This is a genomic window from Streptomyces sp. NPDC048751 (genome assembly GCF_043198595.1).
Taxonomy (GTDB): Bacteria; Actinomycetota; Actinomycetes; order Streptomycetales; family Streptomycetaceae; genus Streptomyces.
Genome location: NZ_JBICUX010000003.1, coordinates 613710 through 668310 on the forward strand (window position 1 = coordinate 613710; position 54601 = coordinate 668310).

Below are 54601 nucleotides of genomic sequence, written 5' to 3' on the forward strand. Positions count from 1 at the left end.
GCAAGACGGCCGTCGGTCTGCACCGCGCCGCCTACCTGCTCTACACCCACCCCCAGCGCATCCGGCGCGGCGGTCTGCTCATCCTCGGCCCCAACCGCACCTTCCTCTCCTACATCGCGGAGGTGCTGCCCTCCCTCGGCGAGACCGGCGTACGGCAGTCCACCCTCGCCGACGAGATCGCACGCCACTCCGTCACCGGCGCCGACGACGACCGGGCCGCCCGGGTGAAGCACGACGCGCGCATGGCCGAGGTGCTGCGGCGGGCGCTGTACGCGCGCGTGGACGTCGCCGGCGCCGGCGACCTCGCCGTGCCGGACGGCTCCTACCGCTGGCGGGTGTCGGGCGAGGAGCTCGCGCGGATCGTGTCGGACGTACGGGCGGAGGAGCCGCCGTACGGCGTCGGGCGGGAGCGGGTGCGGATGCGGATCGTGCGGCGGATCCTGGAGCAGGCCGAGCGTCGCAGCGGACCGCCCCCCAACGCGTGGGTGCGGGGGCTCGAACGGGCCAGGGCGCTGAGCGCGTACGTCGACGCCGTGTGGCCGAAGGTGCGTCCCGAGGAGGTCGTCGCCCCGCTCCTCTCCGACGCCGAGGAGCTGGCGCGGGCGGCGGAGGGCCTGCTGGACGCCGACGAGCAGCGGGCGCTGCTGTGGACGCGGCCGCCGCGCTCGCCGAAGTCCGCGCGCTGGTCGGCCGCCGACCTGGTCCTGCTCGACGAGGTGGCCGGGCTCATCGAGCGTCCCGAGGGATACGGGCATGTCGTCGTCGACGAGGCGCAGGACCTCTCCCCGATGGAGTGCCGGGCGATCGCGCGCCGGGCGGACTTCGGTTCGATGACGGTGCTCGGCGACCTGGCGCAGGGGACCACGCCGTGGGCCGCCCGGTCCTGGCGGACGCTCCTCGCCCACCTGGGGAAGCCGGACGCCCCGGTGGTCCCGCTGACCACCGGCTTCCGGGTCCCGGAGGCGGTGCTCACCCTCGCCAACCGGCTGCTCGACCGCCTCGACGTCGACGTCCCGCCGGCCCGCTCCCTGCGCCGCGACGGCGAACTCCGCCTCCGCGAGGCCGACGGCGACCTGCCGGCCGCGGTCGTGGCCGCCGTACGCGACGCCCTCGCGCAGGAGGGATCCGTCGGCGTCGTCACGGCGGACGCGGACACCGCCCGGGTGCGGGAGGCCCTGCACGCGGCGGGCCTGGGGCCCGCGGGCCCCGACGACCCCGCCGCCCGCCTGACCCTCGTACCGGCCGGCCTCGTCAAGGGCCTCGAGTACGACCACGTCGTCGCCGTCGAGCCCGCCGCGATCGCGGAGGCGGAGGAACGGGGCGCCCACCGGCTGTACGTGGTCCTGACCCGGGCGGTGTCCCGGCTGGACGTGGTGCACGAACGGCCCCTGCCGTTCTGACGGCCGGACCCGGCCCGGAAACCGGGCTACTTGCCGCCGAGCAGTTCCGCGACCCGCGTGTAGCCGTCCGCGCCATGGCCGCGGGCGATGACGCGGCGGGCCTGGCCCTCGGCCGCGCGCATCACGCTCGCGTCGATGCCGTGGGCCTCGGCGGTCTCGACGACGTGGGCCATGGTGGAGACGGTGGAGGTGATGGGGTTGCCCTCGCCGGAGAAGGAGCCGCTGTCGACGTCGTCCGCCCACTCCGCGAACAGCGGCGGCAGGATCGCGCCGATGCCCTGGGCGAAGGGGGCGAGTTCGCGAGCGGTGATGCCCTCGGCCCGGGCGACGGCCAGGGCGTGCACATAGCCGACCATCGCCGTCCAGAAGATGTCGAGCAGGGCCACGTCGTAGGCGGCGGCCCGGCCGATGTCCGTGCCGAGGTGGGTGTGGGTGCCGCCCAGGGCGTCCAGGACGGGACGCACCTCCCGGTAGAGGTCCTCGGGGCCGCTGTGGATGAACACCGCGTCCGGGGTGCCGATGCTCGGGGTCGGCGTCATGATCGCGCCGTCCAGGTAGCGGACGCCGTGCGCGGCCGCCCAGTCGGCCGTGGCGCGGGCCCGGGTCGGGGTGTCGGCGGTGAGATTGACGAGCGTACGGCCCTTGAGGGCGGCCGTGACCGGCTCGTCGCGCAGGATGCCGTCGGCGGCGTCGTAGTTGACCACGCAGACCACGGTCAGCGCGCTCGCGGCGACCGCCTCGGCGGCGGACGCGGCGCCTGACGCCCCGCGTTCCACCAGCTCCCGGTCCCGGCCCGGGGTGCGGTTCCACACCGTGGTGCGCACCCCCGCGTCCAGGAACGCACCGGCCAGCGCCCGGCCCATCGGGCCCAGACCGAGAACGGTGACGGCCAACCGGTCGGTCGGCTGACCGGCGGACTGGTCGGCAGGCTTGGAGGACATGCTTCAACTCCTAGGGAAATAAGTACAGTTACGATGAACGAGACGGGCACTTGCTGACGAATGGGACGGGAATGACACGCGAGCGCGCCAAAAACCCGAACGTCTGTGGAGTCACCGCCGCGATCGCCGTGATCGACGGCAAGTGGAAGACCTCGCTGCTGTGGCTGCTGGAGTCCGGGCCGCACCGGCCCGCTGAACTGCGCCGGCTACTGCCGGGGCTCAGCGAGAAGGTGCTGACTCAGGCACTGCGCGAGATGGAGGAGGACGGGCTCGTGCACCGCGAGGTGCACGACGTCCGGCCGCTGAAGACCGTCTACTCCCTCACCGACTTCGGCCGAGACCTCTCCGAGGCCATCGCGCCCCTCTCCGACTGGGGCCACCGCCGCCTGGACAGACTCGCCGAACGCACCTCCGTCTCCCCCGTCCCGGCGGCCCCGTCGGCCACCTGAGAACAGCCTCGCCGGGACGGCGGACGGTGCCAAGTACGTACAAAAAAGTGGGTACCTACGGGCGCTTGGCCCGGACCAGCTCCAGTACGGGTTCGAGGGTTTCCACGACGCACTCGGCGCCGGCGTCCGTGAGGAGCTTGGCCTTGCGTTCGTTGCGCGCGTAGCCGAGGAACGGCACTCCGGCGTTCGCGGCGGCCTCGAGGTCGGTGGGCGTGTCGCCGATCATCAGCGCGTCCGAGGGTGCCGAACCCATGCCGCGCAGCGCGCGGTTGAGGCAGTGCGGGTCGGGCTTGAGGAGGTGCAGGTCCTGGGTGCGGCCGTAGACGTGGGGGGTGAAGCAGGACACCAGGCCCCGGCTCGCCAGGTATCGGCCCACGGACCGCGGGGAGTTGTTCGTGGTGATCGCGAGGCGCGAGCCCACCGCGGTCCAGGTCTGTATCAGGATGTCGGCGTACGCGGTGGGCATGGCCGACACCGCGGCCTGCAGTTCCTCCTGGGTGAGACGTTCCTCCAACTCCACCACCAGGTCACTGCCGGGGTGCCGGCGGTCCAGGGCGCGCAGGACGATCTGCGGGTCCAGGGTCTCCCGCTCGGCGTCCGTCAACAGGCCGTGCAGACCCCTGCTCTCCAGCCACTCCACGAGGTCGTCCGCCACCTGCTCCGCCCTGTGGCGCGCGAACAGCCGGCAGATCGGCCCGTCGAAGTCCCAGAGCACGACTCGCGCACGAGTGATCAGCTGTCGCAGTCGGTCGCTGTCGTTCCCGGTGTCCGCCGCCACCCGTTCGGACCGCGTGGTCTCAGAAGTCACTTCAGAAGTCACTAGGAGAGTGTCAGGTCCGACGTGATGGTTTCCCAGAGGGCATCGAACCACTTCTGGGATTCCTTTACGAACGAGGCGTCGCGTTGACCCGTTCGTTTGACGAAGGAGAAGAGCAGCGACTGGGCGCCGAGGACGTCGTACATGTCCAGGGTCTGGCTGCCCCACTCCTCCTCCCGCCGGGTGAGGGTGTAGTAGCCCATCAGCGCCTCCTCCCCGTTGAGCAGGTACAACTTGACCGGCGGGGTGAACGGCAGCGCGCGGAAGGCGACGTGGACGTCGATGCCGTGCGTGGAGCGCAGGGTGAGCAGGTTGTGGCGCAGGACCTGCAGTTGGGCGTTGCGCATCGACAGCCAGCGCTGGTGGACCGGGTCGCCGTCGCCCTCGACCGGGACGGGGAAGGCGAGGTTGATGTCGCGGGACGGCACCAGAATGCGCACGTCGATCGTCTCGGGGCGGATCCGGCCCTCGTGGATCATCCGGAGCGACTCGCCGAGCGCCAGCATCAGGGTCTCCGCCGTGTGGCAGACGACGTCGATGCGCACCTGCCGCGCCGAGAACGCCTCCAGCAGTCGCGGCGCGAGCCCGACCATCGTGGGCTGGGGTTCCTCGCGGGCCGGCGCCGGCTCGGCGATGCGCGGCGGGCTGCCCTTGCTCACGTTGCTGAGCAGCCCGTCGTCCTGGAGCGCCCGCAGTGCCTGGCGGATCGAGCCGCGCTCCACGCCGAACTCCTCGGCGAGTTCGGCCTGGGTGGGCAGGCGGTCCCCCGCCTTGAGCTCTCCGGCCCGGATCCGTTCGCGGAGCACGTCGGCGATCTCCTGCGGCGAAACTCTTCTGCTGCCGTTCACTGCCACGTTCTCCTGAGTCACGACCAAACGCTACAACTCTGATCCATCTATGTGGAGTTGTTTGAAAGTTGTTTATAGGTGGCCACCAAGTGGGGACAACATATACAGAGTTGGCTGCCAACTTGATGAAGTTGGCGGAAGTTTTGCCTCCGTCTCGACAACGCCCGGGAGCACCTAAGGGGGAACCATCATGCCTGCCCTCGCCATTCTCTCCGCCGTCTTCATCGTCGGCTTCGAACAGGCCATCCAGGTGAAGTACGGCGCCGCCGGCTTCATCGGCCTGATGCTGCTCACCGTCGGCATCAAGGCCAAGAGCCCGGCCGTGAGCTCCGTCGGGGCGGTCGTGCTCGCCCTCCTGGTCGCGGGACCCGCCCTGTGAGGAATCCGGGTCGCCCGGGTCAGCCGCCCTGGGGGACGATCAGCTCGTGAGCACCAGGTCCGAACTGATCGTCTCCCAGAGCGCGTTGAACCACAGGTGGGACTGCTCCACGAACGTCGTGTCCCGCAGCCCGGCACCCTGGGCGAAGGCGAACAGCATCGACCGGGTGCCCTCGGCGTCGTACATCTCCAGCTGCTCGTGGTCGATCTCCTGCTCGCGCCGCGTGAGCGTGTAGTACGCGAAGAGCGCCTCGGAGCCGTTGAGCAGATACAGCTTCACCGGCGGGGTGAAGGGCACCGCGCGGAAGGTGACCCGCACGTCGATGCCGTGCGTCGCGCGCAGCGCCAGCAGGTTGTGCCGCAGCACCTGACCCTGGGCGTTGCGCTGGGCCAACCAGCGGTGCTGCAGCCGGTTGTGCTCGGTGGCGGCGTCCACGAGCGTCGGGAAGGCGAGGTCGATGTCCCGGCTGGGCAGCAGGACCCGGACGTCGATCTTGGCCGGTTTCAGCTCCCCCGCGTGGATGCGGCGCAGCGCCTCGCCGAGGGCGAGCGTGAGGGAGATGGAGGTCAGACACAGGGCGTCGATCTCGACGTGGGCGGCCGTGAACGCCTCGGCTATGCGCGGGGTGAGGGCCACGGTGGTGGGCAGCGGCGGGGCGGCCGGACCGGCCAGGGCGCGGGCGCGCCCCAGGTCCGGGGCGACGGTGGCCGGGCTGCCCTTCGAAACGTTGGTGAGCAGGTGCTCCGCCTGGAGGATGCGCAGGGCCTGGCGTACGGCTCCGCGCTCGACCCCGAACTCGTCGGCCAGCTTGGCCTGGGTGGGCATGCGCTCGCCCGGCCGCAGCACACCGGACCTGATCCGGGTGCGCAGCTCCTCGGCCACTTCGTGGTGTGACTTCTGTGGCCGTTGTGGCCTCTTCCGTCCATTGACGGGGGCGTGTTCCGGGTCCACAACCAAACACTACAACTTCCCGCCATCTTTCGGCAGTTCATGGGAAGGTGGTTATGAGACGCTTCCAAGCGGAGATAAGTACAGTGAAGTTGGTCGCCAACTTCAACGACATGGTCAAACTTGGAGGATCGGGCTCCCTTCCGGAGGGGAGCCGGGAGCCCGGCCGTCCAGCACAGTCACAACTCCACAGGGCCCACAGGGCAGCGCACAGCCACAACTTCACACCGACAACTTCATACAGCTCACCAGAGCACAGCTACGGATGCAGTACTTCCCCACCGTCCCCACCGCCCAGCGGAAGGAGCTCAGAACATGTCCGGGCACCAAGGCCGCCTGGACGTGCGCAGCAGGGCGTCGGCCGACCGGGCGGCGCCCGCTCGTTCTTCCCGCACCCTGCCCAGCGCCGCGAGTCGCACCGCCGACTCGTCGCCCAGCCACAGCGCCGCCAACTCCCGCACGTCGAGGGCGAGGTCGGCGCTCCGCGTGGTCCGCGTGCAGGACGCCCCGGCCGCCGACGCCTCCAGCAGGTAGCGCCCGCCGGCCAGCCCGGCCCCGTCGGCGACCTCCAGCACCAGCGAGCCCTCACCGTCGTACGAACGCGCCTCGAGGGCCCGTACGACGTCCAGGAGCCGCACCCACAGCCAGTCCGCCTGGCTGGTGATCCTGGCCGCCCTGGGGTCCGGCAGGAGGAGCGGGAGCAGGTCGTCGGGGGCCCGCCAGCCCGACTTCACCGTCACGACCCAGTCGATCGAGCACATGTAGTGCCACAGGGCACGCTCGGCGGCCGGGTTCGCCGCGATCAGCCACCGCACGCTCGCCGTGTTCGTCGGCTGCATCTTGCCGTCGCCCCAGAGACCGTCGCTGCGGTACGACACCAGACCCTGCACCTCGCCGTCGGCCGAGCGGTGGACGGCGTAGAAGGGCTCGGTCCACGAGGGCTCGAAGCGCACGTCACCGGTGTTCACCCGCCACCACATCTCGTCGCGGCTGACGGCGCCCGGCTGTGCCCGGCGTATCCGCTCGTGCAGGTCGGGGCCCAGCTTGCGGACGTCCTCGCCGTCCACGAGGTCGATCCGGCCGCCGTCCTCGGGACCGGACCAGCGCGGGTCGAGACCGGACCGCGGCACGTCGATCGTCCACTCGCTCGCCGACGTGGCGGGGCCGAAGCCGTAGCGGCCGTAGATCGGGTACTCGGCCGCGATGAGCGTGGCGACCACGTCCTCCCGCTCCTTCGCCGCGGCCAGGTCCTGGCTCATCATGCGGGTGAGCAGGCCGCGGCGGCGGTGCGTGGCGGTGACCGTGACGCCTGTGACGGCGTTCGCGGGAACGGCCCTGCCCTCGGCGGCCGTGAGCTCCTGGGCGAAGGACTTGAAGGTCGCCACACACCGGCTGCCCTCGAAGGCGCCGAGATAGCGTCCGGGCACGAACTGGGTGCGTCGGGCTTCGAGTTCGGCCTCGGAGGTGACGGGCTCGCGCAGGAAGCCGGCGTTGATGGCGCGGAGCCACTCGGGGAGCTCCGCCTCGGTGATGGGACGTATGTCGATGTCGGCGCGGGGGGTCATGGGCCCACGGTAGGGGGAGGGTGGTCGGGGTGTCGTGAGGATTTCCCCGGGCCCACCGCGGTGGGGGCCCGGGCGCAAGCCCACCCCCGTCCCCACGCACCCCGCCCGCCCACCAGCGGGCCCCGAGCGCCGGAGGGCTCACACCAGCAGGTCGTCCACCTGGGCCTCGCCGTCGCGGTAGCGGCGGGTGATCTCGGCGCTGCAGTCGTCGGCCGTGCGCTGCAGCCGCTGCCTGCGCCTGGAGACCTGCTGCTCGTAGCGGACGAGCCGGCCCATCGCGGTGTTCAGCTCGGGGTCCGTGCGCGCGCCCAGGTCAGAGAGCTCGACCTCGCCGAGCATGTCCGCGGCCAGCCGCCGGTACTCCTCGTTGTGCGGAGTGCCCAGCGTCACATGGCGCGCCGAGGAACGGTGGCGGGCCGGGGCGTCCCTGAGGATCTCCGGGAGCCGCTCCACGACGGACGACTCCCCCGGCGCCACGACCGACGCGGGACCGCGCCGCGCCAGCTCCGCCCGCAGGATGTCGATGCGCCCCTGGAGCAGCCGCCGTACGTAGCTCAGGTCGGCCTCGTCGCGCTGGGCGTCCCGGCGCAGGGTGCGCAGCTCGGGCAGGCTCAGCACGGCAAGGTCGTGTTCGGGCGGATCTACGGGCAGCAGCGGGCTGTCGGTGCGCTGTGCGGGCGGCCGGGGGCTGTCCCGGTCTCCCTCGCGGGTCAACGAGACAGCCCCGGACTGCTGCCCGGTACTCGGTGTGCTCATGTGCCTCTACCGTCCCCTCGACCGGCGTGTTCCAGCATGGTGCCACCCCAAGTGGCCACTATGTGACCGAGTGCCCCCGAACGGCCCCAGATAGGGGCTTAAGGATCAAAAAGATGCCTGGTCCGGACCAAACGCGGACCGCCGTTCGTCACCCGGCATGATGGTCGTATGCGTGCAGTGGTGCAGAGGGTGGACGGCGCGAGCGTCGTCGTGGACGGCGAGACGGTCGGGGAGATCATCGGCGAGGGGCTGTGCGTCCTGGTCGGGGTCACCCACGAGGACACCAAGGAGAAGGCGGCCCAGCTCGCCCGCAAGTTGTGGTCGGTGCGGGTGCTGCACGACGAGAAGTCGTGCAGCGACATCGACGCCCCGCTCCTCGTGATCAGCCAGTTCACCCTCTACGGCGACGCCCGCAAGGGCCGCCGCCCCACCTGGAACGCGGCCGCCCCCGGCCCGGTCGCCGAGCCCCTCGTGGACGAGGTCGTCGCCCAGCTGCGCGCCCTGGGCGCGACGGTGGAGACGGGCCGCTTCGGCGCACACATGCGGGTGTCCCTGACCAACGACGGCCCGTTCACGGTACTGGTCGAGGTGTAAGGGGTCCTGAGGCCTTTACGGTCTACGGCTCTACGACGGTCTCCTGTGCGGCGGCCGTGGTGTCGGCGACCAGGGGCGCGTCCACCGGTACGTTGCGCTTGACCAGCGCGAGGGCGACGGGGCCGAGCTCGTGGTGGCGTACGGAGGTGGTGATGAAGCCGATCTTCCGACCGTCCGGGTCTTCGTCCGCGAGCCGGATCTCGGTGCCGCGGGGCGGCAGGTGGACCTCGCTGCCGTCGAGGTGCAGGAAGACGAGCCGGCGCGGGGGCTTGCCCAGGTTCTGGACGCGGGCGACCGTCTCCTGGCCGCGGTAGCAGCCCTTCTGCAGATGCACCGCCGAGCCGATCCAGCCCAGCTCGTGCGGGATCGTGCGGTGGTCGGTCTCGAAGCCGAGGCGCGGGCGGTGGTGCTCGACGCGCAGCGCCTCGTAGGCCAGGATCCCGGCCGCGGGGCCGGCCTTCTCGGCGTACGACTCCAGGTCGGCGCGCGGCAGGAACAGATCACGTCCGTACGGCGTCTCGCGCACGACGACGCCTTCCGGCACCTCGGTGATGGAGCCGGCCGGCAGATGCACGACCGCGAACTCGTCGGTGCGGTCGGCGACCTCGACGCGGTAGAAGAACTTCATCGACTCCAGGTACGCGATCAGCGCGTCCTGGGTGCCGGGCTCCACGTGGGCCCAGACCGTCTCGCCGTCGTCGACGAGGTAGAGCGCGTGCTCGATGTGGCCGTGCGCGGAGAGGATCAGCGCCTCGGTGGCCTCGCCGACGGGCAGCTCGCTGACGTGCTGGGTGAGCAGCAGGTGCAGCCAGCTGAGCCGGTCGTCGCCGGAGACGGACAGGACGCCGCGGTGCGAGAGGTCGACGAAGCCGGTGCCGTCGGCGAGGGCGCGCTGCTCACGGAACAGGTCGCCGTAGTGGGCGGCTACGCCTTCGTCCACGCCCTCGGCGGGAACGGCGCCGGGCAGGGACAGCAGGGGGCTCTTCATATACGTAAGCCTACGACTCGGTAGTTGAAGTCTTCACAGAGCAGTCCTTGCACCGGCCGAAGATCGCGAAGTGCTTCATGTCGGTGTCGAAGCCGAAGGTGTCCCGCAGCTTGGCCGTGAACTCCGCGGCCACCTTCACGTCCGCCTCGATGACGTTCTGGCAGTCCCGGCACACCAGGTGGATGTGGTGGTGCCGGTCGGCGAGGTGGTACGTCGGCGCCCCGTGCCCGAGGTGCGCGTGACTGACCAGACCCAGCTCCTCCAGGAGCTCCAGGGTCCGGTACACGGTGGAAATGTTGACCCCCGACGCCGTCTTCCGCACTTCCACGAGGATGTCGTCGGGGGTCGCGTGCTCCAGGGTGTCCACAGCCTCGAGAACAAGCTGACGCTGCGGCGTCAGCCGGTAGCCACGCTGCCTGAGGTCGCTCTTCCAGTCGGTGCTCACCACACCGACGAGTCTAGTGACTACTTGAAGAAGGCGATCCCGTCGTCCGGCATGTCGTCGGGCAGGGCCTTGGCCCAGCGCTCGACCTCTTCCGGGGTGACGACCTTCTTCAGGTGGGCCGACATGTAGGGGCGCAGCTCGACCTCGGGGGTCTGCTTCTCGCCGACCCACATCAGGTCACTCTTGACGTAGCCGTACAGCCGCTTGCCGCCGCTGTAGGGCTGCGAGGCGGCGGTGCGTGCCACGGCGTCCGTGACCAGGTCGATCTGCGGCTTCTTGTCGGCCAGCTCGCCGTACCAGATCTCGATGACGCCGTCGTCGCGGGTCATCGTGACCTCGACCTTGCGGGCGTCGACGATGCGCCAGAAGCCGGACTCCGTCTCCAGCGGCCGCACCTTGTTGCCGTCGTTGTCCAGCACCCAGGTGCGGGAGTGGTACTCCAGGAAGTCCCGGCCGTCGTGGCTGAAGCTGACTTCCTGCCCGAAGTTGCACTTCTCGGAGCCGGGGAAGTCGTGCACGCCCGCGCCGGCCCAATTGCCGAGCAGGAAGACGAGCGGGACGAGGTCCTTGTGCAGGTCGGACGGGATCTCAATCATGAGTGGAGGTTCCTAGACGACGTGATCAGCGCTGGCCCTGGTAAAGCTTCTTCACGGTCAGTCCGGCGAAGGCGAGCACGCCGACGCAGACCAGGACCAGCAGGGTTTCGAAGAAGATCTCCACGGGTGCTCCTTGAGCGAGGGTGGTCATACGACAGAGCCGGGCCCCAGCTTACGCGGCCGGGGTCGGGCCCTCCTTGTGAGGTGGGCCCTCCCGGCGCCGGGCTTACGATGCGGGCATGGCGAAGAAGCTCGTGATCAAGGTGACCGCCGGGGCCGATGCTCCCGAGCGTTGCTCGCAGGCGTTCACCGTGGCGGCGGTGGCCGTGGCCAGTGGGGTGGAGGTGTCGCTGTGGCTGACCGGGGAGTCCGCGTGGTTCGCGTTGCCGGGGCGGGCCGCGGAGTTCGAGCTGCCGCATGCCGCGCCGCTGCCCGATCTGCTGGACTCGCTGCTGGCCGGGGGGCGGGTCACGCTGTGCACGCAGTGCGCGGCCCGGCGGGAGATCACGGAGAAGGACGTCATCGAGGGCGTACGCATCGCGGGTGCGCAGGTGTTCGTCCAGGAGGCGCTGGGGGACGGGACGCAGGCGCTCGTCTACTGAGACACGGGGGCTGACAGACGGGGCCTGAGGGACGGGGTGAGAGACGGCGGTTACGGGCGCGGGCGTTTCTTGCCGTCCAGCTCGTCCCACCACTCGTCGGACTGCGGGTCCCCCGAAGGGTCGTCCCACCAGCGGTCCTCGGGGCCCCGCCGGTTGGCCACCATCGCCGCCACGGGCGGGATGAGCATGGCGACCACACACATCCCCACCGCCGCCGGCACCGACCAGAGGCGCACAACCCCCCAGGCCAGGACGAAGAGACCGACGCAGGTCCCCATCATGGCGAAGTAAACGTGCCGTCGCCGTGCGTACATGAGTCCAGGGTAGGTCCGGACAAGGCGGAAGGCCGCACCCCAGGCGTCCAACCCGGGGGGGTGCGGCCCTCCTTACGGTGCTGAGGTTGCTCAGACCGCGATCGCGACCTCCGCGAGGCCGCCCTTCTGGGCGACGACCGTGCGGTCGGCGGTGGCGCCGGGGACGAGGGCGCGTACGGTCCAGGTGCCCTCGGCCGCGTAGAACCGGAACTGGCCCGTGGCGGAGGTGGGGACCTCCGCGGTGAACTCGCCGGTCGAGTCCAGCAGACGGACGTAGCCCGTCACCGGCTCGCCGTCGCGGGTCACCTGACCCTGGATCGTGGTCTCACCAGGCTTGATCGTCGAGGCGTCGGGGCCGCCGGCCTTCGCTCCACACATGTCTTTCTCCAGAGGGGTCTGACCGGAAGGAAGGCCGGTCGGGTTGGTTTGGTTTCTCGGTCGCGCGCCGGACTTACTTGTTGGCGCCGAGCTCGATCGGCACACCGACGAGGCTGCCGTACTCGGTCCAGGAGCCGTCGTAGTTCTTGACGTTCTGCACACCGAGCAGCTCGTGCAGGACGAACCAGGTCAGCGCGGAACGCTCACCGATGCGGCAGTAGGCGATGGTGTCCTTGGCCAGGTCCACCTGCTCGTCGGCGTAGAGCTCCTTGAGCTCCTCGTCCGACTTGAAGGTGCCGTCGTCGTTGGCGTTCTTCGACCACGGGATGTTGCGGGCGCTCGGGACGTGACCCGGACGCTGCGACTGCTCCTGCGGCAGGTGCGCGGGAGCGAGCAGCTTGCCGCTGAACTCGTCGGGAGAGCGGACGTCGACCAGGTTCTGCGAACCGATGGCCGCCACCACGTCGTCACGGAAGGCGCGGATGGACTTGTCCTGCGGCTTGGCCTTGTAGTCGGTCGTGGCGCGCTCGGGCACGTCCTCGACCAGCTCGCGGGCGTCCAGCTCCCACTTCTTGCGGCCACCGTCGAGCAGCTTGACGTTCTCGTGGCCGTACAGCTTGAAGTACCAGTAGGCGTAGGACGCGAACCAGTTGTTGTTGCCGCCGTACAGGATCACCAGCGTGTCGTTGGCGATGCCCTTCGCCGACAGGAGCTTCTCGAAGCCCTCCTGGTCGATGAAGTCACGACGGACCGGGTCCTGGAGGTCCTGGGTCCAGTCGATCCGGATGGCGTTCCGGATGTGGTTCTTCTCGTACGCCGACGTGTCCTCGTCCACCTCGACGATGGCGATGCTCGGGTCGTCCAGGTGCTCCTGGACCCAATCGGCGTCTACCAGGACGTCGCTGCGGCTCATGCTGTTTCTCCTCCGGGGCAGTTGCGGCGGGGCGTGCAAGTGAGGTGCCGCACGGGTTGGGGCAGCACACATATGCCCTCTACAGGGCAGTGGGGGATGCGGAAGTCGGCGCTTCCACTCAGAAGGGGCGACAGAGCATGGCGGCGACGCGGCACAGGTCTACTGCCCGCCGCTTCGTGAGATCCGCCTGTCGCTTCATAGTTGTCGATCGTAGGGAGGGAGAGGCGGGCATGTCACCGGCGTGTCGCATGATGAGATGCGATCGTCCGGCATGTGGGAACAGAAGAGCGCCCGGCCGTGCCCCGCACGGTTCCCGGGCGCCCGCGTTCCGCACTCGACCGGCTCCCGATCCACTCGATCTACGGAGCGGACATCGGCGTCTCGCTGGTCGGACACCTGGCGCCCACCGAACGCCGTCCTACCCGGAGAGCCCGACCGACCTGGCCGACCTGCCGACCGCCGTCCTACCCGGCGAGCCTGACGTTCGAACCCTTCACCGTGATCTCCACACCGTCCTGCACAGCCTGCACCTTGTCCAGCCGGATCCCACCGGGCAGCTGCTCGATGGTCTGCTGGAAGTCGGTGATCGAGCGGATCGCGGTCTCCGCGAGGTCGATCCCGAGGTCGGGCAGCGAGTCGGCGCGCACCCGCACGGTGTCGCCCTGGACCGTGACCGAGCTGAGCACGGAGACCGGCTTGGGCAGCTTCACCCCGAGGACGGTCGCGTCGATCTGGACCTTGATCTTCCCGTTGCCGCCGTCGGACAGGCCCACCACCCGCGCGCTCACCGCGGGCCCGACCCGCGTCGGCTCCGACTTGGCCGCCTTGAGCAGCTCGTCGTACGCGATGGTCGCGGTGCCCGTCGCGGAGGCGGCGGTCGCGGAGCTGTAGTCGCCGGAGAAGGTGACGCCCTTCATGTCGGCCTTCATGTCGTCGATCCGGATGGTCCTGCCGCCGGTGCCCGTGGGCGCCTCGTAGTCCTTGATGCCGACCTCGACCTGGTCCAGCTCACCGCCGGCGACCTGGGTGAGGAAGGGGAAGCCGTCTATGGACACGTCCGGCGTGGTCGCCAGGTTCTCGCTCGACTTCAGCCGGTCGGCCGCCTCACCCTCGGCGAAGTGCACCGCGACCCGGTCGACGATCACGAACAGCACGCCCAGGACGATGACGGTGATCAGAAGTATCCGCAGCGCGCGCATGCCGTGTTCCCCCACTTGGCTGTCCGTGACGACGACAGCCCACGGTAACCCTGGGCCGCGGGGCCACAGGGCTTTTGTCGATCACCTGTGACACGCGCACACAGGTCAGCCGAGCGCCCGCCCCAGCACCCACACAACCGGCGCGGCGGCGGACAGCGGCAGGGCCACGCCCGCCGTGAAGTGCACGAACCGCGACGGGTAGTCGTAGCTCGCGACCCGGTGCCCGATCAGCGCGCAGACCGCCGCTCCCGCGCCCAGCAGCGCGCCCTGCGTCCCCAGGTCCGTCAGCCCGCCCATCGCGATCCCGGCACCGGCCGCGGCCAGCAGCGAGACGACCACGGAGGCGGGGGTCGGCAGCGGCAGCGCACGGGCCACCACGGCGACCGCCACCGCGGCCGCGCCGACCGTGACCGCGTCCGGCTCGGCCGCGAGGTAGCCCGTCGCGACGATGGCCAGCGCCGAGGACGTCACGGTCGCCATCAGGCCGTACATCCGCTCGTCCGGGTCCGCGTGCGAGCGCAGCTGGAGGACGAGACAGAGCAGCACCCACACGCCGAGCGTGCCGAGGATCGCGGCCGGAGCGTTGTCCCGGCCCGCCACGAGCAGCGCCACGTCCGACACCAGCGCCCCCAGGAACGCCAGCGCGATGCCCTGTCGGGCGGGCCACATCCCGTTCAGCCGGAACCAGCCCGCGGCGGTGACGGCCTGGAGCAGGACGAGGGGCACGAGCAGGCCGTACGACCCGATCGCCGCGGCCCCGGAGAGCAGCAGCCCGAGCACCGCGGTGAGCGCGGCGGGCTGGAGGCCCGGCTCGATGATCGGGGAGCGCCCTTCCTGGCGGGCGCGCTGGGCGTCGGTGAGGCGGGAGTTCCCGGCGACGGTGGCGGGGCCGTAGGAAGGGGCTTCGCCGCCGCCTTGGGCGCCGGGCTCCGGGTGAGCGGGGGGTTCGTAACCCTGCGGCGCGGTCACCGGCGCGTGCGCCTGCGTCTCCCAGGTCTGCCCCTGCCACTGCTGCGTGTACTGCTGCGGGTCCTCGTAGGGCTGCTGGTACGGCTCCTGCTGGTACTGCTGCGGGTACGACTCCTGCTGGTAGGACTCCTGCTGGTACGGCTGCTGCTGGTAGGGCTGTTGCTGCTGAGCCCACCCCTGCTGCTGCGCGTAAGGGTCGTACCCCTCATACGGCTGGTTGCTCACTGCTCACCCTCCTGCGAACGGCGGGAGCACCTCAACCGTGCCGCCCTCGGCCAGCCGTACCGTCTCATGCCCGCGCGTGCCCACGGGATCGCCGTCGAGGAGGAACGAGCAGCGCAGCAGTACGCGGGTCAGCTCGCCGGGGTGCCGCTCGCGCACCGCGTCCAGCGCCTCGGCGAGCGTGGCCGCGTCGTACGGCTCCTCGGCGACGCCGGCGGCGGCCTTGGCGGCGGCCCAATAGCGCACCGTGACCTTTGCCATCGGTTTCCTCTGTCAGCGATCAGAAATCAGACTCGGCGGTGTACACGGTCAGGCTAGCCCGCCCGCGCCACCGCCCAGTCCCCGATGCGGGCCAGCAGCCGGTCGTCCGCCGCGTGTTCGGCGTGGCCCATACCGGGTTCCAGCCAGAGTTCCCCGTGGTCACCGGCGGCGGCCGCGAGCATCCGGGGGTGGTCGAGGGGGAAGTAGCCGTCCTGTTCGCCGTGCACGATGAGCAGCGGGGTCGGCGCGATGCGCGGGACGGCCTCCACCGGGGAGAGCGGGACCGGGTCCCACTCGCGGTGGTGGATGCGCGTACCGAACCCGTAGCGGCCCACCAGACGGCCCTCGGGGCGGGTCACCAGCCAGTGCAGCCGCCGCATGGGGGCGGTGCCCCGGTAGTACCAGCGGGCCGGCGCGCTGACGGAGACCACCGCGTCCGTACGGGCCATGTCGTCGGCGTCGGCCGCTGTGCCGTCCGAGCCGTGCAGCGCCGCGTGCCGCAGCACCACGGAGCCGCCCATGGAGAAGCCGACGGTGACCACGCGCGTGTGCCCGAGTTCGCGGGCCCAGCGCACCGCGGCCGCCAGGTCGTACACCTCGCGGTCGCCGACGGTGGAGCGTCCGCCCGACTCCCCGTGCCCGCGGAAGGAGAAGGTGACGACGGCTCCGTGCCGGCCGAAGGCGCGCGCCACCCGTCGAATGTGCGGCCGGTCCACCGCGCCGGTGAATCCGTGGGCGATCACGAACACGGGATCAACGGAAAGTGGCCGCCGAGTGTCGTATACGGCCGGACCCGGGTCGTATACGGAATGGATCGGAACGCCGTCGACCGTGCGCAGAAACGTCCGCAAAGGCGTGCATCCGGGTGTCTCGTCATTCGGACGAGGGATGGATCGCGCCACATGACCTGCCCGACCAGTGCTCATGTGGGCTATTCTGCTGGACAGAGGACTCGGGCAACGTAGCCCCCGGGTCCTTTTGTGCTTTCGGAAGCGTTGTATACGACGCGGGAAACCGCAGGTGTACGGGCCTTCGGGATCGCAGAGCTGCTGTGCCAACAAACGTCCTCGCAGGGACCGAGGAGGAACCAGACATATGAGTTCTCTGCTGCTCCTGACCAATGCCCTCCAGCCGTCGACGGAGGTGCTTCCCGCACTCGGCCTGCTCCTGCACAACGTGCGGGTCGCCCCGGCGGAGGGCCCCGCCCTTGTCGACACCCCCGGCGCCGACGTCATCCTGGTCGACGGCCGCCGTGACCTTCCCCAGGTCCGCAGCCTGTGCCAGCTGCTGCGTTCGACCGGCCCCGGCTGCCCGCTCGTCCTCGTCGTAACCGAGGGCGGCCTCGCCGCCGTCACCGCCGACTGGGGCATCGACGACGTCCTGCTCGACACCGCCGGCCCCGCCGAGGTGGAGGCGCGGCTGCGGCTGGCCATGGGCCGGCAGCAGATCGTCAACGACGACTCCCCGATGGAGATCCGCAACGGCGACCTGTCGGTCGACGAGGCGACCTACTCGGCCAAGCTCAAGGGCCGCGTCCTCGACCTCACCTTCAAGGAGTTCGAGCTGCTGAAGTACCTCGCGCAGCACCCGGGCCGCGTCTTCACGCGGGCGCAGCTGCTGCAGGAGGTGTGGGGCTACGACTACTTCGGCGGCACCCGGACGGTCGACGTGCACGTACGGAGGCTGCGCGCGAAGCTCGGCCCCGAGCACGAGTCGCTGATCGGAACCGTCCGGAACGTCGGTTATCGATTCGTTACTCCGGAAAAGGCCGAGCGGGCCACCGACGAAGCCAAGGGCACGGCAGACCTGGCAAAGTCGGAGAATACGGACGATACGACCGCTCTGGACGCGACGGAGGCCCGTGCGGAGGCGTAGCGGACGCATGGCGGAGGCATAGCGGACGCTCGGTCAGGGCCTTGTCCTCGTGCGGCGAGGCCATGACGCCCTGCCCAGGGCGGGTCCATCCGCGTAGACTCCGCGCGTGGCCAAGGTGACTCGGGATGATGTGGCGCGGCTGGCGGGAACTTCGACCGCCGTTGTCAGCTATGTCATCAACAACGGACCCCGGCCGGTCGCCCCGGCCACGCGCGAGCGTGTCCTCGCCGCGATCAAGGAACTGGGGTACCGGCCCGACCGGGTCGCCCAGGCGATGGCCTCCCGGCGCACCGACCTCATAGGCCTGATCATCCCGGACGCCCGCCAGCCCTTCTTCGGGGAGATGGCGCACGCGGTCGAACAGGCCGCTTCCGAGCGCGGGAAGATGGTGCTCGTCGGCAACACCGACTACGTCAGCGAGCGCGAGGTCCACTATCTGCGGGCCTTCCTCGGCATGCGCGTCTCCGGACTCATCCTCGTCAGCCACGCGCTGAACGACCAAGCCGCCGCGGAGATCGAGGCATGGGACGCCCGGGTCGTCCTCCTGCACGAGCGGCCCGAGGCCATCGACGACGTCGCCGTCGTCACCGACGACCTGGGCGGCGCACAGCTCGCCGTACGGCATCTGCTGGAGCACGGCTACGAGTACGTCGCCTGTATGGGCGGCACCGCGGAGACCCCCTCGGTCGGCGACCCCGTCTCCGACCACGTCGAGGGCTGGCGCCGGGCCATGGCCGAGGCGGGCATCTCGACGGAGGGGCGGCTGTTCGAGGCGCCCTACAACCGGTACGACGCGTACCAGGTCGCGCTGGAGATCCTCTCCGGGCCGCAGCGGCCGCCGGCGATCTTCTGCTCCACGGACGACCAGGCGATCGGGTTGCTGCGGGCGGCTCGTGAGCTGCGGATCGATGTGCCGGGGGAGCTGGGTGTCGCCGGGTTCGACGACATCAAGGAAGCGGCGTTGACGGATCCGCGGCTCACTACTGTGGCGTCGGATCGGTCGGCGATGGCTCGGGCCGCGGTGGATCTGGTGCTGGATGACGGTGTGCGGGTTCCGGGGTCGCGGCGGGAGAGGCTGAAGGTGTTTCCGTCGCGGTTGGTTGTTCGCCGGTCGTGCGGGTGCGTTTAGCGTTCCACGGCGGGTGCGGGTTTGTTGTGGCTTGTCGCGCAGTGAACCGCGCCCCTTGGGGGCCCGGTTCACTGACCCTGCTTCCTAGAACAGCAAGTTGTACTGGTTGAAGCCCGTGCCCAGCTTGATGCGTGAGCCGAACAGGCTGCTCGACGCCTTGTTCGTGCCGGGGTAGAGCCACAGGTTGCCGGACGAGTCGCGGGTGATGAGGTCGGCGATGCCGTCGCCCGTCACGTCACCGTTGGCCACGTAGGACGTGAAGGTGAAGCCGGTACGGGCCTGGATGCGGGCGGAGAACGGGGTGTTCTGCTGCTGGGTGCCCCGGTAGAGGTAGAGGACGCCCGAGCTGTTGCGGACCAGGAGGTCGGCCTTGCCGTCGCCGGAGAGGTCGCCGTGGCCGAAGATCTGGACGCCCTTCCAGGCGCGGTCGACGATCTTGACCTTGGCGTAGAACTGGCCGTTGCCCTTGCCGGGGTAGAGGTAGACCGAGCCGTCGGAGTCGACGGCGACCAGGTCGGGGCGGGCGTCGCCGGTCAGGTCGCCCGGGATGGCGTACGACTTGTAGCCGCCCCAGACCGAGCTGATCTGCATCCAGGTGTACTCGTCGGTGGCGTGGTCCAGGTAGCTGCGGTACAGCTTGCCGTCCGTCTTGTCGCGGACGATCAGGTCCTGGAAGAAGTCCCGGTCCAGGTCGGCCTGGAGGCCCCAGCTGATGGTCTGGTAGCCGCTGCCCTGGAAGGCGCGCTGGGCGAGCGAGGTGCCCTTGCTGTCCTGCTCGAAGAGGCCGCCGGAGGGCGTACGGGCGAGGAGGTCGGCGCGTCCGTCGAAGGACATGTCGGTGTCGTCGATCCGGGGCTGGGCGGCCCAGGCGTACGAGGAGACCTTGGTGAAGACCGGGTAGGCGCCCTTGGCGGTGCAGCCGGAGACGCCCCACGAGACGATGCCGACGATCTTGCCGCCGGCGACCAGCGGGCCGCCGGAGTCACCGTTGCAGGGGCTGTTGGTGCCCTCGTCGGCGCCGGTGGCGGGGGTGCCCGCGCAGATCATCGAGCCTTCGACGAAGTCGTCCTCGCCGAGGACGGACTGCATCGCGCTGTTGCAGGTGGAGTCGGCGACCAGCGGCAGGGTCGCGGTGCGCAGCTTGGCCGACAGCTCGGCGTCGGAGGCTCCGGAGGTCAGGCCCCAGCCGTAGACCTTGGCGCTGGTGCCCGCCTTGTACAGCGCGCTGTCGTTGGAGGCGGCCAGGCGCAGCCAGGGGTGCTCCAGCGGGCGGTCGAGGGTGAGGACCGCGACGTCGTTCTGGAGGGTGTCGCCGTTGAAGTGCGGGTGGGTCCACTGGCGCCAGACGCCGGCGAGGTCGCCCGTGCTCGTGTCGTCGAGGTCGGTGGTGCCGGCCAGGACGGAGCCGTTCTTGGCCCAGTTGAGGCCCGAGACGCAGTGGGCGGCGGTGAGGACCTTGGTGGGGGACACGAGGGTGCCGCCGCAGAAGTAGCCGTCGCCGGTGGTGTCGTCGTAGTAGGCGAGCTGGACCATCCACGGGGCGCTCGAGATCGTCGTCTCGCCGCCGCCGATGATGAACGGCGTCTTGGCCGGCTTGGTCGCCGGGGTCGCCTGGGCCTTCGCCGCCGCGATGACGCGGTCGTGCAGTTCCTGGGTGGAGGCGCTCGGCTGCGGGGTCTCCGACGGGGCGACGACACCCGTCGGGTCGGGCAGTCCGGCCGGTCCGTCCGCCGCGTTCGCGGGCTGGGCGGCGAGGAGGCTGGCGCAGCTCAGGGCGAGCGCGAGGGCGGTCGCGGGGAGGGCCGTGACGGGGCGTCTCCAGCGGCCGCGCAGGGCACGTATCACTCAAAGCTCCTGGAAATGGGCTGAAGTGGGCTGAGGGAGGTGGCACAGATGTCAGAACCAAGCAAGATTGCACCCCAACAGCCCCTTTGCACACGTCCTTCACAGCAGCTCGGACAAGGTTTCGTTTACCGCAAGCCGTGATCTCACCCCCCGGCCATCTCCCGTTTCCCTGAGCCGCCGGGAGCGCTCCCGGCGCGGCTTTATATCGGGCATACGAGGTTCTGTCGGGCTTCTCAGGGAGGACTCAGGAAGCTCTCATGGTCGGGCGCGACGCTCTTCTCATGACCGAGAGCATCCGCCGCAGCGGCGAGTACGAGAACCCGTACCAGGACCAGCAGCAGGTGTCTTCCGCCCCGGTGAACCCGGAGTGGCCGCCTCCGCCGCCGTACGACCCGACGGTCGCCCAGGCAGCCGCGCCGGCGCCTGCTTCCGCCCCGTCCGCCCCGTCCGCCCCGAGGAGGAAGCGCAACCGTGGCCCGGTCGCGCTGCTCGCCGCCGTGGCGATCGTCGCCGCGGCGATCGGCGGCGGCACGGCCTACGGCATCCAGGAGCTGACCGGCAAGGACCAGGTCACCGCGAGCAGCACCACCACCAACGTGGTGCCCGCCGGCAAGAAGGGCGACATCGCGGCGATAGCCGCCGCCGTCAGCCCGAGCATCGTCGAGATCAACGCGACCTCGAACGCCGGTGAGTCCACCGGGTCCGGCGTGATCATCACGAGCAACGGTGAGATCGTCACCAACAACCACGTCGTCTCCGGCGCCTCGTCGGTCAAGGTGCGGACCAGTGACGGCAAGACGTACACCGCGAACGTCGTCGGGACGGACAGCAAGAAGGACCTGGCGCTGATCAAGCTGGAGAACGCCTCCGGCCTGAAGGCGGCCGCCCTCGGTGACTCCTCCGGCGTGGACGTCGGCGACACGGTCGTGGCGATCGGCTCGCCCGAGGGCCTGACCGGCACCGTCACCAGCGGCATCGTCTCCGCCCTGAACCGGGACGTGACCGTCTCGACGGACGAGGGCCGGCAGCAGCAACAGCAGCAGGGCGGGGGCTGGCCGTTCGAGTTCGGCGGTCAGCAGTTCAACGGCGACACCGGTTCGTCGACGACGACGTACAAGGCGATCCAGACCGACGCGTCCTTGAACCCGGGCAACTCCGGCGGCGCGCTGATCGACATGAACGGCAACATCATCGGCATCAACTCCGCGATGTACTCGGCCGCTTCGTCCTCCTCCTCGGACGCGGGCAGCGTGGGCCTCGGCTTCGCCATCCCGGTCAACACCGTCAAGTCGGACCTGTCGAGCCTGCGGGCCGGCGGCTCCGACAACTGACCCCCTCCGAACCAGCCAGGGAGTACGTCATGATCAAGCAGGTTTCGCACCCGGTGACCGGCGTCGGCGCGGCCGACCTCGGCCTGGCTCTCGACGTGGCGTACGCACTGCACGCGCCGGCGGGCCGGGCACCGGAGGTCGCGACGCGTACGACAGCCGCGCGCCGGGCGACCGCCCGCGGCCGCCGCCGTACGACGGCCCGCACCTGAGCCCCTCTCCACCACGTTCCCGTCGGGAAACATGCGAGGCTGAAAGCGTTCCGCCCGCCCCTGCCGTCCCACCGCACCCGAGGATCCCGAGCCCATGAGCCCCGCCGAAGGCGACCGTGACCCCCAGCGCATCCTGATCGTCGACGACGAGCCGGCGGTGCGCGAAGCACTCCAGCGCAGTCTCGCCTTCGAGGGCTACGACACGGAGGTCGCGGTCGACGGCGCCGACGCCCTGGAGAAGGCCACGGCCTACCGCCCCGACCTGGTCGTCCTCGACATCCAGATGCCCCGCATGGACGGCCTGACCGTCGCCCGCCGCATCCGTGGCGCCGGCGACACGACCCCGATCCTCATGCTGACCGCCCGCGACACGGTCGGCGACCGCGTCACCGGCCTCGACGCGGGCGCCGACGACTACCTGGTCAAGCCCTTCGAGCTCGACGAACTCTTCGCCCGCGTCCGCGCGCTGCTGCGGCGCAGCTCCTACGCGGCGGCGGTCGCGCAGGCCGCCCAGGACGACGAGGCCCTGACCTTCGCCGACCTGCGCATGGACCTGGCGACGCGGGAGGTGACGCGGGGCGGGCGCCCGGTGGAACTGACCCGCACGGAATTCACGCTCCTGGAGATGTTCATGGCGCACCCGCGCCAGGTCCTCACCCGCGAGCAGATCCTCAAGGCGGTCTGGGGCTTCGACTTCGAGCCCTCCTCCAACTCCCTCGACGTGTACGTCATGTACCTGCGCCGCAAGACGGAGGCGGGCGGCGAGCCTCGGCTCGTGCACACGGTTCGGGGTGTGGGGTACGTCCTGCGACAGGGCGGCGCTGAGTGAGTTCCTGGACGCACCGGGCCGTACGCCGGCTCCGCTCCCTCCCGATCCGCTCCCGGCTGGCGCTGCTGGTGGCGGCGGCGGTGGCGTTCGCTGTGGCGGCGGCCTCGGTGACGTGCTGGTTCATCGTCCAGGGCAAGCTGTACGACCAGCTCGACGACGATCTGCATCAGGCGGCGGGCACCCAACCGTACGCCGCTGTCGTCAACACGCTCACCGACTGCCCCAGCGCACCGGTGGACACCCGCCGCGACTTCCGGGTGCGGGACTCCGTCTACCTCCAGCTCGTGACGGCGGACGGCAAGGCGTGCGTCTCGTCGAACTCCGAGGGCACGGTCAAGGTCACCGGTGCCGACAAGGACCTCGTCAAGGAGGGGTCGACCCGCAAGGAGGTCACCCGCAACGGCACGGACCAGGACGGCAACGCGGTTCGGGTGCTGACCACTCCGCTGTACGTCAGCGCGGGCCCCGGAAGCGAGCCCCAGCCGTTCAGCCAGGCCGCTCTGCTCATCGCGGTCCCCCTGAAGAGCACCCAGTCCACCCTGAACGAGCTCGCCCTGATCCTGCTCCTCGTCTCCGGCATCGGAGTCATCGGCGCGGGCGTGGCGGGCCTGGCGGTGGCACGGGCGGGGCTGCGCCCGGTCGACAAGCTCACGGAAGCCGTGGAACACGTCGCCCGCACGGAGGACCTGAGCATCCGCATCCCGGTCGACGAGGACAGCGAGGACGAGGTGGCGCGCCTGTCGCGTTCCTTCAACTCGATGACGTCGGCGCTGGCGAGCTCACGAGACCTGCAACAGCAGCTGATCGCGGACGCGGGCCACGAACTGCGCACACCGCTGACGTCGTTGCGCACCAACATCGAGTTGCTGACCCGCAGCGAGGAGACGGGCCGCCCGATCCCGGAAGCGGACCGCAAGGCGCTGCTCGCATCGGTGAAGGCGCAGATGACGGAGCTGGCGTCGCTGATCGGCGACCTCCAGGAACTGTCCCGCTCGGAGGGCCAGCGCGGCGAACGCCTCCAGGTGGTCTCGCTGGAGGACACGGTCGAGGCGGCCCTGCGCCGAGCCCGCCTGCGCGGTCCGGAGCTGACGATCACGGCGTCGCTGGACCCCTGGTACGTACGGGCGGAACCGGCCGCGCTGGAGCGGGCGATCGTCAACATCCTCGACAACGCGGTCAAGTTCAGCCCTGAGGCCGGCACGATCGAGGTGCAGCTGACCGAAGGCGTCCTGACGGTCCGCGACCACGGCCCCGGCATCCCCGCCGAGGAACTCCCCCACGTCTTCGACCGCTTCTGGCGCTCCCCCAGCGCCCGCGCTCTGCCCGGCTCGGGCCTGGGCCTGTCCATCGTGGCCCGCACGGTCCAGGAGGGCGGCGGCGAGGTGACGCTGGCCCGCGCGGAGGGGGGCGGAACGGTGGTGACGGTGCGGCTGCCGGGGGCGCCGGTGCCGCCGCCTGCGGTTTCCTGATCGCTCAGTCGACCCCAGTCACTGCCAGAAGATCTCCACAACCACGATCTGCGGATCCTCAACGCGCCGCTCGAAGGTGTAAACCAGCCAGCCCTTGTAGTTGTCGAAGTGCAGAATGCGCGGTCCCTTGGGATCGCTGGACCATACCGGCTCAACGCTCATGGTCTCTGGCAGGCCGACATCGGCATCGATACCCCGGAAATATGGGTCCTTCGCCGTGACCAGCTCCGCGCGGGCCTCGTCAACCATCTTCCGCACGTGCTCAGGCAGTGCTTCACGGTGGGAGAGGGCATCGAGCCGCCAGTCCATCTGCCAGGGCGGCCCCATGAACCCGCCGGTCACTCGCCAGGCTCCAGTTCCCGCGTCCCATAGCGGATCTTCGACACCTCTTCGAGGAGTGCCTGCGCCTCAGCGAAGTCGGCGGTTTCTGCCGCGCGGCGGTGCAGATCCCGCACGTGAGCGTCGAGCCTGGGATCACGAGCAATTGCGTACTCGCACCACCAGCGAGCCACGAAGGCGGGCACAGGGCCAAGATCGTATGTGTCGGCGATCGCGCGCTTCCAGTGGCTGTCGAAGTCGGGGAGGAGCTGCGGCGCGTCCTCGGCGATGGCCCTGCGCAGCGCCTTCGGGGTCCGCTCGGGCATGGGAGGGACGACCGCATCGGGTTCCGCAGCGTGAGCAGCCATGATCGATGTCCTCCTTCGACGCGCCGTGTCTACGACCATAGCCGCCTCGCACTTCCTGGATCAGTCAGGCGTGTCCTGTGCACAAGATCAGCTTGTTGGTTGTGAAGCATCGCCGCTCAGGAACTCCGAGTGACATCACCCGAAGGTGTGCAGCCCCGGACCCGCCGCTCACCCGCCCGCCCTGTCCGCTCCTGTCGCCTCGCTCAGCAGGGCGGCAAGACGGACGGCGGGCTTCTCCCCGGCTCGCTGCCTGATCAGGCCCTCTTTGGCTGCTGCACGAAGCCAGACCTCCGAGCTGTCCTCATCGGCCTTCAGCACCCGAGCCGTCACCACCACAGGATTCAGACCCCCAGCACCACCGCCGGCAACAACACGGATTGTCTTCTCATCCTCGTCAGAGCCGACCGGCCCGGTTTCGACTGCTCGGCCCGCCCTCCCCAGCACACTGGAGACGCGCTTGACCGCATCCTCGAACGGCAGGGGGACAAGCAGGTCGATCTCATGGACGTTCTTCGTCATCAGCTTGGCCACAGCCCGGACCAAACGACCACCACCACTACCCCCACTCACCGCGCCAAGAGCGGCAAGCTCTTCAGCCAAGATCTGGTCCTCGCTCAGCTCCACGCGCCCCACCCTCGCACTAGATCGCCCCACCAGGCCGCCACATGCTGTGTCGCTCGGCAGACCATGGTGACGCATGCCGGTCAAAGAGTCGCGTCCCTGCTTCTTCACCCCACCGCCGCCCGACAAGGCCGATCTTTTCAGGCCGCCCATAGCCGCCGTAGCCTCGGCGACTGTGACTACGTCTTCCTGGTACGTCTTCCTCGAAGAGGACGCCGAGTCGTTCGAAAGCCTCGAAACGAAAGGCCTCTTCCTGCACCGCTGGCACCTGGTGGCCAGTCAGCACGTCGAAGCGGGGAGGCAGGCCGCCGAGGCCAGAGCTCGGGAGCTTGCCGACAGTCATGTTCCGCAGCACGTGGCCAAGCGACTGGAGCCCCGAGGCCGGCCGCACCGGAGCGTGTTCCGCATGCAGGACGGAACATGGCTGGTGAGGGTGAGGTACGGCTACGCCAAGACGCACTTCCGGGTCAGCATGGGTGAACTCGTGCGCACGGAGGAAGAGGTCGAGGGCGGGCTGAAGGAGGAGTCCTACGCGCCCAGGGGAGGGCTCAGGGGACTGTTCGGGATCTGAGCCTACGTCGCGGCCTGCTTGGCCTGCGCCACGAAAGCCACCCATGAGGCCGCGCCGAAGACGAGCACGTGGCCTTCGGGAGCCTTGCTGTCCCGGACGGGGACTATGCCGGGGTGGCCGTCGGCGACCTCGACGCAGTTGTTGTCGCCCCCGTCGCTGTAGCTCGACTTACGCCAGACGGCGGTGCTGAAGTCGGGGGTCTGCTTCATGACCTGTACTCCTCCAGTACGTCTCTGATGAACGTCAGTGAGTCCGACGGGGACAGCGCTAAATCCCGCAGCCGATCGTAGGACAAGCGGTGGTGCAGGACGTCTGCCGGATCGTCCATCAGCAAACCGCCGCTGTTGCCCTCCGCATAGGCCACAGCGCTTCCGTCCTTCTGCCAAAGCAGGGTTAGTGACCCCTTCCCCATGTGCTCGTGGATGCCTGCCGTGAATGGCAGTACCTGGATGACGACGTTGGGCCACTGCGCGACCGCTTCAACGTGCAGCAGCTGACCTTCCCAGGTCTCAGAACTGGCCGAGGGACGGCGGAGAGCGAGCTCGTCGATGACGAAACGAACGCTGGGCGCCGGGGTCTTGCGGAGCAGAAGCTGCCGCCCCAGCCGTGCGGCCACCTGCTCCTCAACCGCCTCGGTGTCTTGGTCGGTTGTCTGGGCCTTAGACAACACCTCTCGCGCGAATTCCTCGGTCTGCAGCAACCCGGGCACATTCGGCGTGTACTTGTCCATGATCCGAGCCGTCGTCTCCAGCCGCATGAACTCCTTGTACTTGTCCTTGAAGGCGTCGATCCGCGCCACCTTCCAAAGACTGACCAGCAGGTCACCGGACCCGTAGTAGCCGTCCAGGTCCTCCATGACCGTCACCTTGGACAGCCGCTCGCCCGACTCCAGGCGGCTCAGGTAGCTCTTGTCGTACCCGGACTCGTCGGCCAACTGCCCCAGCGACTTGCCCTCCTTCTCCCTGAGAAACCTGAGCGTCCGGCCAAGCACCGCACGCCCCGACTCGGCTTCCACGTCAACGCGTTCGTCCATGTCACCCCTCACCGTTGTCCAGGGCCGCAGACAACGCCGACCCCCTTCCGCAGCGTACGTGCAACCAGTGACGATCGAGCCACGAACGGTAATCACCGCTCGTCAGCCATCGTCAAGGAGACGCACGTGTCCCTCCTGCTTGCCGTCCCACGAGCCCTGCTCCCCGCCCCGGGCCGACACCGCCAGGAGGTCTACGCATGAGGCTCTTGCCCTGGACCACACCCGACGGCCGCCCCTGCTACCTCAGCACTGATCGCCGCGACAGCCGACTCTCCCGCCTCGCCGACGACATCGAGGCCGCGCAACTCGCCTCCGGCGAACAGGTCCTGAAGGGCGCCAGAGCCGTACTCGCAGATCCCGAGGCCGGCGAGCGGGCCGTACGTTTCGCGCTCACCCGGGCCGTCGAGTCACTCGGGGACGTGCTCCGGATCGCGACGCGTAAGGTGCCCGAATGATCGACGTACCGGAGGCCTTCGTCACGACCACCGTCGACCGTGAGGGAGACGCCGGCGCAGCCTGGCTCGCCGAACTGCCGGACATCGCACAGACGTTGCTCGACCGCTGGGCCTGCGTACCCGACGGAGACGTCCTGCACGGCGGTGTCGGAGTCATCGTCCCCGTAAGGCGGCCGGGCGGGGCGCCCGCCGTGATCAAGGTGTCGTTCCCGCACCCCGGCAACGTCCACGAGCCCGACGCGTTCGCCGTCTGGCAAGGACACGGCGCCGTCCTCCTGCACGACCGCGCGGACGACCACTTCGCCATGCTGCTGGAGCGGGCCCACGCTTCAACCCTCGACGAGGTCGAGGACGGCGACGAGGTGGTGGCCGTCGCGGGACGGCTCGCCCGGCGGCTGGCCGTGCCCGCGCCGCCCGGCCTGCCCCGGCTCCGGGACGAGGCCGACGCCTGGGAGGAGGAGCTGCGCAAGGACGCGGCGGAGCTCACCCACGCCCTCCCCCGCCGCACGCTCGACGCGGCCCTCGCAACCGTCCGCGAACTGGGCCGCTGCCAACCCGACACCCTCATCCACGGCGACCTCCACGCCCGGAACATCCTGCGCGCCGACCGCGAGCCCTGGCTGGCCGTCGACCCCAAGGGTTACGTGGGAGACCCCGCCTACGACGGCGGCACCCTGCTCAAGTCACGCGCGCTGACGCTGCTGGCGGCCGATGACCTGCCCAAGGCCATCCACCGCGTGCTGGACCTCTTCGCCGAGACGGCGGAACTCGACCGTGTACGGGTCCACCGCTGGGCCCAGTTCCACGCCGTCCGCGCCGCGTTCCACGGCCGGCGTCACGGGTTCAGCATCGCACGTGGCGGGCCCCGACTGGACTGGCTCACCCAACTCGTCGACGGGCTCGCGGAGTTGCTCACGTAAAGCAGACAAAGGGCGACAGGTACCCCCAGCCGGCTGTCAATGTGCTGTCATCCTCACCTGACCCGAACCCTACTTGTGAGTTATCTGCCATCTTCTCGGGCTGTCAGACAGGTGTCCCACAGACACCTGTGACCGCACAGAGGAGTGAGCCACCCCCCATGCGTCTCATTCGCACGTCAACTCTCAAGAAGGGCGGCCTCATCGCCGCCTCCGCCACCCTCGCCCTGACCGGTCTGCTGACCGGCGCCGGTTCCGCGCAGGCGGCCGGCAGTGGGCCGGGCGGGGCGACCAACGTCCGGGGTACGGACCCGGGCGACACCGATCTGATGATCGAGCGGCTGTGCAACCAGAAGGGCAGCCTGACCGGCGTGTACGGCGCGTACAACGTCGACAGCGGCGAGTTCAAGACCCGTGACGAGTACCTGCGGGACGTCGTCCCGCTGTGGATGCCGATCGGCCCGTGGGAGACCTTCCGCGGCTGGTGCGGGTACGCGCAGGCGTCGACCTGGTCCGTCAAGGGCGAGAGCGTCCGCACCTCGCCGTGGATAGGCAACCGGGGCTCCAAGGACGACAAGGAGACCTTCGTCAGCAGCTACAGCACCAAGACGTTCGCCAAGAAGAGCGTGGGCGGCTCGATCAGTCTCTCCCTCGCCAAGAGCATCTTCTCGGGCAGCGTCGGCGGCAGCGCGGGCTACGAGTGGGGCTGGGAGAAGACCTCGTCGTTCGAGCGCCGCAGCGAGAAGACCATCCCGCCGTGCACCCAGGTCGCCGTGACCTGGACGCCGTACCAGCGCGTCGTCCGCGTCAACCCGATCTTCCAGGTGGAGGAGTACAGCTGGGACAAGGGCAACGGCAACAAGTCCACGGTGACGACCTGGCGCGGCCGGGACGCCAAGTGGAAGACGATCTACTCGTACGGCTACTACATCGACGGGACCTCGGACAAGCTCCTGCCCAACGGCCAGCCCGACGGCCGTGAGGACAAGTGGGAGCAGAAGCTGGATCCGAGGACCTGCTCCAAGTAGGCCCAAAAGCAGGCGGGTTCGAGGCAACCTTTCCGTGCGGGGCGGCGACTGCACAGCGGCCATCCCCCCGCACGGAAACGGAACCCGCATGAGTGAGATCCGCAGCAAGGCCCGCCACCGCAGGCGCAGCACCGCCGTGGTGGCGGGCGTCCCGCTGGCTCTGATCGCCGCCGGCGTCCTGAGCTACGGCACGGACCTCGGCATGTTCGGCACGGACGCCCGCCAGGCCTCCGCAGCCACCGCCGTCAGTGCCGCCGCTCCCGCCTGGGCCACCGCCACCGCGGACGGCTTCGCCTCGGTCAACGCCCTCGGACAGAACGGCACTTACGGCGGACGCGACGGCAAGACCGTCACCGTGAAGACGCTCGCCGACCTGGAGAAGTACGCGACGGCCCCGGAGCCGTACGTCATCGTCGTCGCGGCGACCATCAACATGAACCCGGTCGGGAAAGAGATCAAGGTCCAGTCGGACAAGACCATCGTCGGCGCCGGCACCTCCGGGCACATCGTCGGCGGTGGCTTCTTCCTCGGCCAGGGCGTCCACAACGTGATCATCCGGAACCTCACGATCCGGGACGCGTACCAGGGCGTGTGGAACGACAAGGAGCACGACTTCGACGCCATCCAGATGGACGGCGCGCACCACGTGTGGATCGACCACAACGACCTGCGGCACATGGCCGACGGGCTCATCGACAGCCGCAAGGACACGACGTACCTGACGGTCTCCTGGAACAAGCTGAGCCAGGAGAACAAGGCGTTCGGCATCGGCTGGACCGACAACGTCACCGCGGACATGACCATCCACCACAACTGGATCCGCGAGACCGAGCAGCGCAACCCCTCCACGGACAACGTCGCCCACGCGCACCTCTACAACAACTACCTGGAGGACGAGGCGGGCACCTCCATCACCGCCTCGTACGGCAACTACTCGCGCGGCAAGACGAACATGGTCCTGGAGAACTCCTACTTCCAGGGCCTGAAGAACCCGGTGACACGTGACGCCACGGCCACCGTCGTCCAGCGCGGCAACGTCTTCTCCGGCACGAGCGGCCGTAACGAGAGCGGCGGTTCGGGGGCCGCGTGGGACCCGAAGAAGTACTACGCGTACACGCTGGACAAGGCGGCGGACGTCCCGGCGCTGCTCAAGGCGGGCGTCGGCCCGCGCGCCAGCATAGGGACGACCGTCACCACCGCCACCACGAAGGCAGCCGCGGCCACCACACTCACCGTCGCCAAGGACGGCAGCGGCCAGTACACCTCGGTCCAGGCCGCCGTGAACGCCGTACCCGCCAACAACCCCTCCCGTGTGGTGATCGCGGTCAAGCCGGGCACGTACCGCGAGCTGGTCAAGGTGCCGTCCAACAAGCCGCACGTCACCATCCAGGGCACGGGGGCCAGCCGTAAGGACACGGTGATCGTCTACAACAACGCGTCGGGCACTCCGAAGCCCGGCGGTGGCACGTACGGCACCGGCGGCAGCGCCTCCGTCGCCGTCGAGGCGGACGACTTCCAGGCCCGCAACCTGACCATCTCCAACGACTTCGACGAGGCCGCGCACCAGGACATCGCCAACCAGGCGGTCGCGCTGCGCACCGCAGCCGACAAGGTCTTCCTCGACGGCGTCATCGTCAGCGGCGACCAGGACACGCTGCTGGTGGACACGGCGTCCAAGGACAAGCTGGGCCGTGTCTACATGACGAACTCGTACGTCGTCGGCAACGTCGACTTCATCTTCGGCCGCGCCACCGCCGTGATCGACAAGTCCGTCATCACCCTGAAGAAGCGCTGGAACGGCCAGTCGGCCGGGTACGTCACCGCCCCGAGCACGGCCGCGAACCGCAAGGGCATCCTGATCGCCAACTCCACCATCAACGGCGACGTCTCCGACCGCACCTTCTACCTCGGCCGCCCCTGGCACGCCGGTGGCGACGCGAGCCTCGACCCGCAGACCACGGTCCGCAACACCAGCCTGAGCGCCGCGATCAAGACCACCCCGTGGACCGACATGAGCGGCTTCTCCTGGAAGGACGACCGCTTCGCCGAGTACAAGAACAGCGGCACCGGCTCGGGCGGCGCCAGTTCGGACCGGCCCGTCCTCACCGACGCCCAGGCCGCGGACCAGGAAGTCGCGGACTGGCTGGCCGGCTGGACCCCGTCCGCTTCCTGACGCCGGCTTTACCCTCCCTCTCACCTGGGGCGCTTAGCATCTCCCCGGTCGCGCGTCGTCCGCATCCGCGACCGGAGAGGTGCGATTCACCGGTGAGCGAGAACCGTTCCACGCGGGAGTACGGGCGGCGCAGGCGGATGCCGCGTCGCCGGTTCGGCTTCATCGCGCTCTGCCTGGGGAACTACGTCTTCCGTCTGACCCAGGACGACCACGACGCCATGAACCGGTGGGCCGACGCAGCCGTCGCCGCCATGGTTCTGGCGTTCCTGACCTGGACCTCCCTGCTCCACTGGCGAGGCCGCACGATCGCCGGCCCCGACGGCATCACCACCCGCGGCGCCCTGCGCGTACGTCGCGTCGCCTGGCCCGACGTCTACGACATCCGTATCGAGCCCGTCCCGAACCAGCCCGTCGACGGCCCTGTCTTCCTCACCTATCTCTACGGCGCCGACGGCCACCGGACCCGTCTCCCGTTCCTCGACGACTGGCAGTTGCCCGGCTTCTACGGCCTCCGCGCGGAAGTCGGCGCCCTGCGCGAGGCAGCCGCCCTGTGGCGCGGAACGGCCTGGGAGCGGCGGCCCGAGGTGGAGGAACGGATCCGTCGACGAGCGGGACACCGCAAGGCGTGGCAGCGGGCGGTGACCGGTGCGGTGGTGGTCCTGCTGGTCATGCTGGTGGCGCTGTTCGTCGAGGCCCTCTCCGGCGCGACCCTCCGCCCCGTCCTGCTCCTCGTATGCGTCCCGGCGGCCTCCTTCGCCCTCCTCGCGGCGTTGCTGCACTGGCGCTGGGAGTCGCAGGTGCCGGATCACCTGAGGGAGCCCTGACCTCCTCCTCCCATCAGGTGTCCAACAGGACTCCCGGCAGCCCGATTTTCCTCACCCGACCGTCGACGAGGTCCACCCGCGCGACCGACTCCTCGGCATAGACGAGCCACCCGTCCCGCGTCCGTACGACATCCTGCGAGGCGGCCAACCCCTCGACCCGGACACGGTGCAACTCCCGCCCGTCGCGAGCGTCGACTTCCACGACTTCGGTGTCACCCCCGACCCCCACAGCGACCACGATCGACGCTCCGTCCGCCGCGACGGCGTCGACCCGACCGCCGCTCACGGAGACGGTCGTGGCGCTGTCGGCCCGTACGACCCGAGCCCCGACAGCCCGAGAATCCGCCCCGGCCACGACCACAACGGGGCGCCCCGCAGGACAGGCAAGCCCGACGACCTGCCGCCCCACCGCCACCCGCGTCACCTTCCCGCTGCCCATCTGCGCGACGGACACATCGGCCTCACCCCCCAGACACACCGCGTCCGCCCCCGGATCCGAAGCGGCGAACCCGATGGTGCCGGGGACCTTCACCTCACGCCGGATGGTCCAGTCACCGGGATCCTTGACCAGCACGCTCGACACACCCCCGGCCCCCGGCAACCCCGCCACCTCCGCGACCAGCGTCTTCCCGGGCAACACCCGCCGCAGCGCCTCACCACCACGCACACCGTCGAGCACGTGATCCTCCCGGTTCACCAGATACCGACGATCCGCCCCACCCCCCTCCCGCGGCACACTCACCAGCCAACGCCCATCCGCCAGCCGCACAATGTGCGGACTCACCACATCACTGTCATCGGCCTGCTGAGGCACCACTGCCAGACTCTCCGCCCGACCCTCCCGCGCATTGACCCCGACAACCGTCACCAACCCGTCCACCCTGGCAAGCGCAAACGTCGAGGCCCCGTCCCAGTCATGGCCCAACTTCACACCACCGGGGCCCGAGCAGGCCGTTGTCAGGGCGACGGCCGCGAGGAGAAGCCGCCCACGAATCCACCGTGCCATCGGCCGCTCACCAGTCCTTCATCGCGTCGGTCGGGGACATCGCCGCGGCCCGGCGGGCCGGGAGCAGCGCGCCCGCCGCCACCACGAGCACCGTGAGACCGAGCATCAGCACCAGAGTCGCCGCCGACGGCAACGGCACCCAGCCCTTCACATAGGGAGCGAGGTCCGTGCTGCCCCGCATCAGCGCCGCGCCTACCCCGCCGAGCACCGCTCCGAGGACGATGCCGATGAGCGCGGCCACCGCACCGGCCAGTGCCATCTCCGTGACCAGCATGGTCAGCACGGCCCGGGTGCGGAAACCGACCGCCTTGAGAATGCCGACCTCCTGTGCCCGTTGACGCGACAACGCCCCGGTCACGGTGACCGCGCCGACGAACGCCAGCACCCCGAGCACGGCCAGCAGGGCCTGGCCGACCACCCTGATCAGCTCCAGCACGGAGGGCAGCGCGTCGAGCTGCTGGCGCAGGGTGACCGCCGGATAGCCGAGCTGCTGCACGGCCTTCATCACGCCCGGCACGTCCGCCGCGGTCCGTGCGACCACGGTCAACTGGTCGTACCCGGTGGTGCCCAGGTAGCTGTCCTCCGGCTGTCCGGCCCGCTGGGCGGCCCACTCGATCACCGTGGAGTCGGCCGCGTACGCGGCATCCGGGCCGTCCAGCTGCCAGGACGGGTCGTACACGGCGACGAGCCGGGCACGGCCGCTGACACCGGTGCCCTCACCCGGCCGTACGAACCGAATGGTCTCGACGTCGATCTCGCGGCCCACCAGCCTCCTCAGGTCGACGCCCTGAGACGTGGCCGGCGCGACGATCTCGCCCGGTCGCAGCGGGAAGAGCCGGGCACGGACGGACTTGGTGACCGGAGGAGTGAGCGCCGAGCGGTGGGTCGTCGCGTAGAGCAGCGCGCTGTCCCCCGCCTCGGTCTGCACGCTGAACGACACCTGTGCCCGGTGCTGCACTGCGGCGACGTTCGGCAGGTGGCCCAGCCGGGCCTCCGTACGGTCCGTCAGCTCGGCAGTCCCGGGACGCCCGTCGGGCCGGTCGACGGTGATGCTGCGGTTCGCGGCGCTTTCCTTGACCCCGCTGTCGGTGGCGCTCTGCGCCCGGTCGGCGATGCCCAGCGCGCCGAGACAGACGGCTCCCGCGACCGCCACCAGAGCCACCAGGCCGTACAGCCTTCGGCGTAGGGCACGGACGTTGGCCAGGGCCTGGGCGAAGACGCTCATGCCGCACTCCCCTCGGTCACCAGTGCTCCCTCATCCAGTCGGTGCACCACGTCCGCCGCGTCGGACACGGCCGGGTTGTGTGTCACGAGCACGACCGCACGCCCCTCGTCCGCGAGTTCGCGGAACAACCCGAGCAGGACCTGCTCACTCGCCTCGTCGAGGTTTCCGGTCGGCTCGTCGGCCAGCACCACGGGTGGATCGTTGACCAACGCCCGCGCCAGTGCGACCCGCTGCTGCTCACCGCCGGACAGCTCACTGGGCAGATGCGCGGCCCGCTCGCCGAGCCCCACCCGCTCCAGCAGCGTGCGGGCGCGCGCCTCCCCGTCCGCTCGGCGACCGAGGTACGGCAGCAGGACGTTGCGCAGCGCCGAGTGCTGGGGCAGCAGGTTGTACGACTGGAAGACGAACCCAAGTCGACTGCGGCGCAGGTCGGCCAGCGCCCCGTCGCCGAGCCCGCACGTGTCGGCGCCCTCGACGAACACCCGGCCACGGTCCGGCGCCGTCAGCAGGCCGAGGATGTGGAGCAGCGTGGTCTTCCCGGATCCGGAGTGCCCGACCAGCGCGGTCACCTCGCCTCCCCTCACGACGAGACCGACGTCGCGCAGCACGTCGACCCGACTTCCGCGCAGGGTGTAGGACTTGCCCACACCCTCCGCGCGCAGCAGTTCGCCCACCGTGTTCCCCTTCACTCGGCGCTCTCCGTGGTGCCCCGGGCGCGGCTCGGCATCCAGCCCATGGCGCCGCGCAGGCGCCGGTCCAGGGCCCATACGGCCCAGGTGGTCTTGAGGTCGCACGCCTGGTCCCCGGCACCGACCTGGTACAGATCGGGCAGCCCGGGGCAGCCCTTGTACGGCGTGACTCCGCGTCCCAGGGCCTCGCGCAGCGGCGCGTCCAGTGCTCCGCCGATCAGCGAGTAGGCCCGTACGACCAGGGCGTAGTCGTAGACGGACGTGAACCGCTCCGGGCTTCGGGCCTGCTCCCTGAGCGCGGCGGCGGTCATCCAGCGCGGTACGGCGTCCCGCTTGCCGGCATCGACGAGCCCGACGACAACCGTGGCGGCGGCGACCACGCCCGCCGGGGTGTCGAGCTTCCAGTGGCCGATCTCCGGGGTGCCGATCTCGGCCCCCGCATCGGCGCAGTTGAGGGCGGTGCGCTGCCACAGGGTGGCGTTGCGGTCGGTCACAGTGGTCGGCAGTACCGCCGGGTCGGCGCACACCCGTCGGTCCGTGTCGGCGTCCTCGTCCGTCGCGACGCGGCGCAGAGCCGCACGGCCAAGACGTTCGGCGCCGTCCTGGCTCGCGCTGCCGGACTTCTCGTCACGGTCGACGGCCTCGACGAGCCGCGGATCCCTGCGCGCCCAGCCCGCGAGCCCCCGCAGCCGCTCCACGAAGAGGGAGGCGTCCGGGTTGCCCAGGTAGGCACCGGAATCGCGCACGGACCCGTCGTCGAGCCGCTCGCCTTCGAGGCGCCGGACCACCGGGGCGAACGCGCCCTTCGAACCTGATGCCTTCAGGATGTGGACCAAGTGGTGGAGCTGCTCGTACGTCAGGGTCGCCGCCCCTTCCCGCAGCACCGCCTGCCAGGTCGTGCCGTCGAGGGAGGGCCGGTTGCCCGCGGCCTCCTGGACGAGGACGTAGTGGTAGGTGTCGTTCAGCAGGTCTGTCCGGGCGTCGGGAGCGAGCGCAGCCCAGTCGTCGGTGCTCGGTGGCGCCACCGCGGTGAGGGCGGCGGGCAGGGGCTCGTCGTCCAGCAGGCGCAATGAACCGGCCAGTGCGGCGCTCTGGCCGAGCGGCCGTGGCTCGTCGGCCAGCGAGCGCAGCCAGTCCTTGGTCTCGGACCGGTCGGTTGCGGAGAGCTGTGCGAGCCGTCCCAGAGCCTTGAGTACGTCGAGGGCTGCCCAGGTGGCCCCCAAGCGGGCCGCGTCCCCGTCGCCGCCGAGCGCCGGGTCGGCGTACCAGCCGCCCTTCACCCGCAGCCCGGCCACGGCTCGGGCGTCGCTCGGACCGAGCGCTTCCCGAGCGCCGGCCCGCCGCAGTGGGACCAGCCAGTCGCGGCCCCAGAGAGGGGAGGACTCCAGCGCTTCCCTACGCACCTCGGCGACCCGGGACGCGGACATGCTCGTTCTCGGATCGCGGCCCAGCTCGGACAAGGTCCGCAGAGCGTAGGACTGGGCCTCCGGCGCGGCGGGCTGCTCGCGGAGGAAGGGCGGGTAGTAGTAGCCGTTCTCCTTGCTGACCAGCAGATCGAACTGACGGGCGGCGGCCGGTTCACCGGACTTGGAGTCCCCGGACTCGGCGGCGCACGTGGTCAGCAGGGCGGCAGTCACGACCACCCCGGCACCGGTCAAGAAGCCCCGGCGTAAGCGCACTTCTCGCTGACCTTGATCGCGCCCGTCACCTGGGCGGAGCCGCAGCTACGGGTCGACACGTACACGGTGGACTTGCTCGGACGCATCTGGCCCCAGGTGTCCGAGATCGAGGCGTGGGTGTTCTTCCAACGGACCTCGGCCACCGACCTGCTCACCATCGTCATGGTGGCCTCGGGGTTCTTCGAGACCGTGAGGGAGACGCTGACGCCGTGGGCCTCCAGTTCGGCGCGGTTCTGGATCCAACGCGCCTTCCTGGGGCTCAGGCCCGACATCTTCGTGGACGCCTTCCAGTCACAGGCGTTCGCGTACAGCGCGCAGTGCCAGGCATTGATCGCGATCTTGTTGCCACCCGGCAGTCCGACTGTGGTGCTGGCGGAGGTCGCGTGGGTCGGGGTCGCCGAAAGCACAAGGGCCATGGCGGATAAGGCAGCGGCGGAACCGTGCACCAGGCGGGCACGCATCCTCGAGTTCATGGTGATCGTCTCCTGTGGGGGCCGCGGCGGCGGGCCTCTTTCATACAGGGCGACGATCTCGGGGCACACCATGCCGATCACTACCAAGAGTGATCAGGCTAGGAATTTGCCCCCTTGGGGATGAAGGTCACCGCATGGGTGACGCAAGCCGGTTCGACACTCGGAGCCGCAGCGCCAGCGTGTCGTCCCCCGCTCCCGTCCAGGGTTCTGCCAAGCGGGTGTGTGAGGTGCGGTCTCGGCCGGCGCGGAGAGACACGCCGAGGCGGGGCCACCGAGCGCTTCGCCGGTGGTCCCGCCTCGAGGTGTGTGTCAGCCCTTGTGGCGATCGGGCGGCGCTTCGGGGCGGCCCGACGCTCCGACGAACCGGATCGGCACTGACACAGGTTTTACGAACCGACCGCCAGGTCGGAGCCTTCGACTCGCACCCTGATCCCGTCCTTCTCCACGCGTACGTCCCGCAGCCGCAGCTCACCCTGGGGCAGTTCCGGCAGCCGGAAGGCCAGGGAGAGCCGGTCGGCGAGGACCGGGCGGGTCAGGCTGGAGAGGGCGTCGAGGAGGGCCGGGTCGAAGCCCAGGCGGTCCAGCACCTCGGGGTGGGCGAGGGCAAGGTCGAGGAGGTTGACCCGCATGGCCTGGTGGACGAAGCGCGGATTGCCGGTCAGCGCGGCGAGCCGGTCGTCGTTGTCCAGTGCCTCGCGGACGGCCGCGTCGGGCACACCCATACGCTGCACGACCGACGGCACCGCGAGCAGCGCCCGCACCTTGCGGGTCTCACGGGCGAGTTCGGCGGCCGACTTCGGCGTCAGATGCAGGCCCTCCGAGGGGCGGGAACCGGGCCGGTACGTCGCCAGGTCCCCGATGTCCAGGCGCATTCCACCGATCTCCGTGGCGATGCCCTGATCGCCGTTGCGCTGCACACGGACGTCGGCCCGCATCCGCAGATCGTGCCCGGCGACCGGCAGGGTGCCCCGCGCCGCGACGCGGTCACGGCCCGCGCCGCTGAACGTCACCTGGGACGCGCCGAGTTCGCGGTTCATGTCGGCGAAGGACAGCAGGACGTCGCCGTGCAGTTCGGGGAGGTGGGCTCCGCGTACCGAGGTCGGGCCGTCGCCGTCGAGCCGTACGTCTTGGGCCGTCGCCGACACCGCGGCCAGCGTGACCCGGTCCGCCGCCACGTCCGGGACAGTCACCTTCACCGAGTCCAGGTTGCCGTCGACGAGTTGGGGCAGAAAGGGGAAGCCACCGATCTCCACCTCGGGTGCCGCGGTGAGCTTCAGGTGGTCCTTGAGGGACTCCGCCGCCTTGTGTTCGGCGTAGAGAACGGCCCAGCGGTCGGCCAGGGTGAGGAAGGCGGCGAGGACCACCAGCGCGACGACCGTCTTCAGCGCGAACGGCAGACCTGCGAAGCGGCCCCGCCGACGACGCCGACGACTGCGGCCGTGGTGCGGCGGGGCCCAGGGTTCGGGCTCGGGCTCCGGCCCGGGCCGGGTCTCTGGCTCCGATTCCGGCCCGGGCCCGGCCTGTGGCTCGGGATAAAGATCCGGCCCGGCCTGTGGCTCGGGATAGAGCTCCGGGTCAGGCTCCTCATAGGAGTTCGGGTAGGGATGCGTCGAGATGTGGTGGGGGGAACGCATCGATCCATCCGACCATGCACATGCCCCCCACCCGCAACTTCTACTCCGATTGTGCGACCCAGCTCACGATCTGCCGCACGCTACCGGACATCATTCGCAGTGCTCCGGCCTTCAGGCCGGGGGTGAAGCGAATCTTGTGGCTGCGACGCGGAGCGTCGCGGTCTCGTTCCGGCAGAGCCGGACCCCGCTTCGTGACGGTGACGGATCGTCCACATGTTCCCGGTGACGACGTGGATTCGGCTTGCCTAGTGTGATCGTCATGCAGCTCCGGTACGCCTTCAGGGTGTACCCCGACGCCGCTCAGCAGGCCGCGCTGGCCAGGGCGTTCGGGTGCGCACGCGTCGTGTTCAACGACGCCGTGCGTGCCCGCGAGGACGCCCGTAAGGCCGGGCAGCCGCTCCCGACGGCCGGGCAGCTGTCCACATGCCTGATCACGGAAGCGAAACGGACGCCGGAGCGGGCCTGGCTGGGTGAGGTGTCCGCCGTCGTCCTCCAGCAGTCCCTGCGGGACGCCGAGAAGGCGTACCGCAACTTCTTCGCCTCCCTCAAGGGTGCGCGGAAGGGCCCGAGAATGGGCCCGCCCCGGTTCAAGTCCCGCAAGGACGCCCGCCAGTCGATCCGGTTCACCGCCAACGCCCGCTGGAACATCACCAGAAGTGGCCGTCTGAACCTGCCGAAGATCGGCGCGGTGAAGGTGAAGTGGTCCCGCACCCTGCCCGCCGCCCCCACCTCCTCGGCCTCACCCACTTCGCCGTCCTGTCCGACGGCACGAAGATCGACTCCCCGCGCTTCCTCCGGCGCGCGGAGAAGAAACTGAAGAAGGCCCACAAGGAACTGTCCCGCAAGCAGAAGGGATCAAGGAACTGGGCCAAGGCCCGTCTCAAGCTCGCCCGCGCCCACGCCAAGGCCGGCGATGCCCGCCGTGAGTTCCACCACCAGCTGTCCACGAGGCTGATCTGCGAGAACCAAGGGATCGCCGTGGAGGACCTGTCGGTGGCGGGACTGGCCCGCACGAAGCTGGCCAAGTCCGTGCACGACGCCGGATGGGCATCGTTCATCAGCATGCTGGAGTACAAAGCGGCACGGTACGGCCGAACCCTGGTCAAGATCGGCCGGTTCGAGCCGATCTCCCAAACCTGCTCCACCTGCGGCGTCAAGGACGGACCCAAACCCCTGAACGTCCGGGAATGGACCTGTAGCGCCTGCGGCACCGTCCACGACCGGGACACCAACGCCGCGATCAACGTGAAGACGGCCGCCGGACTGGCGGTATCGGCCTGCGGAGCGCCGGTAAGACCAGGAGCAATCCCGGCACAGCGCGAAGAAACAGGAAGCCACGGATTCCCCACCGGAAACCGTGCCGCGTAGCGGCACAGCAACCGGTAGAGAAGGCCAGAATCCTCGTCCTTCAGGACGAGGAGCATGTCAATGAACGATCGTGATCCGGTTCGTCGTCGGCGGCGCGATCGGCGCGGACGCCGAGGAGTTGGCCGTCAGGTACTGCTCCAGAGCGGTCAGGTCGTCGGCGCCGACCAGGTCGTTCGTGCCCTGGCCCAGCGTGGTGAAGCCGTCGCCGCCGCCCGCGAGGAAGCTGTTCGTCGCGACGCGGTACGTGGCGGCCGGGTCCACCGCCGTGCCGTTGACCTTGATGGAGTCCGTGACGACCCGGTCGGCGCCGGTCTTCGTCAGGTCCAGCGTGTACGTCAGGTTGGCGGACGGCTGGAGGGTCTTCGGCGATGCCGCGTTCGAGCCGCTCACCTGCTCCTTGAGCACCTGGATCAGCTGGGCGCCGGTGAAGCTCTGCAGGTTCACGGTGTTGGAGAACGGCTGCACGGTGAAGCCCTCGGCGTACGTCACCACCCCGTCACCCTCGCTGCCCTTGGCCGCGTAGGTGAGGCCCGCCCGGACACCGCCCGGGTTCATCAGCGCGACGTCCGTCTCCGCGTCGAGCTTCTTGCCGTACCAGAGCTGCGCGTCCGCGATCAGGTCGCCCATCGGGGACTCCGTGCCCGTGTTGGGGACGTCTGCGGAGACGTAGCCGATGGCGCGGTTGCCTATGGGGGCCGCCAGGGTGTTCCACTTGCTGATCAGCTCGGTCATGTCCGGCGCCTTGGCGACGGTCCGGGTGACCACGTGGTTCGCCGACTTCACCGCCGTGCGGGCGATGTCACCCGTCCAACGGTCGTACGTCAGCGTGGTGTCCGTGTAGAGGCGGCCGAAGGACGCGGCCGAAGTGACCATGCGCGGCTGGCCCGACGGGTCGTTGATGGTGCACGCGTACGCGGCGTGCGTGTGCCCGGTGACGAGGGCGTCGACCTTCGGCGTGATGTTCTTGGCGATGTCGACGATCGGGCCGGAGATGCCGTCGCCCGCACCCGGCGAGTCACAGTTGTAGTTGTACGAGGTCGACGCCGGGAGCCCGCCCTCGTGGATCAGGGCCACGATCGACTTCACGCCCTGGCGCTCCAGCTCCTTGGCGTACTTGTTGATCGTCTCGACCTCGTCCTTGAACTTGAGGCCCTTGACGCCCTCGGCGGAGACGACGCCCGGGGTGTCCTCCAGCGTCACGCCGATGAAGCCGATCTTGACGCCGTTCTTCTTCCACACCCAGTAGGGCTTGAGGATCGGCTTGCCGGTCTTCTCGTTCAGCACGTTCGCCGCGAGGTACGGGAAGTCGGCGCCCTTGAACTTCTTGTCCGTGTAGCAGCCCGCCGTCGGGTGACAGCCGCCGTTCTGAAGGCGGCCCAGTTCCTTGGCGCCCTCGTCGAACTCGTGGTTGCCGACGGACGTGACGTCCAGGTCCAGCTTGTTCAGCGCCTCGATGGTCGGCTCGTCGTGGAACAGACCGGAGATCAGCGGGGATGCGCCCACCATGTCACCGCCGGCCGCGGTGACGGAGTACTTGTTGCCCTTGCGCGCCTCGCGCAGGTGCGTCGCCAGGTACTCCACACCACCCGCGTCGATCGTCTTCGTCGTACCGTCCGCCTGCAGTTCGGTGACCCGGCCGGACGAACCGGACGGCGGCTCCAGGTTGCCGTGCAGGTCGTTGAAGGACAGCAGCTGTACGTCCTGGTAGCGGCTCGGCAGGTGGCCGTGGCCGCCGGGCTTGTGGCTCTCGCCGGCGGACGCGGTCGCGGGCAGCGCGGCGGCGAGCGCACCGGCGGTGGTGAGTGCGGCGGCGGCCGCGGCGATCCGGTACGTACGGCGTCTGCGGGTCGGGTGCTGCTGGGTCGTGGCTGGCATTCGCCCCCCTGTGGCTTGCTTGAGGTGGTTGGCCCCGTCCGGCGCAGCCTAGGGTCAACGCGCGTAGCGCGACAGGGGGTTCATGGTTACATCCTGGTTTCCCTTTGCCCTCCGCTTTGCCCTCTCCTCGGCCTGCCGCCACTTTGCCCGGCCCTCCCTTTACCCTCATACGCATGACCAGCGACGACACCGTACGGCCCTACGGCTCCCGCTCCATCGAGACCTACTCCGCGCTCTCCCCGGACCAGACCGAGGCCGTCCTCGCCCTGCTCGCCGACGCCGCCCGCAACGACGGCCAGCAGGCGGTGTCCGAGCAGGGGCGGCTCCAGTTGCGCGGCCGTGAACGCGAGGGCGTCGCCCATCTGCTGCTGAGCGTCGGCGACGAACTCGTCGGTTACGCGCAGTTGGAGGACACCGACCCGGTCGAGGCACCGGCCGCCGAACTGGTCGTGCACCCCTCCCACCGCGGTCACGGGCACGGCCGGGCGCTCGGCTCCGCCCTTCTCGCCGCCTCCGGCAAGCGGCTGCGGGTGTGGGCCCATGGCGGCCACTCCGCCGCCCGCCACCTCGCCCAGGTCCTCGGGCTCACCCTCTTCCGGGAACTGCGTCAGATGCGGCGACCGTTGGCCGATCTTGGTCTGCCCGACCCGGTTCTCCCGGAGGGGGTGACCGTCCGCGCCTTCGTCCCCGGCTCCGACGACGCGGCCTGGCTGGCCGTCAACGCCGCCGCCTTCGCCCACCACCCGGAACAGGGTTCCCTCACCCAGCGCGATCTCGACGACCGCAAGGCCGAGCCCTGGTTCGACCCGTCCGGCTTCTTCCTGGCCTTCCGCGAGGACCGCCTGATCGGCTTCCACTGGACCAAGGTCCACGCCGAGCAACAGCTCGGTGAGGTCTACGTCCTCGGCGTCGCCCCCGGCGCCCAGGGCGGCGGCCTCGGCAAGTCCCTCACCACGATCGGCCTTCGGCATCTCGCGGCGCAGGGGTTGCCGACGGCGATGCTGTACGTCGACGCGGACAACAAGGCTGCGGTGTCGGTGTACGAGCGGCTGGGCTTCGTGACGCACGAGGTGGATCTGATGTACCGGACAGAGACGTGAGGGTGGGGGTGGGCCTGGGTTCGGTGTGACCGGCGTTCCCTGGCACCCCTCATCGGTGCGGGCCTCGCTGGGGGCCGCTGCCCCCAGGCCCCCGCTTCGGCCTGAACGGCCTCGTCCTCAAACGCCGGACGGGCTGAGACGTATCGACCGGCGCCGCAAAGGTTCTGGCAGGCATATCGCCCACACCACCGCCGCCACCCCCAGCAGCACCGCCCACCGCACGTGCGCCGGGCCCCACTGCTGCGTGCCCTGGGCCACGAAGAGGCCCCACTTGTCGGGGACGAGGCCCGTGGCGAGGGTCGCGATGCCCAGCCAGAAGGCCGCGCTCCGGCCGGGCTCCGCCTCCGTCGTGAAGCGGATGGCGGTGGCCGGCAAGGCGAGGGCGCAGGCGGCCAGGGCCAGGGCCTCCAGGGAGAGGTGGGCGGCGGGCGGGCGGGACGTCGCCGGTATGAGGAACAGGGCCGCCGTCCACCACCCGGCCGCGAGCGGCGCGACCAGGGCCAGGCGCAGGCCCGCGCGGACCGGGCGGCGCACCGGGACGCCCGTGGTGGTGTGCCGTGCGGGATCGTCGAGGAGGAAGGCCAGGCCGAGCGCGCCGAGCAGGGCCACGATCCGCAGCACGGCGAGTCCGGTCTCGGGGCTCGGCGGCCGGTGCGAAAGTCTGGTGCTCCCGGCGAGCAGCAGTCCCAGCGCGGCTGCCACCGCGAGCGCCCGCCAGGGCAGGACACGGCACACCGGGGACACGAGGGCCCGCAACAGCACACCCAACACCGGCACTCCTCCGGCTGCTCCCGTCTCACTCCTCACAGTTGTCCGCCCCCTTCGGTGCCTCGACCCCGAGCAGCTTCGCCGCCTGGGCCGTCGTCGTCTTCGGTGAGGTCAGTTCCGTCCAGTGGGCCTTGACCCGGGACTCCACCTCGGCACGCGGCCGGTCGATCAACGCGCGGAGGACCGAGGTCTGTTGGGTGGTCATCGTCAGCGGGTCCGTGGGCGCCAGGATGACCGCCGAACCGGAGGTGGAGTCGTCGAGCCGGACATCGCGGAAGGTGTCCAACGGGTGGGGGGCGGTGCCCACGGCCAGCCACATGACGGTGATCATGCGGGCGTCGCACATGGTCCCGGCGTCGTCCTCCGTACCCGTGACCAGGACGGAGGCGACCCCCACCGCCAGCTCGGGGACGCGGTTGCCACCCCAGCGGGTGCCGACCGTGACCTGGCCCGGCGTGCGGGACGGCTTGAGAGTGGCATCGGATTCCACACCGCCGCTGGTGTCGATGCGCTGGCGCACCGTCAGCGGGGCGTTCCGGGCCTGGCCCCCGGCAGCCGCCCGGACGCGAGCGGCCACCTCGGCCCACTCCCCCCGCACACTGTTCCACTCGGGGAACGAACAGAAAGTCGAACCGGCGTACTTGGCGCACGACTGGACCTTCTCCGGTGACTTGGAGGCCGTCTCCCGTGCCTTCTCCAGGGCCGACGAGTAGGGGACCTGACCGATCGCACCCACCGCCGTCACCGCGACGGCGATCGCGGTCACCGTCTTGACCACACGGGTGCGGCCGCCGGAGACCAGGACCGTCACGCAGGCCAGCAGGACGCACAGGCCCGCCAGATACAGCGCGTGCCAGCCGGCCGGGCGGCCCAGCAGGTCGGCGGGGATCGGGTCGCCCCCGTTGTCCTGGAAGATGAGTGGCGACAGCCAGCCGATCCTGTGGCCCTCCGCCTCTGCCCCGGAAGCCAGAATGATGCCCAGGTAGCCGAAGATCACGAACACCATCGGGACGAACGTCGAGGGCAGCAGGCGGGCCAGCAGGACGCCGAGGACTCCGGAGAGCAGGACGATCAGCGGGCCCACGGCCAGTTCACCGAAGGAGCCGTGGCCTATCGCGCCCGGCTTCAGCGCCTTCCAGGTGAAGTCGACGGCCACGACGAGCGCGGTCAGGACCGCGTACGGCGCCGTCGACAGCACGTGGGCCAGGGTGCGCCGCCACGGCTCCATCGGGTGGACCTCGAACTGCGCCGCGGTGTGGTTCTTGCGGGAGCGCAGCGCGGCCGCGTTGACGCAGATGAGCACGGCCAGCGCCGGGAAGAGGGGCGCTGCCTGGGTGGCGCGGTCGGCCTGGTTGAGGATCGGGTAGTCGTCCGTTCCTCCCGTCTGGGTCAGCAACCGGGCGCCCCGGTAGACGACGTAGAGGCCGAAGATGACCAGGATCGGTGCCTGGAGCAGGAGTTCGCGGGCCTCGAAGCGGGCGAGGTCGAGGACGGCCGCCGTGCGGCGGGGCTCGGGGGCGGGTGCGGTCGCCGTGGGGGCGGGTCGGCTGATCGTGGTGCTCACGTCGTCACCTGCGTGTTCTCACCGTCGAGGGCGAGCAGGTAGCCGTCCTCCAGGGTGGGTTCGAGCAGGTCGGCGCCGGCGGGTGGGTCGCCGACGTTGCGGAAGGTGCCGGTTCCGGTGCGCCAGCCGGCCAGCGCGCCCGGGTCGCGTTGGGTGCTGGCCCAGACCCGGCCGGCCGCGCGGGCGGTCAGTTCGGCCGGGGTGCCGTCGAAGCGGACGCGGCCCTGCGTCATGACGACGACACGGTGGCAGAGCATCGCCACGTCCTCCGTCTGGTGGGTGGAGAGCAGGACCGTGCGGCCCTCGCCCGCCTGGGCGACCAGCTCGCGGAAGCGCATGCGCTGTTCCGGGTCGAGGCCGACGGTCGGCTCGTCGAGGACGAGGAACTCCGGGTCGCCGACGAGTGAGGCGGCCAGGGCGACGCGCTGCCGCATTCCGCCGGAGAGCCGCTTGATGCGCTTGCCGCGCACGTCCTGGAGGTCGACGGCCTCCAGCACCCGCCGTACCTCGCGGTGGCGGGCCGAACGGTCCGTCAGTTCCTTGAGGATCGCCACGTAGTCGACGAAGCCGAAGGTGGTGAAGTCCGGGTGGAAGCCGGGGGTCTGGGGCAGGTAGCCCAGGGTGCGGCGGGCGGCCAGGCGGCCCTTCGTCGTGCTCGGGTCGTGGCCCAGGACCGTGAACGCGCCGCCGTCTGGCGGCACGGCCGTGGCGAGCACCCGGAGCAGGCTGGTCTTGCCGGCGCCGTTGGGGCCGAGGAGCCCGGTCACGCCGCGGGTCAGCTCCAGTGAGATGTCGTCGAGGGCGCGGGTGCCGCCGTAGCGCAGGGTCAGGCCGGTGGCCGCGACGGTGGTGGGGCCGGAGAGGGGGCCGGTGGTCATGCGGGGCTCCTGAAAGTGCGGTGGGCGGCCGGGGGCGGGGTTCGTCCGGCGCACCGGACAGACCCTGGGGGCGTGTTCACGCGGCGCCCCCGCCCGCGAAGCCGCCGGTGGGGCGGGCGTCGAACCGGTCGCGGACCTGGAAGAGCAGCAGGGCGGCGAGGACCGCGAGCGCCGCTGCGGCGGACTGCCCGGCCGTGGTGAACGGCACGAGCGTGCCGTGGGTGTGCTGCTTCGCCACCGCCAGCAGCGTCAGCCACGCGCCGCCGACCAGGGCGGGCGCGAGGACCGGGCCCAGCCGGGGCATCAGCGCCAGGCCCGTCGCCGTGAGGGCGAGGGCGGGCAGGAGCCAGGCCAGGGCCAGCAGTCCGTACTCCGGCAGGGCCAGGGTCGCCAGGCCGTTCAGCGCGAGACCGGCGGTCAGCACCGCGACCGTGCGGACCATCAGCAGCCGGAACCCGTGCATCGGGGCGACGACGGCGAGTTCGTAGGACGGGTCGAGCCCGGGACCGTACGACAGTGCCACTCCCGCGAGCGGCAGCAGGGGGGCGAGCGCGAGGAACAGGGTGGGTTCGTCGACGACGTACACGGCCAGCACGGTGAGGCCGAGAACGAACACCACCGCCAGCAACCAGGAGCGGCGCAGCACCGGGGTCGCGGTCAGCAGCCGCGCGGTGTGGCCGGCCACGCCGAGCCGCACCAGCAGCCCCTCCAGCAGTCCGGGCCGCGGCGCGTCCAGTTCGGCGTCGAGCCGCTCCCAGCCGGCGTCCAGCGCGGCGGGGTCACCGACCGCCGCGAGCCGGGCCCGGCACTCGGCACACGCACTGAGATGTGTGTCGGCCGACCAGAGCATCGGCGGCGCCAACTCGCCCTGGGCATAGGCGCGCAGATCGTCTTCAGCCACATGCCATGTCATGCCAGCGCCTCCCGCAGTTGCTTGCGGGCACGCAGGGCCCGCGTCTTGACCGTGCCGGGGGGAATGCCGAGCAGGACGGCTGCCTCCCTGGTGGTGAGCCCGTCGATGACCGTCGCCTGGAGGACGGCCCGCAGCTCCGGCGACAGCCTTATGAGGGCGCCCGCGAGGTCTCCGTGCTCCACCCCCGCGAGCACGCGTTCCTCCGCGGACGCCTCGTCCCGGTGGCGCAGTCGCGCCAGGGCCTGCCGCAGCCGGCCGCGCGCGCCGTCGCCGCGCAGGGCGTCGATCAGGCGCCGCGATCCGATGCGCCACAGCCACCCGGCCACATCGCCCTCCTCGTGGTAGCGAGCGGTGCCGCGCCACACCGCGAGGAACGTCTCCTGGACGACGTCGTCGACCACTCCGGCGTCCGAGCAGCGGCTGCGCATGCGTGCGGTCAGCCACGGCGCATACCGCCGGTACAGCTCCTCGAAGGCGTGACGGTCCCCGTCCGCCGCGACGGACCGCAGCAGCTCCCCGTCACTTCTCGTCGTTGCGCTCACAACCCCTCATCGCACGAGGCCCGCCCAGCGGTTCACAGATCCGCGAAGAGTTTTTCTTGACTTGCCTCCACCTCTTCCACCACCCTTTCACTACTCAATTAGTGAAAGGGTGGTGGTCCGGATGGTCGAGTACCGCATCGACCGGCACAGCGGCGTGGCCACCTACGTCCAGATCGTCCAGCAGACCAAGCAGGCCCTGCGCCTGGGCCTGCTCGAGCCCGGCGACAAGCTGCCCACCGCCCGCGAGGTCGTCGAGGCGACCGCCATCAACCCGAACACCGTGCTGAAGGCGTACCGCGAGCTGGAACGCGAGGGATTGGTGGAGGCACGGCGCGGGCTCGGCACCTTCGTGCGGGGTTCGCTGAGCACCGCCCCCGCCGACTCGCCGCTGCGGGCCGAGCTCGAGGAATGGGCGGCGCGGGCCCGCGAGGCCGGACTGGACCGGGACGACGTGGCCGCACTCTTCACTGCCGTACTCGACGCATACTTCGGCGTTCCCGCCATGCACTCCCAGGGGGACCAGTCATGACCGACACGCCCACCGGCCAGGCAGACCGCCGGTCCGCCGACTCGGCCCTCGAGGCAACCGCGCTCGGCAAGCGCTTCGGCCGCCGTGGCCGCCGGGCGCTGCACGACTGCACCTTCCGCCTCCCCACCGGACGGATCTGCGCCGTCGTCGGCCACAACGGAGCGGGCAAGTCCACTCTCCTCGCGCTGGCCGCGGGCCTGCTGGCCCCCACCGAGGGCACGGTCACCGTCCTCGGCACGACCCCCGCGGCAGCCCGCGCGCGCGTGGGCTTCGTCGCCCAGGACAAGCCGCTGTACCCGCAGCTCACCGTCGCCGAAACGCTGCGCATGGGCGCCGACCTCAACCCCGGACGCTGGGACACCGCCACCGCCGACCGGATCGTCACCGCCGGCGAACTCGACCCGCGCGCCCGCATCCGCTCCCTCTCCGGCGGACAGCGCACGCGCGTGGCGCTCGCCCTGGCTCTCGGCAAGCGCCCCGAACTGCTGCTGATGGACGAGCCGATGGCCGACCTCGACCCGCTGGCCCGGCACGAGCTGATGGGCACGCTGATGGCGCAGGCCGCCCAGCACGGCACCACGATCGTGATGTCGTCGCACGTGGTGGCCGAACTCGAGGACTCCTGCGACCACCTGCTGCTGATCGGCGGCGGCCGGGTCCGCCTGGGGGGCGAGATCGACGACCTGCTGGCCGCTCACGCGCGCGTGTCCGCGCCCGCGCACACCGACCTGGCGCCGCACACCGTCGTCGAGTCCCGCACCACCGGCCGTCAGCTCAGCGCGCTGATCCGCCCGGCGGGCCCGCTGAGCGAGGACTGGCGCACCGGCACGCCCACCCTGGAAGAGCTCGTGCTGTCCTACCTCCGCAGCCCCGAGGCCCCGGACCTGACGCGCGTCCCGGACCGCACCGAGGGGGTCGCGGTATGACCACCCTCACCGCCGAGAGCACGCCGGCTGCCGTCGCCCGCCCTCGCACGGCCCGCTGGCTCCTGCGCCTGCACCGCCCCGCCCTGTACGTCTGGGCCGGGCTGGTGATCGCCCTGGCCGCCGCCTCCCTCGCGCTGTGGGGGCCTCTCGCCGACGGCGCGGAGCAGGGCTGGCGGCAGTACAACGCATGCGCCTTCACGACGCCGACCTGCTCCTACGACCAGGACGCGATCCTGCTCTACAAGGACCTCTACAACTACTCCACCCTCGGCGTCGTCGCCCTCCCCCTCCTCGTGGGCGCCTGGGCGGGCGGCTCCCTCGTCGGCCGCGAAATGGAGAACGGCACCGCCCGGCTGACCTGGGCCCAGGCCGTCTCCCCGGCGCGCTGGCTGGCCACCAAGCTGGCCGTGCCGGCCGCCGCGATCGCCGCGGGCACCGGCCTGCTGTTCGTACTGCACCGCAAGGCGTGGACGGCGGGCCGGGGCCGGATCGACACCGCCAAGAACTGGCACGACGTCTGGACCTTCCACGCCAACGGCCCCACCACGGTCGCCCTCGCCCTGTGCGCTCTGGCCGCCGGCGCCCTCGCGGGCCTGCTGCTGCGCCGCACCCTGCCCGCGCTGGCCCTCGGCGTTGTGTCCACGGCCGTCCTGTGGGGCATCGCGCAGTGGGCCATGCCGTACCTGTGGCCGGCCGACACGCGCGTGAACCCCCTCACGGAGGGCTACCCGGGCGGAGGCATCGAGGTCGACTCCGGCCTGGTCACCTCCAGCGGGGCGCACATCGCCGACCCCGGCTGCGGGCCGCTGCAGGTCGACGGCTGCCCCGAGGTGTACGAACGGCTCGACGCGACCGGCTTCTACACCACGTACCACCCCGTCTCCCACTACTGGCCGCTCCAGCTCACCACCACCGCGCTGGTCCTGGCCATGACCGGTCTGCTCGTCACGGCCGCGTTCCTGGTGCTGCGCCGCGCCACCGGGACGGCGCGCATCGACAAGACGGTCACCGACACGGCGGCCGGCCCCGCCCGGATCCACACGGAGGTCAGCGCATGAGCACCGCGGTCATCGGGGGACTGCCCGGCACGGTTCTGCGGCTGCACCGCGCGGCCCTGCTCGCCTGGGGCGCGTTCGTCGCGGCCGTGATCGTCTGGCTGCTGTACGTCACAGACGTCACAGCGGGCTCCGTGCGGGCGCTGAAGGAGAACTGCGACCCGGTTCACGACCTGTGCAACGTTCCCTACGCCGCCTACCGGTACAGCCAGGCGATCGGCTACGCCGGCACGCTCGTCTGCTACAGCTTCCTCGCCGTCGCCGCCTTCGCCGGGGGCGCCCTGATCGGCCGCGAGCTGGAGAGGGGCACCGCGCGGGTGGCCTGGACGCAGGGGGTGACCCCCACCCGCTGGCTGGTCGCCAAGCTCGCCGTGCCGGCGGTGGCGGTCACACTCGGCGGCGCGGTCCTGGTGCCGGCGTTCCGCTGGGGCTGGGAGGCCAACCCCGACTGGATGTGGGGCAGGGGCTGGGCCTTCGCCGACGTGTTCGTGGCACGCGGCCCGGCGACGGTGGCGTACGCGCTGTGCGCCCTCGCGGTCGGTGCGCTCACCGCGCTCACGCTGCGCCGGGCGCTGCCCGCCCTGGGGGTTTCGCTCGCGGTGATGTGGCTGCTCAACCTCGTCCTGGCGCACTTCCGCGACGCGCTGTGGCCGACGGTCACCCGTACCTCGGAGAAGCGGATCGTGCTGCCGAACAACGTGTGGGAGGTGGAGAGCGGCCGCGACGCCGACGGCTACTACGCCACCTTCCATCCCGCCACGCACTTCTGGCCCCTGCACCTCGTGGAGACCGGCATCGTCCTCGCGATCGCCGCCGCGGCCACCACCGCCGCCTTCGCCCTCCTGCGCCGCCGCACGGGCTGACCCACGCGCGCGTGGGCGGCGCCGTCCCGAAAGCCCCTCACGCCCGCGTGGACGGCGCCGTCCCGAAAGCCCCTCCACGCGCGCGTAGACGAGGCGCCCCATAAGCCCCCTCCACACCCACATGGCCCCCGTGAGCCTTCCGCCGATATCCCGAACGCCATGTCTCCGTAACCATTGGTTCAGACGGGCTTGCGACGCTCAGCCAATGAACCCCGTCGTGCCCGAACCCTCGCCTCCCCCCGAGGGGAACGTCGCCGCGCTCCCGCCGGCACGTTCCGACGCGCCTGTCTCGCTGCTGGCGCGGAAGAATGGGTCCATGAGCCAGCCGAACACCCAGGCAGAGGTCCAGCACGCACAGCCCTCCGTGGGCTCCATAGCCGCGCACCGCCCGCACACCGTCGCGGCCGCGGTCTCCGACCTTGAGCCCGACATCGATGCGGACCTCGACGCGTACGAGGAGTCGCAGCAGGACGGGGTCCAGCTGCCGCAGGGTCGTTTCCTCGACCGGGAGCGCAGCTGGCTCGCGTTCAACGAGCGCGTCCTCGAACTCGCCGAGGACCCGAACACCCCCCTCCTCGAACGAGCGAACTTCCTCGCGATCTTCGCCAGCAACCTGGACGAGTTCTTCATGGTCCGGGTGGCCGGTCTGAAGCGCCGTATCGCCACCGGCGTCGCCACCCGGTCCGCCTCCGGCCTGCAGCCCAACCAGGTGCTGGAGATGATCTGGGCCCGCTCCCGCGAGCTGATGGCCCGGCACGCCGCCTGCTACCACGAGGACATCGCCCCCGCGCTCGCGGAGGAGGGCATCCACCTGGTCCGCTGGAGCGAGCTGACCGAGAAGGAGCAGGCTCGCCTCTTCACGCTCTTCCGGCACCAGATCTTCCCGGTCCTCACGCCACTGGCCGTGGACCCCGCGCACCCCTTCCCGTACATCTCGGGTCTCTCGCTCAACCTCGCGGTCCGCGTGAAGAACCCCGTCACCGGCCACACGCACTTCGCGCGCGTCAAGGTGCCGCCGCTGCTGTCGCGCTTCCTGGAGAGCTCCCCGGGCCGCTTCGTCCCCGTCGAGGACGTCATCGGCGCCCACCTTGAGGAGCTGTTCCCGGGCATGGAGGTGCTCGAGCACCACGCCTTCCGGCTCACCCGCAACGAGGACCTCGAGGTCGAGGAGGACGACGCGGAGAACCTGCTCCAGGCGCTGGAGAAGGAGCTCATGCGGCGCCGCTTCGGGCCCCCGGTGCGCCTGGAGGTGGAGGAGTCGATCGACCGCGAGGTCCTCGACCTGCTGGTGCGGGAGCTGAAGATCAGCGAGGCCGAGGTGTACCCGCTGCCGGGTCCCCTGGACCTCACGGGCCTCTTCCGTATCGCGTCCCTGGACCGGCCGGAGCTGAAGTACGCCAAGTTCGTCGCCGGCACCCACCGTGACCTCGCCGAGGTCGAGTCGGCGTCCGCGCCGGACATCTTCGCCGCCCTGCGCAACCGGGACGTGCTGCTGCACCACCCGTACGACTCGTTCTCGACGTCGGTGCAGGCGTTCCTGGAACAGGCGGCCGGCGACCCGGACGTCCTCGCGATCAAGCAGACCCTGTACCGGACCTCCGGCGACTCCCCCATAGTCGACGCCCTCATCGACGCGGCCGAGTCGGGCAAGCAGGTCCTCGTACTGGTCGAGATCAAGGCCCGCTTCGACGAGCACGCCAACATCAAGTGGGCGCGCAAGCTGGAGGAGGCCGGCTGCCACGTCGTCTACGGCCTCGTCGGCCTGAAGACCCACTGCAAGCTGTCGCTCGTGGTGCGCCAGGAGGGCGAGACGCTGCGGCGCTACAGCCACGTCGGCACCGGCAACTACCACCCGAAGACGGCCCGCCTCTACGAGGACCTGGGCCTGCTGACGGCGGACCCGCAGGTCGGCGCGGACCTCTCGGACCTGTTCAACCGTCTCTCCGGCTACTCGCGCCGGGAGACCTACCGCCGTCTGCTGGTGGCCCCCAAGTCGCTGCGGGACGGCCTGATCGCCCGGGTCGACAAGGAGGTCCAGCACCACCGTGCCGGACGTCCCGCGTTCGTCCGGATCAAGGTCAACTCGATGGTCGACGAGGCGCTCATCGACTCGCTGTACCGCGCGTCCCAGGCGGGCGTGCCGGTGGAGGTGTGGGTGCGCGGCATCTGCGCGCTGCGCCCCGGCGTCCCCGGCCTGTCCGAGAACATGCGCGTACGGTCCATCCTCGGCCGCTTCCTGGAGCACTCCCGCGTGTTCGCCTTCGGCAACGGCGGTGAGCCCGAGGTGTGGATCGGAAGCGCCGACATGATGCACCGCAACCTCGACCGCCGTATAGAGGCCCTGGTCCGGGTCACCGACCCGGCTCACCGGGCGGCCCTCAACCGGCTGCTGGAGACCGGCATGTCCGACGGCACGTCGTCCTGGCACCTGGGCCCGGACGGCGAGTGGACCCGGCACGCGACCGACGCGGACGGCCAGCCCCTGCGCAACGTCCAGGAGATGCTCATAGACGCCCGGAGGCGCCGGCGTGGCACAGCAACACCTTGACCCGACGGACCCCACGACGGGGCCGGTGACCGGGGACGCCCTCGCGGGCTACCTCCGGGCCCAGGCCACGGAGTTCCTCCGCGCGCTGCGGCTGCACCGGGAGACCGGGGGCGCGAGCGGCGCGGAGGGGACCGTCGACGCGGCGCTCGCCCTGCGCCGCTCGGCCCGTCGTATCAGCGCCAGCCTGCACACCTTCCGCCCCCTGCTGGATGCCGAGTGGTCGGAGGAGATGCGCCCCGAGCTGGCCTGGCTCTCGGGCACCCTGGCCCTGGAGCACGCCTGCGAGGCCCGCCTTGAGCGCCTGCTGCTGGCGCTGCACCGGCTGTCGGGGGCGGGCGTGTTGCCGGCCCGGACGGACGGGGTCGCGGGGCGTCGCGCCGCGAGCCC

Annotated in this window: 58 protein-coding genes and 1 pseudogene (2 of these 59 only partly in view); 25 read left to right on the forward strand and 34 right to left on the reverse strand. The window is 70.5% G+C overall.

The genetic code is table 11. The features are described 5' to 3' along the window. Positions 1-1400, forward strand: the 3' portion of a protein-coding gene (locus tag ACGFNV_RS14535; RefSeq protein WP_393622355.1) for a HelD family protein. The gene continues 619 nt to the left of window position 1, outside the view; the window shows 1400 of its 2019 coding nt (coding positions 620-2019); its start codon lies beyond the left edge, outside the window; its stop codon occupies positions 1398-1400. A gap of 26 nt (positions 1401-1426) precedes the next feature. On the opposite strand, the gene ACGFNV_RS14540 is transcribed toward ACGFNV_RS14535, so the two are convergent. After that, a complete protein-coding gene (locus ACGFNV_RS14540; RefSeq protein WP_393622357.1) occupies positions 1427-2341 on the reverse strand; it encodes an NAD(P)-dependent oxidoreductase in 915 nt (304 codons plus the stop codon). Positions 2342-2412: 71 nt separating this feature from the next. On the opposite strand from ACGFNV_RS14540, the gene ACGFNV_RS14545 reads away from it, so the two are divergent. Next, the gene (locus tag ACGFNV_RS14545; RefSeq protein ID WP_393622358.1) at positions 2413-2790 is read left to right on the forward strand and encodes a winged helix-turn-helix transcriptional regulator; all 378 of its coding nucleotides are present in this window, start codon (positions 2413-2415) and stop codon (positions 2788-2790) included. 55 nt (positions 2791-2845) lie between these two features. On the opposite strand, the gene ACGFNV_RS14550 is transcribed toward ACGFNV_RS14545, so the two are convergent. Both ACGFNV_RS14550 and ACGFNV_RS14555 read right to left on the reverse strand, forming a co-directional pair. Then, entirely contained in the window at positions 2846-3568 is a 723-nt protein-coding gene (locus tag ACGFNV_RS14550; protein ID WP_393622530.1) for an HAD family hydrolase, read from the reverse strand. A gap of 41 nt (positions 3569-3609) precedes the next feature. Beyond that, positions 3610-4482, reverse strand: a complete 873-nt coding sequence (locus ACGFNV_RS14555) for a FadR/GntR family transcriptional regulator (RefSeq protein WP_393622360.1) — start codon at positions 4480-4482, stop codon at positions 3610-3612. A gap of 163 nt (positions 4483-4645) precedes the next feature. Here ACGFNV_RS14555 and ACGFNV_RS14560 point away from each other — a divergent pair, with 163 nt between their 5' ends. Next, positions 4646-4834, forward strand: coding sequence for a hypothetical protein (locus ACGFNV_RS14560; RefSeq protein ID WP_393622362.1), 189 nt, complete (start codon positions 4646-4648; stop codon positions 4832-4834). Between the two features lie 39 nt (positions 4835-4873). Here ACGFNV_RS14560 and ACGFNV_RS14565 read toward each other — a convergent pair whose 3' ends face one another. The 3 genes from ACGFNV_RS14565 to ACGFNV_RS14575 all read right to left on the reverse strand — a co-directional run bounded on the left by ACGFNV_RS14565 (position 4874) and on the right by ACGFNV_RS14575 (position 8103). Beyond that, positions 4874-5791, reverse strand: a complete 918-nt coding sequence (locus tag ACGFNV_RS14565) for a winged helix-turn-helix domain-containing protein (protein ID WP_393622363.1) — start codon at positions 5789-5791, stop codon at positions 4874-4876. 299 nt (positions 5792-6090) lie between these two features. After that, a complete protein-coding gene (locus tag ACGFNV_RS14570) occupies positions 6091-7347 on the reverse strand; it encodes a GNAT family N-acetyltransferase (RefSeq protein ID WP_393622365.1) in 1257 nt (418 codons plus the stop codon). Between the two features lie 138 nt (positions 7348-7485). Further along, on the reverse strand, positions 7486-8103 hold the full coding sequence (locus ACGFNV_RS14575; RefSeq protein ID WP_393622367.1) for an aerial mycelium formation protein: 618 nt from the start codon (positions 8101-8103) through the stop codon (positions 7486-7488). 168 nt (positions 8104-8271) lie between these two features. Between ACGFNV_RS14575 and dtd the strand changes: the two genes are divergently transcribed. Then, complete coding sequence (dtd, locus tag ACGFNV_RS14580; protein WP_389423822.1) at positions 8272-8697, forward strand: D-aminoacyl-tRNA deacylase; 426 nt, start codon at positions 8272-8274, stop codon at positions 8695-8697. 22 nt (positions 8698-8719) lie between these two features. Here dtd and ACGFNV_RS14585 read toward each other — a convergent pair whose 3' ends face one another. The 3 genes from ACGFNV_RS14585 to ACGFNV_RS14595 are packed head-to-tail and all read right to left on the reverse strand — an operon-like array spanning position 8720 to position 10726. Then, positions 8720-9685 carry a YgfZ/GcvT domain-containing protein gene (locus ACGFNV_RS14585; protein WP_393622369.1) on the reverse strand — a complete coding sequence of 322 codons (966 nt, stop codon included), beginning with the start codon at positions 9683-9685 and terminating at the stop codon, positions 8720-8722. A gap of 10 nt (positions 9686-9695) precedes the next feature. Continuing rightward, positions 9696-10133: a Fur family transcriptional regulator gene (locus ACGFNV_RS14590; RefSeq protein ID WP_393622371.1), complete on the reverse strand. Its 438-nt coding sequence runs from the start codon at positions 10131-10133 to the stop codon at positions 9696-9698. Between the two features lie 17 nt (positions 10134-10150). Then, positions 10151-10726: an FABP family protein gene (locus tag ACGFNV_RS14595; protein WP_133929141.1), complete on the reverse strand. Its 576-nt coding sequence runs from the start codon at positions 10724-10726 to the stop codon at positions 10151-10153. A 239-nt stretch (positions 10727-10965) separates the two neighbouring features. Between ACGFNV_RS14595 and ACGFNV_RS14600 the strand changes: the two genes are divergently transcribed. Continuing rightward, positions 10966-11328, forward strand: a complete 363-nt coding sequence (locus tag ACGFNV_RS14600; RefSeq protein ID WP_393622373.1) for a DsrE family protein — start codon at positions 10966-10968, stop codon at positions 11326-11328. 50 nt (positions 11329-11378) lie between these two features. Here ACGFNV_RS14600 and ACGFNV_RS14605 read toward each other — a convergent pair whose 3' ends face one another. The 7 genes from ACGFNV_RS14605 to ACGFNV_RS14635 form a co-directional block, all read right to left on the reverse strand. Beyond that, on the reverse strand, positions 11379-11642 hold the full coding sequence (locus ACGFNV_RS14605) for a DUF3099 domain-containing protein (protein WP_133929143.1): 264 nt from the start codon (positions 11640-11642) through the stop codon (positions 11379-11381). A gap of 90 nt (positions 11643-11732) precedes the next feature. Beyond that, positions 11733-12020, reverse strand: a complete 288-nt coding sequence (locus tag ACGFNV_RS14610; protein WP_028421436.1) for a DUF1416 domain-containing protein — start codon at positions 12018-12020, stop codon at positions 11733-11735. Between the two features lie 73 nt (positions 12021-12093). Next, positions 12094-12933 (reverse strand): sulfurtransferase, encoded by an 840-nt coding sequence (locus ACGFNV_RS14615; protein WP_133929144.1) that lies wholly within the window; start codon positions 12931-12933, stop codon positions 12094-12096. A 464-nt stretch (positions 12934-13397) separates the two neighbouring features. Continuing rightward, complete coding sequence (locus ACGFNV_RS14620; RefSeq protein WP_393622376.1) at positions 13398-14132, reverse strand: DUF2993 domain-containing protein; 735 nt, start codon at positions 14130-14132, stop codon at positions 13398-13400. Positions 14133-14237: 105 nt separating this feature from the next. Continuing rightward, entirely contained in the window at positions 14238-15326 is a 1089-nt protein-coding gene (locus tag ACGFNV_RS14625; RefSeq protein WP_393622378.1) for a hypothetical protein, read from the reverse strand. A gap of 3 nt (positions 15327-15329) precedes the next feature. Next, positions 15330-15584 (reverse strand): MoaD/ThiS family protein, encoded by a 255-nt coding sequence (locus ACGFNV_RS14630; protein WP_133929148.1) that lies wholly within the window; start codon positions 15582-15584, stop codon positions 15330-15332. A 53-nt stretch (positions 15585-15637) separates the two neighbouring features. Then, positions 15638-16510, reverse strand: a complete 873-nt coding sequence (locus tag ACGFNV_RS14635; RefSeq protein ID WP_393622380.1) for an alpha/beta hydrolase — start codon at positions 16508-16510, stop codon at positions 15638-15640. Positions 16511-16679: 169 nt separating this feature from the next. Between ACGFNV_RS14635 and ACGFNV_RS14640 the strand changes: the two genes are divergently transcribed. Next, on the forward strand, positions 16680-17459 hold the full coding sequence (locus tag ACGFNV_RS14640; protein WP_393622382.1) for a winged-helix domain-containing protein: 780 nt from the start codon (positions 16680-16682) through the stop codon (positions 17457-17459). Between the two features lie 106 nt (positions 17460-17565). Beyond that, complete coding sequence (locus ACGFNV_RS14645; protein ID WP_393622384.1) at positions 17566-18588, forward strand: LacI family DNA-binding transcriptional regulator; 1023 nt, start codon at positions 17566-17568, stop codon at positions 18586-18588. An 84-nt stretch (positions 18589-18672) separates the two neighbouring features. Here the strand turns inward: ACGFNV_RS14645 and ACGFNV_RS14650 are convergent, their stop codons facing one another. Beyond that, positions 18673-20433 carry a trypsin-like serine protease gene (locus tag ACGFNV_RS14650; protein WP_393622386.1) on the reverse strand — a complete coding sequence of 587 codons (1761 nt, stop codon included), beginning with the start codon at positions 20431-20433 and terminating at the stop codon, positions 18673-18675. Positions 20434-20714: 281 nt separating this feature from the next. Between ACGFNV_RS14650 and ACGFNV_RS14655 the strand changes: the two genes are divergently transcribed. The 4 genes from ACGFNV_RS14655 (at position 20715) to ACGFNV_RS14670 (ending at position 24271) form a co-directional block, all read left to right on the forward strand. Next, positions 20715-21764, forward strand: coding sequence for a S1C family serine protease (locus ACGFNV_RS14655; RefSeq protein ID WP_393622388.1), 1050 nt, complete (start codon positions 20715-20717; stop codon positions 21762-21764). 29 nt (positions 21765-21793) lie between these two features. Next, positions 21794-21973, forward strand: a complete 180-nt coding sequence (locus ACGFNV_RS14660) for a hypothetical protein (RefSeq protein WP_393622390.1) — start codon at positions 21794-21796, stop codon at positions 21971-21973. 94 nt (positions 21974-22067) lie between these two features. Beyond that, entirely contained in the window at positions 22068-22802 is a 735-nt protein-coding gene (locus tag ACGFNV_RS14665; protein ID WP_393622392.1) for a response regulator transcription factor, read from the forward strand. Beyond that, positions 22799-24271 (forward strand): sensor histidine kinase, encoded by a 1473-nt coding sequence (locus ACGFNV_RS14670; RefSeq protein WP_393622394.1) that lies wholly within the window; start codon positions 22799-22801, stop codon positions 24269-24271. The genes ACGFNV_RS14665 and ACGFNV_RS14670 overlap by 4 nt, the downstream gene beginning before the upstream one ends. A gap of 18 nt (positions 24272-24289) precedes the next feature. Here the strand turns inward: ACGFNV_RS14670 and ACGFNV_RS14675 are convergent, their stop codons facing one another. The 3 genes from ACGFNV_RS14675 to ACGFNV_RS14685 all read right to left on the reverse strand — a co-directional run bounded on the left by ACGFNV_RS14675 (position 24290) and on the right by ACGFNV_RS14685 (position 25581). Next, on the reverse strand, positions 24290-24613 hold the full coding sequence (locus tag ACGFNV_RS14675) for a hypothetical protein (protein ID WP_393622396.1): 324 nt from the start codon (positions 24611-24613) through the stop codon (positions 24290-24292). Next, positions 24610-24957: a DUF6247 family protein gene (locus tag ACGFNV_RS14680; protein WP_393622398.1), complete on the reverse strand. Its 348-nt coding sequence runs from the start codon at positions 24955-24957 to the stop codon at positions 24610-24612. The genes ACGFNV_RS14675 and ACGFNV_RS14680 overlap by 4 nt, the downstream gene beginning before the upstream one ends. Positions 24958-25125: 168 nt before the next feature. Beyond that, positions 25126-25581 (reverse strand): hypothetical protein, encoded by a 456-nt coding sequence (locus ACGFNV_RS14685; protein WP_393622400.1) that lies wholly within the window; start codon positions 25579-25581, stop codon positions 25126-25128. A 73-nt stretch (positions 25582-25654) separates the two neighbouring features. Between ACGFNV_RS14685 and ACGFNV_RS14690 the strand changes: the two genes are divergently transcribed. Next, a complete protein-coding gene (locus ACGFNV_RS14690) occupies positions 25655-26149 on the forward strand; it encodes a hypothetical protein (RefSeq protein WP_393622402.1) in 495 nt (164 codons plus the stop codon). Between the two features lie 2 nt (positions 26150-26151). Here the strand turns inward: ACGFNV_RS14690 and ACGFNV_RS14695 are convergent, their stop codons facing one another. Next, positions 26152-26358 (reverse strand): DUF397 domain-containing protein, encoded by a 207-nt coding sequence (locus tag ACGFNV_RS14695; protein WP_393622404.1) that lies wholly within the window; start codon positions 26356-26358, stop codon positions 26152-26154. After that, positions 26355-27182: a helix-turn-helix domain-containing protein gene (locus ACGFNV_RS14700; RefSeq protein WP_393622406.1), complete on the reverse strand. Its 828-nt coding sequence runs from the start codon at positions 27180-27182 to the stop codon at positions 26355-26357. The genes ACGFNV_RS14695 and ACGFNV_RS14700 overlap by 4 nt, the downstream gene beginning before the upstream one ends. A gap of 197 nt (positions 27183-27379) precedes the next feature. Between ACGFNV_RS14700 and ACGFNV_RS14705 the strand changes: the two genes are divergently transcribed. The 5 genes from ACGFNV_RS14705 (at position 27380) to ACGFNV_RS14725 (ending at position 32579) form a co-directional block, all read left to right on the forward strand. Further along, positions 27380-27637, forward strand: a complete 258-nt coding sequence (locus tag ACGFNV_RS14705; protein WP_393622408.1) for a hypothetical protein — start codon at positions 27380-27382, stop codon at positions 27635-27637. Then, positions 27634-28557: an aminoglycoside phosphotransferase family protein gene (locus ACGFNV_RS14710; RefSeq protein ID WP_393622410.1), complete on the forward strand. Its 924-nt coding sequence runs from the start codon at positions 27634-27636 to the stop codon at positions 28555-28557. Before ACGFNV_RS14705 ends, ACGFNV_RS14710 begins: the two co-directional genes overlap by 4 nt. A gap of 158 nt (positions 28558-28715) precedes the next feature. Then, complete coding sequence (locus tag ACGFNV_RS14715; RefSeq protein ID WP_393622412.1) at positions 28716-29582, forward strand: hypothetical protein; 867 nt, start codon at positions 28716-28718, stop codon at positions 29580-29582. Positions 29583-29670: 88 nt separating this feature from the next. Beyond that, positions 29671-31755 (forward strand): pectinesterase family protein, encoded by a 2085-nt coding sequence (locus ACGFNV_RS14720; protein ID WP_393622414.1) that lies wholly within the window; start codon positions 29671-29673, stop codon positions 31753-31755. Positions 31756-31847: 92 nt separating this feature from the next. Then, positions 31848-32579: a PH domain-containing protein gene (locus ACGFNV_RS14725; RefSeq protein WP_393622416.1), complete on the forward strand. Its 732-nt coding sequence runs from the start codon at positions 31848-31850 to the stop codon at positions 32577-32579. A gap of 13 nt (positions 32580-32592) precedes the next feature. On the opposite strand, the gene ACGFNV_RS14730 is transcribed toward ACGFNV_RS14725, so the two are convergent. The 6 genes from ACGFNV_RS14730 to ACGFNV_RS14755 form a co-directional block, all read right to left on the reverse strand. Next, the gene (locus tag ACGFNV_RS14730) at positions 32593-33258 is read right to left on the reverse strand and encodes a hypothetical protein (RefSeq protein ID WP_393622418.1); all 666 of its coding nucleotides are present in this window, start codon (positions 33256-33258) and stop codon (positions 32593-32595) included. A gap of 334 nt (positions 33259-33592) precedes the next feature. Beyond that, a complete protein-coding gene (locus ACGFNV_RS14735) occupies positions 33593-34810 on the reverse strand; it encodes an ABC transporter permease (RefSeq protein WP_393622420.1) in 1218 nt (405 codons plus the stop codon). Continuing rightward, complete coding sequence (locus tag ACGFNV_RS14740) at positions 34807-35484, reverse strand: ABC transporter ATP-binding protein (protein ID WP_393622532.1); 678 nt, start codon at positions 35482-35484, stop codon at positions 34807-34809. The genes ACGFNV_RS14735 and ACGFNV_RS14740 overlap by 4 nt, the downstream gene beginning before the upstream one ends. Before the next feature lie 11 nt (positions 35485-35495). Next, positions 35496-37136 carry a hypothetical protein gene (locus ACGFNV_RS14745; RefSeq protein ID WP_393622422.1) on the reverse strand — a complete coding sequence of 547 codons (1641 nt, stop codon included), beginning with the start codon at positions 37134-37136 and terminating at the stop codon, positions 35496-35498. Positions 37137-37153: 17 nt separating this feature from the next. Further along, positions 37154-37594 (reverse strand): hypothetical protein, encoded by a 441-nt coding sequence (locus tag ACGFNV_RS14750; RefSeq protein WP_393622424.1) that lies wholly within the window; start codon positions 37592-37594, stop codon positions 37154-37156. 443 nt (positions 37595-38037) lie between these two features. Continuing rightward, the gene (locus ACGFNV_RS14755) at positions 38038-39285 is read right to left on the reverse strand and encodes an LmeA family phospholipid-binding protein (RefSeq protein ID WP_393622426.1); all 1248 of its coding nucleotides are present in this window, start codon (positions 39283-39285) and stop codon (positions 38038-38040) included. A gap of 259 nt (positions 39286-39544) precedes the next feature. On the opposite strand from ACGFNV_RS14755, the pseudogene ACGFNV_RS14760 reads away from it, so the two are divergent. Further along, positions 39545-40653, forward strand: a pseudogene (locus ACGFNV_RS14760) (RNA-guided endonuclease InsQ/TnpB family protein). A 57-nt stretch (positions 40654-40710) separates the two neighbouring features. Here ACGFNV_RS14760 and ACGFNV_RS14765 read toward each other — a convergent pair. Further along, positions 40711-42528, reverse strand: a complete 1818-nt coding sequence (locus ACGFNV_RS14765) for a bifunctional metallophosphatase/5'-nucleotidase (protein ID WP_393622427.1) — start codon at positions 42526-42528, stop codon at positions 40711-40713. A gap of 173 nt (positions 42529-42701) precedes the next feature. Between ACGFNV_RS14765 and mshD the strand changes: the two genes are divergently transcribed. Further along, positions 42702-43628, forward strand: a complete 927-nt coding sequence (gene mshD / locus ACGFNV_RS14770; protein WP_393622429.1) for a mycothiol synthase — start codon at positions 42702-42704, stop codon at positions 43626-43628. Between the two features lie 117 nt (positions 43629-43745). On the opposite strand, the gene ACGFNV_RS14775 is transcribed toward mshD, so the two are convergent. From ACGFNV_RS14775 to ACGFNV_RS14795, 5 genes are all read right to left on the reverse strand, one after another. Next, positions 43746-44399 carry an ABC transporter gene (locus ACGFNV_RS14775; protein WP_393622431.1) on the reverse strand — a complete coding sequence of 218 codons (654 nt, stop codon included), beginning with the start codon at positions 44397-44399 and terminating at the stop codon, positions 43746-43748. Positions 44400-44424: 25 nt separating this feature from the next. Beyond that, positions 44425-45960 (reverse strand): ABC transporter permease, encoded by a 1536-nt coding sequence (locus ACGFNV_RS14780; protein ID WP_393622432.1) that lies wholly within the window; start codon positions 45958-45960, stop codon positions 44425-44427. Then, on the reverse strand, positions 45957-46838 hold the full coding sequence (locus ACGFNV_RS14785) for an ABC transporter ATP-binding protein (protein ID WP_393622434.1): 882 nt from the start codon (positions 46836-46838) through the stop codon (positions 45957-45959). Before ACGFNV_RS14785 ends, ACGFNV_RS14780 begins: the two co-directional genes overlap by 4 nt. A gap of 76 nt (positions 46839-46914) precedes the next feature. Then, positions 46915-47751 (reverse strand): zf-HC2 domain-containing protein, encoded by an 837-nt coding sequence (locus ACGFNV_RS14790; protein WP_393622436.1) that lies wholly within the window; start codon positions 47749-47751, stop codon positions 46915-46917. Next, positions 47748-48293, reverse strand: coding sequence for an RNA polymerase sigma factor (locus tag ACGFNV_RS14795; protein ID WP_393622438.1), 546 nt, complete (start codon positions 48291-48293; stop codon positions 47748-47750). Before ACGFNV_RS14795 ends, ACGFNV_RS14790 begins: the two co-directional genes overlap by 4 nt. Before the next feature lie 121 nt (positions 48294-48414). Between ACGFNV_RS14795 and ACGFNV_RS14800 the strand changes: the two genes are divergently transcribed. The 6 genes from ACGFNV_RS14800 to ACGFNV_RS14825 all read left to right on the forward strand — a co-directional run. Next, entirely contained in the window at positions 48415-48822 is a 408-nt protein-coding gene (locus tag ACGFNV_RS14800) for a GntR family transcriptional regulator (RefSeq protein WP_393622440.1), read from the forward strand. After that, positions 48819-49748 (forward strand): ABC transporter ATP-binding protein, encoded by a 930-nt coding sequence (locus ACGFNV_RS14805; protein ID WP_393622441.1) that lies wholly within the window; start codon positions 48819-48821, stop codon positions 49746-49748. The genes ACGFNV_RS14800 and ACGFNV_RS14805 overlap by 4 nt, the downstream gene beginning before the upstream one ends. After that, the gene (locus ACGFNV_RS14810; protein ID WP_393622442.1) at positions 49745-50806 is read left to right on the forward strand and encodes an ABC transporter permease; all 1062 of its coding nucleotides are present in this window, start codon (positions 49745-49747) and stop codon (positions 50804-50806) included. Before ACGFNV_RS14805 ends, ACGFNV_RS14810 begins: the two co-directional genes overlap by 4 nt. After that, a complete protein-coding gene (locus tag ACGFNV_RS14815; RefSeq protein WP_393622443.1) occupies positions 50803-51666 on the forward strand; it encodes a hypothetical protein in 864 nt (287 codons plus the stop codon). Before ACGFNV_RS14810 ends, ACGFNV_RS14815 begins: the two co-directional genes overlap by 4 nt. Before the next feature lie 205 nt (positions 51667-51871). After that, positions 51872-54214 carry an RNA degradosome polyphosphate kinase gene (locus tag ACGFNV_RS14820; protein WP_393622445.1) on the forward strand — a complete coding sequence of 781 codons (2343 nt, stop codon included), beginning with the start codon at positions 51872-51874 and terminating at the stop codon, positions 54212-54214. After that, positions 54195-54601, forward strand: partial view of a CHAD domain-containing protein gene (locus tag ACGFNV_RS14825; protein WP_393622447.1) — the 5' portion only. The gene runs 781 nt beyond the window's last position; 407 of the gene's 1188 nt are visible here — the first part of the coding sequence; the start codon lies at positions 54195-54197; its stop codon lies off the right edge, out of view. Before ACGFNV_RS14820 ends, ACGFNV_RS14825 begins: the two co-directional genes overlap by 20 nt.

Excerpts from the sequence above, each read along its gene's own strand:
- ACGFNV_RS14785 (WP_393622434.1), bottom strand. The coding sequence starts at position 46,838 with ATGACCACCGGCCCCCTCTCCGGCCCCACCACCGTCGCGGCCACCGGC.
- ACGFNV_RS14695 (WP_393622404.1), bottom strand. The coding sequence starts at position 26,358 with ATGAAGCAGACCCCCGACTTCAGCACCGCCGTCTGGCGTAAGTCGAGC.
- ACGFNV_RS14790 (WP_393622436.1), bottom strand. The coding sequence starts at position 47,751 with ATGACATGGCATGTGGCTGAAGACGATCTGCGCGCCTATGCCCAGGGC.
- ACGFNV_RS14600 (WP_393622373.1), top strand. The coding sequence starts at position 10,966 with ATGGCGAAGAAGCTCGTGATCAAGGTGACCGCCGGGGCCGATGCTCCC.
- ACGFNV_RS14610 (WP_028421436.1), bottom strand. The coding sequence starts at position 12,020 with ATGTGTGGAGCGAAGGCCGGCGGCCCCGACGCCTCGACGATCAAGCCT.
- ACGFNV_RS14620 (WP_393622376.1), bottom strand. The coding sequence starts at position 14,132 with ATGCGCGCGCTGCGGATACTTCTGATCACCGTCATCGTCCTGGGCGTG.
- ACGFNV_RS14820 (WP_393622445.1), top strand. The coding sequence starts at position 51,872 with ATGAACCCCGTCGTGCCCGAACCCTCGCCTCCCCCCGAGGGGAACGTC.
- ACGFNV_RS14735 (WP_393622420.1), bottom strand. The coding sequence starts at position 34,810 with ATGAGCGTCTTCGCCCAGGCCCTGGCCAACGTCCGTGCCCTACGCCGA.
- ACGFNV_RS14595 (WP_133929141.1), bottom strand. The coding sequence starts at position 10,726 with ATGATTGAGATCCCGTCCGACCTGCACAAGGACCTCGTCCCGCTCGTC.
- ACGFNV_RS14715 (WP_393622412.1), top strand. The coding sequence starts at position 28,716 with ATGCGTCTCATTCGCACGTCAACTCTCAAGAAGGGCGGCCTCATCGCC.
- ACGFNV_RS14690 (WP_393622402.1), top strand. The coding sequence starts at position 25,655 with ATGCCGGTCAAAGAGTCGCGTCCCTGCTTCTTCACCCCACCGCCGCCC.
- ACGFNV_RS14630 (WP_133929148.1), bottom strand. The coding sequence starts at position 15,584 with ATGGCAAAGGTCACGGTGCGCTATTGGGCCGCCGCCAAGGCCGCCGCC.
- ACGFNV_RS14575 (WP_393622367.1), bottom strand. The coding sequence starts at position 8,103 with ATGAGCACACCGAGTACCGGGCAGCAGTCCGGGGCTGTCTCGTTGACC.
- mshD (WP_393622429.1), top strand. The coding sequence starts at position 42,702 with ATGACCAGCGACGACACCGTACGGCCCTACGGCTCCCGCTCCATCGAG.
- ACGFNV_RS14560 (WP_393622362.1), top strand. The coding sequence starts at position 4,646 with ATGCCTGCCCTCGCCATTCTCTCCGCCGTCTTCATCGTCGGCTTCGAA.
- ACGFNV_RS14710 (WP_393622410.1), top strand. The coding sequence starts at position 27,634 with ATGATCGACGTACCGGAGGCCTTCGTCACGACCACCGTCGACCGTGAG.
- ACGFNV_RS14720 (WP_393622414.1), top strand. The coding sequence starts at position 29,671 with ATGAGTGAGATCCGCAGCAAGGCCCGCCACCGCAGGCGCAGCACCGCC.
- ACGFNV_RS14540 (WP_393622357.1), bottom strand. The coding sequence starts at position 2,341 with ATGTCCTCCAAGCCTGCCGACCAGTCCGCCGGTCAGCCGACCGACCGG.
- ACGFNV_RS14655 (WP_393622388.1), top strand. The coding sequence starts at position 20,715 with ATGACCGAGAGCATCCGCCGCAGCGGCGAGTACGAGAACCCGTACCAG.
- ACGFNV_RS14765 (WP_393622427.1), bottom strand. The coding sequence starts at position 42,528 with ATGCCAGCCACGACCCAGCAGCACCCGACCCGCAGACGCCGTACGTAC.
- ACGFNV_RS14810 (WP_393622442.1), top strand. The coding sequence starts at position 49,745 with ATGACCACCCTCACCGCCGAGAGCACGCCGGCTGCCGTCGCCCGCCCT.
- ACGFNV_RS14640 (WP_393622382.1), top strand. The coding sequence starts at position 16,680 with ATGAGTTCTCTGCTGCTCCTGACCAATGCCCTCCAGCCGTCGACGGAG.
- ACGFNV_RS14815 (WP_393622443.1), top strand. The coding sequence starts at position 50,803 with ATGAGCACCGCGGTCATCGGGGGACTGCCCGGCACGGTTCTGCGGCTG.
- ACGFNV_RS14665 (WP_393622392.1), top strand. The coding sequence starts at position 22,068 with ATGAGCCCCGCCGAAGGCGACCGTGACCCCCAGCGCATCCTGATCGTC.
- ACGFNV_RS14615 (WP_133929144.1), bottom strand. The coding sequence starts at position 12,933 with ATGAGCCGCAGCGACGTCCTGGTAGACGCCGATTGGGTCCAGGAGCAC.
- ACGFNV_RS14705 (WP_393622408.1), top strand. The coding sequence starts at position 27,380 with ATGAGGCTCTTGCCCTGGACCACACCCGACGGCCGCCCCTGCTACCTC.
- ACGFNV_RS14805 (WP_393622441.1), top strand. The coding sequence starts at position 48,819 with ATGACCGACACGCCCACCGGCCAGGCAGACCGCCGGTCCGCCGACTCG.
- ACGFNV_RS14680 (WP_393622398.1), bottom strand. The coding sequence starts at position 24,957 with ATGGCTGCTCACGCTGCGGAACCCGATGCGGTCGTCCCTCCCATGCCC.
- ACGFNV_RS14605 (WP_133929143.1), bottom strand. The coding sequence starts at position 11,642 with ATGTACGCACGGCGACGGCACGTTTACTTCGCCATGATGGGGACCTGC.
- ACGFNV_RS14585 (WP_393622369.1), bottom strand. The coding sequence starts at position 9,685 with ATGAAGAGCCCCCTGCTGTCCCTGCCCGGCGCCGTTCCCGCCGAGGGC.
- ACGFNV_RS14800 (WP_393622440.1), top strand. The coding sequence starts at position 48,415 with ATGGTCGAGTACCGCATCGACCGGCACAGCGGCGTGGCCACCTACGTC.
- ACGFNV_RS14660 (WP_393622390.1), top strand. The coding sequence starts at position 21,794 with ATGATCAAGCAGGTTTCGCACCCGGTGACCGGCGTCGGCGCGGCCGAC.
- ACGFNV_RS14545 (WP_393622358.1), top strand. The coding sequence starts at position 2,413 with ATGACACGCGAGCGCGCCAAAAACCCGAACGTCTGTGGAGTCACCGCC.
- ACGFNV_RS14635 (WP_393622380.1), bottom strand. The coding sequence starts at position 16,510 with ATGAGCACTGGTCGGGCAGGTCATGTGGCGCGATCCATCCCTCGTCCG.
- ACGFNV_RS14750 (WP_393622424.1), bottom strand. The coding sequence starts at position 37,594 with ATGGCCCTTGTGCTTTCGGCGACCCCGACCCACGCGACCTCCGCCAGC.
- ACGFNV_RS14570 (WP_393622365.1), bottom strand. The coding sequence starts at position 7,347 with ATGACCCCCCGCGCCGACATCGACATACGTCCCATCACCGAGGCGGAG.
- ACGFNV_RS14755 (WP_393622426.1), bottom strand. The coding sequence starts at position 39,285 with ATGCGTTCCCCCCACCACATCTCGACGCATCCCTACCCGAACTCCTAT.
- ACGFNV_RS14700 (WP_393622406.1), bottom strand. The coding sequence starts at position 27,182 with ATGGACGAACGCGTTGACGTGGAAGCCGAGTCGGGGCGTGCGGTGCTT.
- dtd (WP_389423822.1), top strand. The coding sequence starts at position 8,272 with ATGCGTGCAGTGGTGCAGAGGGTGGACGGCGCGAGCGTCGTCGTGGAC.